General features: G+C 40.2%; 56 protein-coding genes and 1 pseudogene (2 of these 57 only partly in view). 25 read left to right on the top strand and 32 right to left on the bottom strand.

The window, feature by feature from the left end:
• On the top strand, nucleotides 1–547 hold the 3' portion of the coding sequence (locus ACE1CA_RS01520; protein WP_413277644.1) for a DNA-methyltransferase. It extends 431 nt beyond the left edge of the window; 547 of the gene's 978 nt are visible here — the last part of the coding sequence; its start codon lies off the left edge, out of view; its stop codon occupies nucleotides 545–547.
• Nucleotides 548–572: 25 nt separating this feature from the next.
• On the opposite strand, the gene ACE1CA_RS01515 is transcribed toward ACE1CA_RS01520, so the two are convergent.
• Both ACE1CA_RS01515 and ACE1CA_RS01510 read right to left on the bottom strand, forming a co-directional pair.
• Nucleotides 573–1,166, bottom strand: a complete 594-nt coding sequence (locus tag ACE1CA_RS01515; protein WP_413277645.1) for a PDDEXK family nuclease — start codon at nucleotides 1,164–1,166, stop codon at nucleotides 573–575.
• A 90-nt stretch (nucleotides 1,167–1,256) separates the two neighbouring features.
• Nucleotides 1,257–3,296, bottom strand: coding sequence for a DUF262 domain-containing protein (locus tag ACE1CA_RS01510; RefSeq protein ID WP_413277646.1), 2,040 nt, complete (start codon nucleotides 3,294–3,296; stop codon nucleotides 1,257–1,259).
• Between the two features lie 79 nt (nucleotides 3,297–3,375).
• Between ACE1CA_RS01510 and ACE1CA_RS01505 the strand changes: the two genes are divergently transcribed.
• Both ACE1CA_RS01505 and ACE1CA_RS01500 read left to right on the top strand, forming a co-directional pair.
• Entirely contained in the window at nucleotides 3,376–3,768 is a 393-nt protein-coding gene (locus ACE1CA_RS01505) for a helix-turn-helix domain-containing protein (RefSeq protein WP_486517615.1), read from the top strand.
• Nucleotides 3,681–4,322, top strand: coding sequence for an IS630 family transposase (locus tag ACE1CA_RS01500; RefSeq protein ID WP_413278992.1), 642 nt, complete (start codon nucleotides 3,681–3,683; stop codon nucleotides 4,320–4,322). Before ACE1CA_RS01505 ends, ACE1CA_RS01500 begins: the two co-directional genes overlap by 88 nt.
• 114 nt (nucleotides 4,323–4,436) lie before the next feature.
• Here the strand turns inward: ACE1CA_RS01500 and ACE1CA_RS01495 are convergent, their stop codons facing one another.
• The 8 genes from ACE1CA_RS01495 to ACE1CA_RS01460 all read right to left on the bottom strand — a co-directional run bounded on the left by ACE1CA_RS01495 (nucleotide 4,437) and on the right by ACE1CA_RS01460 (nucleotide 13,415).
• Complete coding sequence (locus tag ACE1CA_RS01495) at nucleotides 4,437–7,247, bottom strand: molybdopterin-dependent oxidoreductase (RefSeq protein WP_413277839.1); 2,811 nt, start codon at nucleotides 7,245–7,247, stop codon at nucleotides 4,437–4,439.
• An 80-nt stretch (nucleotides 7,248–7,327) separates the two neighbouring features.
• Complete coding sequence (locus ACE1CA_RS01490; protein ID WP_413277840.1) at nucleotides 7,328–8,134, bottom strand: FAD binding domain-containing protein; 807 nt, start codon at nucleotides 8,132–8,134, stop codon at nucleotides 7,328–7,330.
• 26 nt (nucleotides 8,135–8,160) lie between these two features.
• A complete protein-coding gene (gene uraH, locus ACE1CA_RS01485; protein ID WP_413277841.1) occupies nucleotides 8,161–8,520 on the bottom strand; it encodes a hydroxyisourate hydrolase in 360 nt (119 codons plus the stop codon).
• Between the two features lie 53 nt (nucleotides 8,521–8,573).
• Nucleotides 8,574–9,734 (bottom strand): FAD-dependent urate hydroxylase HpxO, encoded by a 1,161-nt coding sequence (gene hpxO, locus ACE1CA_RS01480; protein WP_413277842.1) that lies wholly within the window; start codon nucleotides 9,732–9,734, stop codon nucleotides 8,574–8,576.
• Between the two features lie 137 nt (nucleotides 9,735–9,871).
• Nucleotides 9,872–11,164, bottom strand: coding sequence for a Zn-dependent hydrolase (locus tag ACE1CA_RS01475; protein ID WP_413277843.1), 1,293 nt, complete (start codon nucleotides 11,162–11,164; stop codon nucleotides 9,872–9,874).
• A gap of 37 nt (nucleotides 11,165–11,201) precedes the next feature.
• Nucleotides 11,202–11,612 (bottom strand): allophanate hydrolase-related protein, encoded by a 411-nt coding sequence (locus tag ACE1CA_RS01470; protein ID WP_413277844.1) that lies wholly within the window; start codon nucleotides 11,610–11,612, stop codon nucleotides 11,202–11,204.
• A gap of 260 nt (nucleotides 11,613–11,872) precedes the next feature.
• Nucleotides 11,873–12,865, bottom strand: coding sequence for a nucleoside hydrolase (locus ACE1CA_RS01465; RefSeq protein ID WP_413277845.1), 993 nt, complete (start codon nucleotides 12,863–12,865; stop codon nucleotides 11,873–11,875).
• 10 nt (nucleotides 12,866–12,875) lie between these two features.
• Nucleotides 12,876–13,415: a nucleoside 2-deoxyribosyltransferase gene (locus ACE1CA_RS01460; protein WP_413277846.1), complete on the bottom strand. Its 540-nt coding sequence runs from the start codon at nucleotides 13,413–13,415 to the stop codon at nucleotides 12,876–12,878.
• A 13-nt stretch (nucleotides 13,416–13,428) separates the two neighbouring features.
• Here ACE1CA_RS01460 and rbsK point away from each other — a divergent pair, with 13 nt between their 5' ends.
• Nucleotides 13,429–14,340, top strand: coding sequence for a ribokinase (rbsK, locus tag ACE1CA_RS01455; protein WP_486517614.1), 912 nt, complete (start codon nucleotides 13,429–13,431; stop codon nucleotides 14,338–14,340).
• A gap of 60 nt (nucleotides 14,341–14,400) precedes the next feature.
• On the opposite strand, the gene pyk is transcribed toward rbsK, so the two are convergent.
• The gene (gene pyk / locus ACE1CA_RS01450) at nucleotides 14,401–15,822 is read right to left on the bottom strand and encodes a pyruvate kinase (RefSeq protein ID WP_413277848.1); all 1,422 of its coding nucleotides are present in this window, start codon (nucleotides 15,820–15,822) and stop codon (nucleotides 14,401–14,403) included.
• Nucleotides 15,823–16,218: 396 nt separating this feature from the next.
• Between pyk and ACE1CA_RS01445 the strand changes: the two genes are divergently transcribed.
• Nucleotides 16,219–16,935: a phosphatase PAP2 family protein gene (locus ACE1CA_RS01445; RefSeq protein WP_413277849.1), complete on the top strand. Its 717-nt coding sequence runs from the start codon at nucleotides 16,219–16,221 to the stop codon at nucleotides 16,933–16,935.
• A 207-nt stretch (nucleotides 16,936–17,142) separates the two neighbouring features.
• Here ACE1CA_RS01445 and ACE1CA_RS01440 read toward each other — a convergent pair whose 3' ends face one another.
• Nucleotides 17,143–17,391 (bottom strand): DUF6761 family protein, encoded by a 249-nt coding sequence (locus tag ACE1CA_RS01440; RefSeq protein ID WP_413277850.1) that lies wholly within the window; start codon nucleotides 17,389–17,391, stop codon nucleotides 17,143–17,145.
• 797 nt (nucleotides 17,392–18,188) lie between these two features.
• Between ACE1CA_RS01440 and ACE1CA_RS01435 the strand changes: the two genes are divergently transcribed.
• Nucleotides 18,189–19,004 (top strand): response regulator transcription factor, encoded by an 816-nt coding sequence (locus tag ACE1CA_RS01435; protein WP_413277851.1) that lies wholly within the window; start codon nucleotides 18,189–18,191, stop codon nucleotides 19,002–19,004.
• Nucleotides 19,005–19,207: 203 nt separating this feature from the next.
• Here the strand turns inward: ACE1CA_RS01435 and ACE1CA_RS01430 are convergent, their stop codons facing one another.
• The 6 genes from ACE1CA_RS01430 to ACE1CA_RS01405 form a co-directional block, all read right to left on the bottom strand.
• Complete coding sequence (locus tag ACE1CA_RS01430; RefSeq protein WP_413277852.1) at nucleotides 19,208–19,966, bottom strand: ABC transporter ATP-binding protein; 759 nt, start codon at nucleotides 19,964–19,966, stop codon at nucleotides 19,208–19,210.
• Nucleotides 19,967–20,014: 48 nt separating this feature from the next.
• Nucleotides 20,015–20,395 (bottom strand): hypothetical protein, encoded by a 381-nt coding sequence (locus ACE1CA_RS01425; protein ID WP_413277853.1) that lies wholly within the window; start codon nucleotides 20,393–20,395, stop codon nucleotides 20,015–20,017.
• 259 nt (nucleotides 20,396–20,654) lie between these two features.
• Nucleotides 20,655–21,227, bottom strand: coding sequence for a hypothetical protein (locus ACE1CA_RS01420; protein WP_413277854.1), 573 nt, complete (start codon nucleotides 21,225–21,227; stop codon nucleotides 20,655–20,657).
• Nucleotides 21,228–21,406: 179 nt separating this feature from the next.
• Nucleotides 21,407–21,676: a hypothetical protein gene (locus ACE1CA_RS01415; protein ID WP_413277855.1), complete on the bottom strand. Its 270-nt coding sequence runs from the start codon at nucleotides 21,674–21,676 to the stop codon at nucleotides 21,407–21,409.
• Nucleotides 21,677–21,818: 142 nt separating this feature from the next.
• Entirely contained in the window at nucleotides 21,819–22,256 is a 438-nt protein-coding gene (locus ACE1CA_RS01410) for a DUF4079 domain-containing protein (protein WP_413277856.1), read from the bottom strand.
• Nucleotides 22,257–22,434: 178 nt separating this feature from the next.
• Nucleotides 22,435–22,779, bottom strand: a complete 345-nt coding sequence (locus ACE1CA_RS01405) for a DUF1830 domain-containing protein (protein ID WP_413277857.1) — start codon at nucleotides 22,777–22,779, stop codon at nucleotides 22,435–22,437.
• 432 nt (nucleotides 22,780–23,211) lie between these two features.
• Between ACE1CA_RS01405 and ACE1CA_RS01400 the strand changes: the two genes are divergently transcribed.
• From ACE1CA_RS01400 to ACE1CA_RS01350, 11 genes are all read left to right on the top strand, one after another.
• Nucleotides 23,212–24,780, top strand: a complete 1,569-nt coding sequence (locus ACE1CA_RS01400) for a photosystem II high light acclimation radical SAM protein (RefSeq protein ID WP_413277858.1) — start codon at nucleotides 23,212–23,214, stop codon at nucleotides 24,778–24,780.
• Nucleotides 24,781–24,996: 216 nt separating this feature from the next.
• Nucleotides 24,997–26,367, top strand: coding sequence for a DICT sensory domain-containing protein (locus tag ACE1CA_RS01395; RefSeq protein ID WP_413277859.1), 1,371 nt, complete (start codon nucleotides 24,997–24,999; stop codon nucleotides 26,365–26,367).
• A gap of 8 nt (nucleotides 26,368–26,375) precedes the next feature.
• A complete protein-coding gene (locus tag ACE1CA_RS01390) occupies nucleotides 26,376–27,080 on the top strand; it encodes a pentapeptide repeat-containing protein (RefSeq protein ID WP_413277860.1) in 705 nt (234 codons plus the stop codon).
• Nucleotides 27,081–27,137: 57 nt separating this feature from the next.
• Nucleotides 27,138–27,551, top strand: coding sequence for a hypothetical protein (locus ACE1CA_RS01385; protein WP_413277861.1), 414 nt, complete (start codon nucleotides 27,138–27,140; stop codon nucleotides 27,549–27,551).
• Nucleotides 27,552–27,656: 105 nt separating this feature from the next.
• Nucleotides 27,657–28,073, top strand: coding sequence for a DUF4351 domain-containing protein (locus ACE1CA_RS01380; RefSeq protein WP_486517613.1), 417 nt, complete (start codon nucleotides 27,657–27,659; stop codon nucleotides 28,071–28,073).
• 58 nt (nucleotides 28,074–28,131) lie between these two features.
• Nucleotides 28,132–29,043, top strand: coding sequence for a DUF4351 domain-containing protein (locus tag ACE1CA_RS01375; protein ID WP_486517612.1), 912 nt, complete (start codon nucleotides 28,132–28,134; stop codon nucleotides 29,041–29,043).
• A gap of 47 nt (nucleotides 29,044–29,090) precedes the next feature.
• On the top strand, nucleotides 29,091–29,543 hold the full coding sequence (locus tag ACE1CA_RS01370) for a hypothetical protein (RefSeq protein WP_413279047.1): 453 nt from the start codon (nucleotides 29,091–29,093) through the stop codon (nucleotides 29,541–29,543).
• 1 nt (nucleotide 29,544) lies between these two features.
• Nucleotides 29,545–29,919 carry a HEPN domain-containing protein gene (locus ACE1CA_RS01365; protein ID WP_413279046.1) on the top strand — a complete coding sequence of 125 codons (375 nt, stop codon included), beginning with the start codon at nucleotides 29,545–29,547 and terminating at the stop codon, nucleotides 29,917–29,919.
• 259 nt (nucleotides 29,920–30,178) lie between these two features.
• Nucleotides 30,179–32,563: a hypothetical protein gene (locus tag ACE1CA_RS01360; RefSeq protein ID WP_413279045.1), complete on the top strand. Its 2,385-nt coding sequence runs from the start codon at nucleotides 30,179–30,181 to the stop codon at nucleotides 32,561–32,563.
• A 36-nt stretch (nucleotides 32,564–32,599) separates the two neighbouring features.
• Nucleotides 32,600–32,728 (top strand): hypothetical protein, encoded by a 129-nt coding sequence (locus tag ACE1CA_RS01355; RefSeq protein ID WP_486517611.1) that lies wholly within the window; start codon nucleotides 32,600–32,602, stop codon nucleotides 32,726–32,728.
• Nucleotides 32,725–32,973, top strand: a complete 249-nt coding sequence (locus ACE1CA_RS01350; protein ID WP_413279044.1) for a type II toxin-antitoxin system Phd/YefM family antitoxin — start codon at nucleotides 32,725–32,727, stop codon at nucleotides 32,971–32,973. The genes ACE1CA_RS01355 and ACE1CA_RS01350 overlap by 4 nt, the downstream gene beginning before the upstream one ends.
• A 185-nt stretch (nucleotides 32,974–33,158) precedes the next feature.
• On the opposite strand, the pseudogene ACE1CA_RS01345 reads toward ACE1CA_RS01350, so the two are convergent.
• The 4 genes and pseudogenes from ACE1CA_RS01345 to ACE1CA_RS01330 form a co-directional block, all read right to left on the bottom strand.
• Nucleotides 33,159–33,353: pseudogene (locus ACE1CA_RS01345) on the bottom strand (PIN domain-containing protein); the annotation flags it as partial.
• A complete protein-coding gene (locus ACE1CA_RS01340) occupies nucleotides 33,350–33,595 on the bottom strand; it encodes a UPF0175 family protein (RefSeq protein ID WP_413279042.1) in 246 nt (81 codons plus the stop codon). The gene ACE1CA_RS01340 and the pseudogene ACE1CA_RS01345, both read right to left, overlap by 4 nt.
• Nucleotides 33,596–33,856: 261 nt before the next feature.
• Nucleotides 33,857–34,108: a UPF0175 family protein gene (locus tag ACE1CA_RS01335; protein WP_413279041.1), complete on the bottom strand. Its 252-nt coding sequence runs from the start codon at nucleotides 34,106–34,108 to the stop codon at nucleotides 33,857–33,859.
• A 57-nt stretch (nucleotides 34,109–34,165) separates the two neighbouring features.
• A complete protein-coding gene (locus ACE1CA_RS01330; RefSeq protein WP_413279040.1) occupies nucleotides 34,166–34,708 on the bottom strand; it encodes a Uma2 family endonuclease in 543 nt (180 codons plus the stop codon).
• 103 nt (nucleotides 34,709–34,811) lie between these two features.
• Between ACE1CA_RS01330 and ACE1CA_RS01325 the strand changes: the two genes are divergently transcribed.
• Entirely contained in the window at nucleotides 34,812–35,057 is a 246-nt protein-coding gene (locus ACE1CA_RS01325) for a hypothetical protein (RefSeq protein ID WP_413279039.1), read from the top strand.
• Between the two features lie 8 nt (nucleotides 35,058–35,065).
• Here the strand turns inward: ACE1CA_RS01325 and ACE1CA_RS01320 are convergent, their stop codons facing one another.
• From ACE1CA_RS01320 to ACE1CA_RS01300, 5 genes are all read right to left on the bottom strand, one after another.
• Nucleotides 35,066–35,953: an nSTAND1 domain-containing NTPase gene (locus tag ACE1CA_RS01320; protein ID WP_413279038.1), complete on the bottom strand. Its 888-nt coding sequence runs from the start codon at nucleotides 35,951–35,953 to the stop codon at nucleotides 35,066–35,068.
• A 55-nt stretch (nucleotides 35,954–36,008) separates the two neighbouring features.
• Complete coding sequence (locus tag ACE1CA_RS01315) at nucleotides 36,009–37,232, bottom strand: aminotransferase class V-fold PLP-dependent enzyme (protein ID WP_413279037.1); 1,224 nt, start codon at nucleotides 37,230–37,232, stop codon at nucleotides 36,009–36,011.
• Nucleotides 37,233–37,686: 454 nt separating this feature from the next.
• Nucleotides 37,687–38,235 carry an NYN domain-containing protein gene (locus ACE1CA_RS01310; protein WP_413279035.1) on the bottom strand — a complete coding sequence of 183 codons (549 nt, stop codon included), beginning with the start codon at nucleotides 38,233–38,235 and terminating at the stop codon, nucleotides 37,687–37,689.
• Between the two features lie 301 nt (nucleotides 38,236–38,536).
• Complete coding sequence (locus ACE1CA_RS01305; protein WP_486517610.1) at nucleotides 38,537–39,211, bottom strand: ABC transporter ATP-binding protein; 675 nt, start codon at nucleotides 39,209–39,211, stop codon at nucleotides 38,537–38,539.
• A 22-nt stretch (nucleotides 39,212–39,233) separates the two neighbouring features.
• Nucleotides 39,234–39,503, bottom strand: coding sequence for a UPF0367 protein family (locus ACE1CA_RS01300; protein WP_486517609.1), 270 nt, complete (start codon nucleotides 39,501–39,503; stop codon nucleotides 39,234–39,236).
• A 224-nt stretch (nucleotides 39,504–39,727) separates the two neighbouring features.
• On the opposite strand from ACE1CA_RS01300, the gene psbD reads away from it, so the two are divergent.
• The 6 genes from psbD (at nucleotide 39,728) to ACE1CA_RS01270 (ending at nucleotide 47,476) form a co-directional block, all read left to right on the top strand.
• On the top strand, nucleotides 39,728–40,786 hold the full coding sequence (psbD, locus tag ACE1CA_RS01295; RefSeq protein ID WP_486517608.1) for a photosystem II D2 protein (photosystem q(a) protein): 1,059 nt from the start codon (nucleotides 39,728–39,730) through the stop codon (nucleotides 40,784–40,786).
• Between the two features lie 1,145 nt (nucleotides 40,787–41,931).
• Nucleotides 41,932–43,983 carry an iron uptake porin gene (locus ACE1CA_RS01290; RefSeq protein ID WP_413278852.1) on the top strand — a complete coding sequence of 684 codons (2,052 nt, stop codon included), beginning with the start codon at nucleotides 41,932–41,934 and terminating at the stop codon, nucleotides 43,981–43,983.
• Between the two features lie 233 nt (nucleotides 43,984–44,216).
• The gene (locus tag ACE1CA_RS01285) at nucleotides 44,217–44,657 is read left to right on the top strand and encodes an RrF2 family transcriptional regulator (protein WP_413278851.1); all 441 of its coding nucleotides are present in this window, start codon (nucleotides 44,217–44,219) and stop codon (nucleotides 44,655–44,657) included.
• Nucleotides 44,658–44,701: 44 nt separating this feature from the next.
• Nucleotides 44,702–45,667: a cysteine synthase A gene (gene cysK / locus ACE1CA_RS01280; protein WP_413278850.1), complete on the top strand. Its 966-nt coding sequence runs from the start codon at nucleotides 44,702–44,704 to the stop codon at nucleotides 45,665–45,667.
• A gap of 80 nt (nucleotides 45,668–45,747) precedes the next feature.
• Complete coding sequence (locus ACE1CA_RS01275; protein ID WP_413278849.1) at nucleotides 45,748–46,449, top strand: J domain-containing protein; 702 nt, start codon at nucleotides 45,748–45,750, stop codon at nucleotides 46,447–46,449.
• A 157-nt stretch (nucleotides 46,450–46,606) separates the two neighbouring features.
• A complete protein-coding gene (locus ACE1CA_RS01270; RefSeq protein ID WP_413278848.1) occupies nucleotides 46,607–47,476 on the top strand; it encodes a 6-carboxytetrahydropterin synthase in 870 nt (289 codons plus the stop codon).
• A gap of 90 nt (nucleotides 47,477–47,566) precedes the next feature.
• Here the strand turns inward: ACE1CA_RS01270 and ACE1CA_RS01265 are convergent, their stop codons facing one another.
• From ACE1CA_RS01265 to ACE1CA_RS01255, 3 genes are all read right to left on the bottom strand, one after another.
• A complete protein-coding gene (locus ACE1CA_RS01265; RefSeq protein WP_413278847.1) occupies nucleotides 47,567–49,657 on the bottom strand; it encodes a hypothetical protein in 2,091 nt (696 codons plus the stop codon).
• A 529-nt stretch (nucleotides 49,658–50,186) separates the two neighbouring features.
• Nucleotides 50,187–51,119 (bottom strand): class I SAM-dependent methyltransferase, encoded by a 933-nt coding sequence (locus ACE1CA_RS01260; protein WP_413278846.1) that lies wholly within the window; start codon nucleotides 51,117–51,119, stop codon nucleotides 50,187–50,189.
• Nucleotides 51,120–51,348: 229 nt separating this feature from the next.
• A complete protein-coding gene (locus ACE1CA_RS01255; RefSeq protein ID WP_486517607.1) occupies nucleotides 51,349–53,070 on the bottom strand; it encodes a DUF3352 domain-containing protein in 1,722 nt (573 codons plus the stop codon).
• Between the two features lie 362 nt (nucleotides 53,071–53,432).
• Between ACE1CA_RS01255 and ACE1CA_RS01250 the strand changes: the two genes are divergently transcribed.
• The gene (locus ACE1CA_RS01250) at nucleotides 53,433–56,042 is read left to right on the top strand and encodes a M1 family aminopeptidase (RefSeq protein ID WP_413278844.1); all 2,610 of its coding nucleotides are present in this window, start codon (nucleotides 53,433–53,435) and stop codon (nucleotides 56,040–56,042) included.
• A 163-nt stretch (nucleotides 56,043–56,205) separates the two neighbouring features.
• Here ACE1CA_RS01250 and ACE1CA_RS01245 read toward each other — a convergent pair whose 3' ends face one another.
• Both ACE1CA_RS01245 and ACE1CA_RS01240 read right to left on the bottom strand, forming a co-directional pair.
• A complete protein-coding gene (locus tag ACE1CA_RS01245; protein WP_486517947.1) occupies nucleotides 56,206–57,462 on the bottom strand; it encodes an APC family permease in 1,257 nt (418 codons plus the stop codon).
• Nucleotides 57,463–57,536: 74 nt separating this feature from the next.
• A protein-coding gene (locus ACE1CA_RS01240; RefSeq protein ID WP_413278842.1) for a Na/Pi cotransporter family protein crosses the window boundary here: on the bottom strand, nucleotides 57,537–57,671 show its final stretch. It continues 1,137 nt past the right edge of the window; 135 of the gene's 1,272 nt are visible here — the last part of the coding sequence; its start codon lies off the right edge, out of view — the gene reads right to left on this strand; the stop codon is at nucleotides 57,537–57,539.

Genomic DNA, 57,671 nt, shown 5'->3' with positions numbered 1-57,671 from the left:
TTACACAAAGGGAGAACCAGCAGTTTTTAATAAAGTTTATACACCGATTCAAGTTTGTCGGCATTGTGGTGGAGAAATCCGAGATTATGGTGGGCATCGCAAAAGACTTAATGAAAAAGGAATTAATTTAATGGATGTCTGGGATATGCCAGAGGATGTTTGGGAAGATGCTTCGGAAGCTAATTCTAATGAAGTTTTATGGGCATTAACTGAAGAAATGTGGACTGATATTCCACCTGTTCGGCATCGTCGGCATAAAAAACGAGTTCCTAATGAACTGGCTCCGATTATGCTAGAAAGAATTATTGCGATGGCATCTAATCCAGGTCAAATTGTGGTTGATCCTTTTGGGGGTTCTGGTACTACTTTTTATGCGGCAGAAAAACTACACCGTTATTGGATTGGTTCAGAAATTGGAGATACGGAACCAGCAATAGAAAGGTTGACAGATTTAGCTAATGGAATTATTGAGGAATGGGAATCAGCCAGGGGAAATAAGAAATTAAAGCAGCGTAAAACGGCTGGATCACAACTTCTGATTCCTTAGTTTAGATAGTTTTGTATAGGAAAATTTATATCAATGCACGACCATCTGTTCCTTTGGGAATTGTTGGTACGTGGCTATCTACTAAATCGTGTTCAATAACGAAAATTGCTAGAAAACCTTCTTCGAGTCTAACTGCTCGCCAAACATCAAAATATGGCTCTAACTCTTCATAGTTGCCTATGCGATCGGTTAGGTAAGGATAAATTTTTCTACTTGGGAGTACCAAAGCAGCACCGAGAAAAACTCCTCGTAATAATCCTAGAACCATTTTATTAATCGATCGATGACTTGAAGAGATGTTTCCTGTTTCCCATTCTAGGGCAAAAAGATGATTATCAAGAGTTTTTGTGGCATCTACTTTTCCTGGCGATCGAGTTGCGTAGTTAATGGAAGTTTCCAAACTCCATCCAAACCGATCGTGTAAAGCAATCATGCAAGCTTTTTTAATTAGCTTGACACCATTACCGTGTCTTGTTGGATTAATGGTAAAGTTTGATGTGCCGGGAGGATGAACAATTAAGGAAATAGCCTCACGAATTTCATCACGAATAATAGACCAATCACTTGATTCTGCAAAATTTCCAATGCTAATAAGAGAGATTTCTTGGACAATTTTCATATTGACTATTCATTGAGGATGATGGCGATCGCTCTACCTGTGCAAATAATCTTGTTTGTTGTTGGGGGGAGGGCGATCGTAATTCTTAGCTCATGGTTTTTTAGCCTTCCCTTTATTAGTATTAGATTCCTGAGTTTCAACTCGCCATTCCTCAGCTGATAACTCTGCCGTTTCTATTGCTTTCAAACAAAATGTGCGGATATTTTGTGCTGACAAGTTAACTTCAATAAAAGCTCCATTATGGAGTTTTCGTGTACTACGAAAGTCTTTCTCGTCCCTGCCTACAAAGCGAGGGAATTGTTGCATAATATTTTTAAAATAATCTGGCTCTAAATCAGCTATTGTATTTAAAGTAACTTCTAGAACATCTCGCCAACTTTTCACTGGAAATTCCTGCCCAAAAATATAAAGACTCTTCGGAATTTTTCCTGTTGGCATAGTTGTATTTAAACTACTTGATTGTGAAGATTGTACTTCATCACCAAAATAGCTCCAAATTTGTAAAGCAATATTAGTAAGATTCTCTGCTCGTTCCTCTATATCTTTTTTCCACCAAGATTTTTTAGACTGAAAATACTTATTTAATTCTAAATGACTGTTTTCAAAGCGTTTTTTCTTATCTGGAAAGCTATCATTAGAAAGTTCTGGATTGTAAGCTGTGAGTGTTAAATTTCCCACAGTATGAAGAAGAAGCTCATGTTCTACAGCCCAATTTTCTCCCAAGTATTCTTGTAAGTGTTCTTGCCACCAGTCATTCGGGGTTTGTGGCATAATGTGTTCAATAGAAAGGTCATCAAAAATAACCTGTTCCTTGTGCTTAAAAGATTCTTCAATAGATTCAAGGATAAGCTTGCCCTTTTTAGAGCGATTGCTACCGTACAATTTTACATCAATCAATCTAGCTCTAAACTCTGCATCTTTTGGATAATCTCGGTTTTGGAGAGTCAATTTCAATCTTTCGACAAAACTAGCAGAAGCAAGGTCAGTACTTTTACTAACTTGTGAATAAAGCAAGGCAAAAATTCTGTTTAATCCTCTTGTTTGAACATTACAAACAAAACGACGAAGGATAAAATTTTCAAGTATTTGAAGAACCGAAACAAATTCTTGTTCTGTAAGACGATTTTTCATCCAATCATCATAGCAATTTAAGAGAAATGGGTAGACAGTTGCAACCTCTAAAATATTTAAACGTTGAAGGTATTTACGGACAATTTTATTAGGTTCTCGTTCAGGTTTCAAAAATTTTGAATAATATTCTGAGAAAGTAGACAGATCTTCTAAATAAGAAGTTGCATTATTCGCACTAATTCGATCTTTGATATGAAAATAAATCTCATTCTGCTTAATTTCAACACCAGTTTTTGTCAGATAGTGACGAATAAATTCGGTTAAATTTTCATCTAATAAATCCTGCATTGGCTGCCAATATTTAGCATATACAGATTCTTGATGCTCTGGATGGATTCGCATGAAAAAATAGTTACGAATCAAATCTGCTTGAGTTAGATTTCTTCCCTTGGCATTAAGGCTCTCAAACACCAAATAAGGATCATCATCGACACTAAGAACAACACTCACAAGAGAAAGATTACTACAAATAACTTTCTTAATTCTTTGCAAATCTAAGGTTGATCGGTTTTGTCGAATTTTCTTCTCAAAGAATCGATAGCATTCTAAAATGCCGCTCTCATTAACTTGAGATTCTGAATTTATTATTTTTTGGAATGCCACACGATCAGCTTGTGTAGGCTGTATTTTATAATAATCCAATCCTTTTTTATAGCGGTTAACCAAAATAGTATCATCAATTTCTGCTGCTAATTCTTCCTGGGACTGTTTTGCAGTATCTCTCAAAACAGAAAGCAATATAAAAACAGTAGTTAATCGCTGTTGTCCATCAATCAATAAATATTTACTGACACCTTCAGGCACCGATTGAGTAGGTATAGTGACAATAGAACCCATAAAGTGAGGACGAGGACTCTCTGCTTTACAGAGTTCGATAAGATCATCCCACAATATTTGCCACTGAGCTTTTTCCCAGCTATAAGGTCTTTGGAAGAGGGGTACAAGGTACTGCTTTGTTCCCTCTATAATTTCTTGCAGCTTTATTACTGAGGCTTGCATTTGTTTCTACTTCTTTACGGTCTTACAGCATATTGCAGGTAAATGAGGTACAGTAAATGAGAGCGAATAAATGGAGAAAATGAAAGCTTACTCAATGGATTTGCGAGAAAAAATAGTCAAGGCTTATGAACAAGGTAACACCTCAATCAGAAAAGTTGCCTTGAGATTTGGCGTAGCCAAAAGCTTTGTCCAAAAACTACTGTTGATGAAGAAAACTCAAGGTCATGTAGAGCCAAGACAACAAGGTGGAGCAATGAAGGGGGAGTTGGACGGAGCGGAAACACAACTAGCACTTATGGTTGAAGAATACCCAGACGCAACATTATGGGAATACTGCGAATATTGGGGTACAACTTACGATCATTGGGTAAGTACCAGTACCATGTGCCGTGCATTGCAAAAACAGGAACTAACGCGAAAAAAAAGACGCTCCGCAGTAGCCAAGCCAAAACAGAAAGGGTTCAAAAATTGAGAATGGAGTACTGGCAGCAAGTCAAGCAAATAGACCCGGAAAACTTAGTTTTTATTGATGAAATGGGTGTTTTATTAGGGTTAACACCAACTCATGCCCGCAGCCAGAAAGGAACTAGAGTCTATGGTTTTCAACCATTTTATCGCGGGGCCAAGGTGACAGTCATTGGGGCGGTCAGCATTTCTCAAGTTTTGGCGGTGATGACCTTGAATGGTTCGATGAATGGAGAGGCATTTAAAGTGTTTATCGAACAGTGTTTACTACCGCAACTTTGGACAGGTGCTGTAGTCGTGATGGATAATCTTCCTGCCCATAAAGTTAAAGAAATTGAACCTCTAATTGAATCTGTGGGTGCTAGAGTTCTCTACCAATCTCCTTATTCTCCTGACTTTAATCCCATCGAACATTGGTGGTCACAATTGAAAACTTTTTTGCGCGACTTTTCTCCCCACACTGCCAAAATGGTTGATATTCTGATTGCTACTGCTCTCGATTTGTTTAATCCAGAGCATTTAAAAAACTGGTTTACCAACTGTTGTTACTGTACCTCATAAACCTGCAATACGCTGTAATTAGAGTAGCAGTGACATAACATACTTAATAGATCGTACTACGTATCTAAATTTATTGCCAATTAATTATAAGTACTGGTACTCTGATCTACGAATTTATACTCCATCACGTAACGCCTGTGTTGCTTGCCATAATCTTTCGGGTGTTATTGGTAATTGTTTGAGTCTAATTCCGGTAGCATGAGCAACAGCATTGACGATCGCAGGAGCAACACAATTAATCACAACTTCCCCTACTCCTTTCGCTCCAAAAGGCCCATAAGGATCGGATTTTTCAATCAAAAATACTTCTATTGGTGGCACATCTTTGGCAAGGGGTAAGCGATAAGTACGAAGGTTGGGATTGATGATTTTTCCTTGTTCATCGAAGTGCAATTCTTCGGTTAAAGCATACCCTAATCCCATCACTATTCCGCCAATTATTTGACCTTCACAAATGCGCGGATTAATCGCTTTGCCAATATCAATTGCTTGCACGCAACGCAATATTTTAATTTTTCCCGTTTCCGTATCTACTTCTACTTCTACTCCTAGAACGGCGAAAGTTAGGGTAGAACGTTCTGCTGCATATTCTGATTCTGCTACTAATGGTCGATCGCTAATTTTAGCTAAACTTTCTAAGTCAATCTCTTGATTAATTGAGGAATTTTTTGATTTAATTAAAATGCCGTTTAATTCCAATTCTTCGGGAACAGTTTGCCAAATTTCGCTAACCTTATTTAATAACAATTCCCGTAACTTTTGGGCGGCTAAAATTACCGCTTGACCTGTAATATAGGTAGTAGCAGAAGCATAAGAACCTGCATCAAAAGGTGTTTCTTTGGTGTCGCTAGCAATAATATCAATTTGGTCAAAAGTTGTATTTAAAACTTCAGCGGCGATTTGTCTTAAAGTCGTTTCTGCGCCTGTACCAACATCTACCGCACCAGTTCTTAATTCATATCGACCATTTTCTTTCAATGCCATTTTAACTTTTGCTGTATGGATTTTGGCTAATCCACTTCCTTGCATGGCGACAGCAAAACCTACTCCTTGGCGCAAATGTCCGTTAATTTTTGGTGGTGTTCCTGGTTGATATTCTAATACTTCAGAGATTTTTGTTAATGCTTCATCTAATCCACAACTACCGACTATTTTGAAATGTCTTTCAACTCCTAATAGCAGGGAATCTTCGGTGTTAATTAAATTTTGTCGCCGGAATTCTAAGGGATCTAATTTCAACTTTTCGGCTATTTCATCTAATAAACATTCCATTGCAAAAAAGCCTTGGGTTGCTCCGTATCCGCGAAATGCTCCGGCTGGCATTGTGTTAGTATAAACTGAGCGACCGTGAAATTTTTGGTTCGGACAACGATACAATCCTAATGGCATTGTTCCGGTGAGGAAAACTACTTGTGTGCCATGATTTCCGTAAGCGCCTGTGTTGGCGATCGCATTCATTTCCACAGCAGTTAAACTACCATCTTTCTTCACCCCAATTTTTAGGTGAACCTTCATCGCATGGCGACTATTTGTAGCAGTAAATTCCTCATTGCGGGTAAACAACCATTGCACAGGACGACCTGTTTTTAATGTTGCTAAAACACAGAGATCTTCAGTTAAAATTTCTTGTTTATTCCCAAAACCTCCGCCAATATTTGCTTTATAAACTCTGACTTTCTCTTTAGGTAAATTGAAGAGTTGTGCGAGGAGTCGTTGACAGTGAAAAGGAACTTGAGTGCTAGACCTAACTACTAATGTGCCATCTTCTTCTAACCAAGTCGTGCTAATATGAGGTTCTAAATGTGTATGTTGAACTGCTGGTAATTCGTAGGTATTTTCTAATACTAAATCTGCCTCTGCAAATCCCTTAACTAAATCACCTTTTTCAATCAGAACTTCTCCAGAAATGTTATGTTTTGCGTCGTGGATTTGATAAGAATCCGGTTCATCATGAATTACAGGAATTGGAGATTTACTTAACTCCCCAGTCCCCAGTCCCCAGTCCCCAGTCCCCATCTCTTTCACCTTTTCACCCATTGCTAAAACTGGGTCAATTACATGAGGTAAAATTTCATAATCTACTGTTATTAATTGACAAGCTGTTTGGGCAATTTCGGGTGTTTCTGCAACTACTGCGGCAATGCGATCGCCAATAAATCGCACTTTATTATCTAACAAATAATGGTCATGAGGATCGGGTACAGGTTCGGCGTGTCCGGCGGTTGTGTAAGGAATTCTGCTAACATTTTGATATGTGAAGATTGCGTGAACTCCGGGTAATTCTTTTGCTTTAGTGGTGTCAATTTTGCGGATTCTGGCGTGGGGGTGTGGCGATCGCAAAACCTTTAAATGCAATGTTCCTTCTGGTGTCCAATCTGGGGTATAAATTGGTTTTCCGGTAACAATTTCATAACCATCTTGTTTGGGAATACTTTGTCCTATTTGGGGACTGGGGACTGGGGACTGGGGACTGGGGACTGGGAGATTATTTAGATTTTTGCCTTTTTTGATGCTTTCAACTATTGCTTGATATCCGGTACAACGGCAGAGATTTCCATCCATTGCGGCGCGAAGTTCTTGTTCTGTGGAAAAGTCCAATTTTTCGGCGGACATAATCATTCCGGGGGTACAAAATCCGCATTGAAATCCTTGTTCGTCGATGAATGCTTGCTGCATTTGGCAAATGTCTTCTTTTGCTAATCCTTCGATGGTTGTTATTTGGGTGTTGTTAATACGATGGGCGGGAAAAATGCAGCTATGAACTGGTGTTTCGTTTACCCAAACTGTACAACTTCCACAGTCTCCTGTTTCGCAAACTTTATGAACTCCCATCCATCCTTTTTGGCGAAGTAAGGTTAATAAGCTAGTGCCGGGAGGACAATTAATGTTATAGTTTTGATTGTTAATTTGGAATTTTAGGGGCATTTTTTGAACCACGAAGACACGAAGGACACGAAGAAAGAGAAGAAGAAAGAGAGAGTTTTATAGAGGTGTTATAATAAAGTTTAAAATTTTAGCGATCGCTTCATTAAAATTTGGGTAATATGTTGGCGATATGTGTTGGATGCGGTTGTATCGTTGAGATAATTGGTTAATGGAATTGTTTCGTTAAGTTTTTGGGTAATTTCAGTTTGTGAGGGTATTTGTGCAAATTCAATTAATTTCGGTGATGGTATACAACCGCTAATTGCAAATTTGACTATTTGGGTATTTGGATTGTAAGCGGTGACTACTATTGATATAGCAAGTCCGGCGGAAGCAAGACAAATTCGTTGGTAGTTAACTTGTAATTCTAAGTTTTCTTTGGGGATGTATATTTTCCGCAAAACTTCTCCTGGTTTGAGGATTGTTTGTTTTATTCCAGTTTGAAATTCTAAGGCGGAAATCCAATAAGGTTCGCCTGATAAAGGGAGAATTTGATATTTCGCATCTAAGAGTATCATTACTGGCGCAAAGGTTCCTGCTGGTATTCCTAAACAAAGATTTCCTCCTACTGTGGCGACGTTTTGAATTTTGAAGGATGCTAGTTGATTAACGGCGCTTTTTAATGCTTTTACTGCTGTCCAATTTTCGGGGAAATTGTAGTTTAATAATTGACTCATTATACAAGTTGCGCCAATTGTTAAACCTTCGGAGTTAATTTCTATTTCTGACCATCCGAAGTTTTGCAGGTCAACTAAGGTGGTGATTTCGGGTTGAGGTTCGCTGAATAACCAAGTACCACCAGCTAACCAAGTCCATCCGGGTTGCCAGTTAGTAATTTCTGCTAAATTTTGGGGGGTAAGATATGTTTCTATGTTGGGTAAATCCATCGTGCAATTTTAGATTTTTGTTTAGATTAACTACCGCGATATGTGCTGTATGACCAAGGTGAAGTTAGGAGAGGAACATGATAATGTGCTTGGGGATTTGCGATGCCGAAACGAATGGGAATTTGATCTAAAAATAGCGGGTTTGGTAAGTCTTTTAAGTGTTGCTTGAAGTATTCGCCTACGTGAAAGACTAGTTCGTAAATTCCTTGCTGAAGTTCGCCTTCAATTAAAGGTGAATCTGTACGTCCGTCTTGGTTGGTATGAATGGTTTTTAAGAGGGTTTTTTCGTTGGTTTCAGGTGTTATTGACCAAAGTTCGATCGCCAAATCTTGCGCCGGACAACCTTGTGCAGTATCTAAAACATGAGTAGTTAATTTACCTGCCATATTATCTGTGTTTATCTGTGTTCATCTGTGGATATCTGTGGTAAAAAACTAGATTAACGCAACGGCCCTCCTAAAATAGTTTTGCTGATAGCATTAGTAACATCTAAAGGGCTTTCTTGCCGTAATTGCTGATACCATTGTTCCGTAATTTCCGGTTCTTTTCCGTGAATTTGATCGGCACGTTTTCGCGCTTTCAAAACAATAGCATTTGCCCGTTCCTTACGTTCTCTCTCGTATCTTTTTAGTGCATCTTCCACGCTGATATTTGTTGTTAAAAGATAGCGAGTTAACACTTCCGCATCTTCCATCGCTTGACAACCACCCTGTCCTAAGTCGGGTGTGGTACTATGGGCAGCATCTCCAAGTAAGGCAACTCTACCACGCACAAAAGTATCTATTGGGCCGATATCATGGATTTCTAAACGATTAGTTTCAAAAGGATTAATCTGTTTAATTAAGTTTTGCACAGGTTGAGGCCAACCTTGAAAAAAATTAGCTAATTCCTGTTGTCTTGCTTCGGGTGGGGTAGATGTTCCCTTGGGTAATGGTACATCGAAAAAGAAGTAAAAGCGATCGCCCCCCACTGGCATCATTGAAGCACGTTTGTGTTCGCCAACGTAAATTATCCAAGTGTTTTTCGGTGCTAAATCTTCACTCGCTTTTACTAATCCATTCCAGTTAACATATCCAGCATAACGAGGTTCTATTTCTGTTCCTAAAATGTAAGCACGCAAGGTAGAACGCACGCCATCAGCAGCAATTAATAAGTCTCCTGTTGCTGAATTTCCGTCTTCAAAAATTGCTGTTACGCTATCACCAACATCTTCAAATCCTACACATTTACTGCCTAATTTTACCGTACCTGTAAATGCTTCTAACAACATTTGTTGTAAGTCTGTTCGGGCAACTGGATAAGGGCGTTGTCCGACTTCTGCTATTAATGGTTGTAGGCTAATATCGTTGAGTAATTCATCTTTACAACTTCGATATTGCATCCGATTCATTTGTCCGCCAATGGCAGCCATTTTATCGCCAAGTCCTAATTTGTTGAGAACTTTTACGCCATTTGACCAGAGGGAAATTCCTGCACCTGCGGGGCGTAGTTCTTTTACTCTGTCGTATATTTCGACTTGGTAGCCAGCTTTTGTTAGGGCTATTCCTGTTGTTAATCCACCGATACCAGCGCCAATAATTACAATTTTCAAATCATACATATTTTTTTGAACCACGAAGACACGAAGAACACGAAGGAAGAGAAGAGATTTATTATGTTAGTTGAGATTTTACATTTTATTTGTTGAATTTAGATCTTGCACCTGTCGTTTTAGTCCACTTCAGTGGACTTGAACTATTAGCCTGCGAATTGATTCGCAGGCGGGTGTTGGGAATGATGCAAAATTTGAGTTGAATAAATTCGATCTAATTGTAGAAAAGTTTGTAGTAATACGTTTGTTCCTTGGGTACATTGTTCGGGTGTGGTGTGTTCTTTGGGGGAGTGACTAATTCCTTCGATGCTAGGAACAAATATCATTCCCATGTCAGTGAAACGTCCGATCTCTTGGGCATCGTGTCCGGCACGACTGGGTAAACTATAATGGGATAATCCTAGTTGATCGCAGGTATTTGCGATCGCCTTTACAATCTCATTAGCTGCTAAGGTTGGATCGACCCACAAATATGGTTTTAAAGTAATTTTAGTTTGCGTATTAGCAGCAATTTCTGTTAATTGATGTTCTAATTTCGCAAGCAATTTTTTCACATTCTCGGCAGATAAATCCCGCACATCTATGCTCATTTCTACTTGTCCAGGTACAATGTTTGTAGCGTTAGGAAATACGTTAAATTTACCGACTGTTGCTACTTGTTTTCCCGGCATTTTTTTACCTAAATCGTTCACTGCTAGGACGATTTGGGAACCTGCAACTAAGGCATCTTGCCGCATTTCCATTGGCGTAGTTCCGGCATGATTAGCTTTTCCAATAACAGTAATTATAGCCCGATATGCACCAACAACACCTTCAACTACTCCAATTTGTTTGTTTAAATTATCTAAAATTCCTCCTTGTTCTACGTGCAATTCTATGTAGGCGGCTATTTGAGATCGATCGCGTTTTGCACTACCAATTTGCGCCCAATTTCCTCCTATTTTCGCTAAACTTTCTGCAATAGATGTACCATCAGAAAGTCGGTAAAGTTCAGCATCATTTTTAACTGTTCCCGCCATTGCTTTACTACCAATCATTGTACTTTCTTCGTCAGTAAAAACAATGACTTCAAATGGATGTTCCAATCTGATATTGTTCTCATTAAATGTTCTCACTATTTCGATTCCCGCTAACACTCCTAAATTGCCATCGTAATGACCTCCATTAGGTACAGTATCAATGTGAGAACCTGTTGCTAAAGCTGCAATTTTTGGCTGTTTTCCCTCATAACAACCAATAATATTTCCTGCTGCATCAATGCGAACATTCATCCCCGCTTCCCTCATCCAATTCTGCACTAAATTTCGTGCGGCAATATCCTCTTGACTAAAGGCAATTCGCGTCACTCCACCATCAGCAACTTGACCAATTTCTGCAAGTTTTTCTATACTTTCTTTAAGTCGATCGCTATTAACAGATAACTTGGAAGCTATCATCATTATTGTTGCCTCCTTAAAGCAAAAAATGACATTTTTACTAAATTAATTTGTTACTATCTTGTTTATATTCTGCCCAACCGCCATAATGAGAAATATCAGGCCAATTGTATTTCTCTGCTAATTCTTGCGGATAAAGCATAGCCGTTAAAGTTTCGCCATCTTCTAAAATTACATCTCCCGGATACATATCTGGCGGTTCATTAGCTAAGAGATATTCATATTCCTTTTGTGTCATTTCATAAACCTCACCAGGAATACTAATTCCTCCTGCTTTTACTCGGTAAATTGCAGGATGCCAACCATTTTTTGCTGCGTGTAAGCGATATAAAGCTTGAGTTTTTGCAGATTTAATAAATTTAGCATTTTGTAAATTTTTATGATCTGGTTGCCCTCTTAAAGCAGACCCACAAATAAAAATTCTTTTCCCGTCGCTGTTAGTTTGAATCATTTTTTTAGGTGAAAGCTACAATTTACAAAAACTTGTTCTCAATCCCCAATTATTCCAAGTTTACTTGCTATATACAAATTTAGTTGAATATTTTTTGTAATTTATGATACTTTTTCAAGTAAACCGCTACAGATAAAAAGAAAATACAGGAATAAATAAAGGATTAAAAACTTCCTCTTTTTCTTTCCTTCGCGTTCTTTGCGTCCTACCCTACGGGAAGACTACGCCTAGCGGTTCATTAAAAAAACCTCTGTTACAACTCAAATATCACAAATAAGAACCTTTAAATCTTCCATCATCACTGCTAAAAGATTAACACTATCAACTTCCATTGCTACCCAAGTATTAGCACCAAATTTCGTCTTATTTCGACTATCAAACAGAGTTTTTCCTTTAGTCCATTCGCCCTTAGTTTCAATCATCACCTCAGCGCGACGAAACAACAGAGTTTCAGGATAAAACAAATAAGCTAAAGTCGCAGCATCATGCACCAAAAAACCTTGTTTCCCTTGCGTTTCTCGAAAAGCCAGCGCAGTTTTAGTCATAAATTTACAGAGGGAAATTATAAATTTTGAAATCTCACTTTCTGGGTTAATTTGGCTTATTTGTTCAGCCATTTCATTCGTAAAAACTAGCTTTTGTGTTACATCAATTGGGATAACTACAATATCATCTCGACTAGAAAACACTGTCGCCGCAGCTTCTACATCATAAGCAATATTAAATTCTGCTTCTGGTTTAATATTTCCAGGAACTTTAAATGCGCCTCCCATAATGATAATTTCCTTGGCTTTTTTCAGGATACCAGGGCATTTTCTCTCAGCCGATGCTAAGTTGGTTAGGGGTGCGATCGCAATCACAACAATCTCTCCCGGATTAGCCTTTAATTTCTCAATTAAAATATCATCAGAATAAACCGCATCTTCATAATTAACATCAATTTCCGGCAAAGTATGAGAAAGATTTCCCATTCCATCACCACCATGAATTCCCCTTGCATCTTCTAAATCATTTTCCGATCCACCAATCACACCTTTGCCAACCTCTATTAATGGAAAACCTGCTAATTTCAAAATTTTACTAGCACCAACAAAAGTGTATCTTGCATGAACATTTCCATCAACCGTAGTCACAGCAACTAGTTCTACAAAACCCTGTTTTACTAAACTCAATAACCACAGCAAAGCAAAAGAATCATCCCCACCGGGATCGGTATCGAGAATAATTTTAGGTTTAGCTTTTGGGGTATTCATAATTAATGTATTATTTCAACTTTTCCGCAGCAACTTTAATTACTTCTTCAAAAACCTTTAACTCAGTATAATAATTTTCTGGTTCTATTTGCTGACTTCTCAACTCTCCGCCACTGACGATAATTGCAGCTTCTAGCATTAAATTATCTACCATGTCGAAATGCTCGATCGCCATTCCCCGATCGTCCAAATCAGCAGAAATTTGTGGAATCCTGTCAGCAAACAAACGACCATCATTAGTATAACCAAAAACAGGCTTTCCTTGAGCCGTCATATAACCCATTTCAAAAGCCGTACCCACATCCATACTTGACCCCCGAAACGGAGTCATATTAGCCACAATTAAATCGCAACTATTCATCAGTTGAATGTTACTTTTATAGATCGCAATTCCCGCCTCTTTAGCCGACAAATCGGTTAAATCTAGATTATTATCGAAAGGAAACATCCCGATAAAACCATACTTCTGACAAATCTCTTGTTTCGCATTAGCAACTTTCATCGGGTCAGGTAAAAATACATCAGGCCCAGCAAGGTAAATTCGCATCATCAAACTCCTGAATATGAGTATAATTGTCTTTGGCAGCATCAACATGGATCTCGTCACCAGGACTCCTCGCTTACCAGTTCCCGGCGAAACTCTCCTGGGTTACGACTTTTTTACCGCGCCGGGAGGTAAAGGCGCAAATCAAGCAGTTGGTGCGGCACTTTTAAGCAAAACTAGTTATATGATTGGGCGTGTTGGTAATGATAGTTTCGGACAAGAATTACTGGCATCTTTAAAAGTTGCAGGTGTGCAAACTGACTCAATTTTAATTGATGATACTACAAGTTCTGGTGTAGCAGTAATTGCTGTTGACGATCGCAGCGAAAACACCATCATAGTAGTTCCCGGTGCCAATGGAAAAGTTAACCATACAGATGTCGAAAGACTAGAAAAACTATTACCCAATGCCAGCGTTTTATTATTACAATTAGAAGTCCCCATTCCAGCAATTATCGCCGCCGCAGAAGCCGCAAAAAAAGCCAAAGTAAAAGTAATTCTCGACCCCGCACCAGCACCGGAAAAATTATCTGATGAACTCTACTCTTTAACTGATATAATTACGCCTAATGAAACCGAAGCGAGTCGATTAGTAGGATTTGAGATTACTAATCAAGAAACAATGACAAAAGCCGTCGAATTTTTTATCAGTAAAGGCGTAGAAACAGTAGTATTAAAACTAGGAAATAAAGGAGTTTTTTGCGCCAATGCTTCCGACAGTTTTATGCTACCAGCTTTTCAAGTAAATGCGATCGATACTGTAGCCGCTGGCGATGCTTTTAATGCAGCAATGGCAGCTGCTTTTGATAGTGGTTTATCTTTACGAGAAGCGATTAAATGGGGTGCAGCAGCAGGCGCTTTAACCACAACTAAAAAAGGCGCACAACCTTCTCTACCAAACAAAGAAACCTTTGATACTTTCTTAAGCTAAGTACGTTGTTGCGCTTTAGCGCTAGACTGCTGCGCTAAAGCGCAACAACGTACCTTTTCTCTACATACTAATAGTATGAATTTTTAAGAAATTAGTCCCTCCTGCACGCTGCATGGGAATCCCACCCATAACTAAAATTCGATCGCCAATTGCCGCCAATTTCCGTTGTACCAAAAAAGTTTCCGCCTGCCACAAAGCATTTTCAAAAGTCTCCACTTGGTAATCCACCAACAAAGGAGTCACCCCCCAAATTAAATTCAACCTATGGTAAACCTTAATATTAGGAGTAAGCGCAATTACAGGGGCTTTTGGACGTTCTCCCGAAGCAATTAATGCCGTGTAACCTGTACTTGTGAAAGCCACAATACAACGTAATGGTAATGTTTTGTCAATCGAATTAAGCGCCTCACTTAAAGCATGAGTTTCATCACTTTTAACTGCCGGATTATTCTCAAATTCTAAATCTTTTTCCACTTCATAAGCTATCCGCACCATCATCTCCACCGCTTCCACAGGATAGCTTCCCACCGCAGATTCACCAGATAGCATAACCGCATCTGTTCCATCCATAATCGCATTAGCAACATCACTTGCTTCTGCACGAGTTGGACGAGGATTATTAATCATGCTATCTAACATTTGGGTAGCAGTAATTACCGGAATACCTTTGCGATTGCACATCCGAATAATTCGCTTTTGTAAAAGCGGCACTTTTTCGGGACTCAGTTCTACACCTAAATCACCTCTTGCTACCATTAAACCGTCGCATTCATTGACAATTTCTTCAATATTGGCAATAGCTTGCGGTTTTTCAATTTTGGCAATTACAGGAATGTCTGCACCTTTAGCAGCTAATATTTCTTTCAAGTTGCGAACATCTTCTGCTTTACGAACAAAGCTTAAAGAAATCCAATCTACTCCTTGGGAAATACCAAACTCTAGGTCTTGATGATCTTTCTCTGTTAGAGAAGGTAAACGTAAATTTAAGTTAGGAAAATTTACCCCTTTGCGATTTTTCAGAATCCCGCCTTTAATTACTTCGCATACTACTGCATTTCCTGAAATCTCTATAATTTTCAGTTCCAAAAGTCCGTCATCTAAAAGTACTTGTTCTCCTGGATTGGCATCTGCTGCTAAATCAGGATAATCAATAGGTATGGTATCAAATTGATCTTCATACTCTGAAATGGGTACAAGTGTAACTTTCTCACCCTCAATTAAACCCATTGCCCCATTAGACAACAAACCTACTCGAATTTTTGGCCCTTGTAAGTCTTGCAGAATTGTAATTGGCGTGTCTAATTTTTCCGAAATACTTCTTAACAGAGAAACTGTACGTCCGTGATCTTCATAGCTACCATGAGAAAAATTTAATCTGGCAACATTCATCCCTGCTTTCACCAATTTTTCAATTACTTCTGGTGTGTTGCTAGCAGGGCCAAGGGTGGCGACGATTTTAGTGCGGTGAGGTATTTTAGGCATATTTTGAGATTACTTTTGCTCTACAAGAATTTCGGTCTTTTACAGACAAATTGGTGTTAATGCCTGTTGTTTTAATACTTATGATTTATCCTTATGGAGTTTATCTATAGAACTTTAAGGCAATTTTAAGATGAGGTAAGATTTTGCTGATTTTTACTATTCTGTCAGGTAGTTTTTGTAATTATAATCACTTTATAGGTTATGAAAGTAGTTTTCGCTAGAGCATTTTAGCTAAGAATTAAATTTAAAATTTTGTAAATTCTTTCTCATTTAACGACATCTGATTCTACATGGAGTTCAGAGGTAGATCTGGACTGCTGAATTTGACGATCGCATAGTATATTAAAGAAGCGTTCTAGTAACTCTTGGTAATATGCTGAAAAATTTTTTGAGTTTATGAAACAACTTTTCATCGCTCATTGGCGAGGGTTGCTACTATTGTTTTTAGGAGTCTATTTACCTTTACAGACTTTTGCTTTATTAGCGATCGAAGTTAGAGTAAATACTACTGGTTTTCCTTGGGATCAGCCTATTTTGTTAGCAATTCATGAAACATCAAGGAGACAATTAGACATTTTAGCTGTTAATTTAACGAAATTCGGTTCGATTAAAATTGTTTTTCCGATCGTAGTGCTTATTTCACTTATATTATTATTTCAGAAAAGATGGCGATCGTTCGCATTTTTAGTCACCACTGCTACAGGTGCTACTATCATTAATCGCACCGCTAAAGAGATTATGCACCGAGTTCGTCCCCATCTTTGGGATTCACCCGCCCCCGAATTAGATTACGCTTTTCCCAGCGGTCACGCCATGACTAGTATGACTTTAGTTGCTACTTTGGTAATTTTAACTTGGGGAACTATTTGGTGCTTACCAATACTCATTCTTGGCAGTTTATTTGTTTTCACTATTGGCTGGACTCGCTTGTATTTAGGCGTACATTTCCCCAGCGATATTTTAGCAGGTTGGACAGTTGCTATTGCTTGGGCAATTGGAGTCAGTTTGCTAATTAAACCACAATTACCAAAAGTAATTAATACCTCACAGCCAGAAATCCCCGCAGAAACTTCTCTACTACCAGAAGAACAACAAGCAATTAATCTTGATTAATAATCAATAAAACTTAAATCTTAACTTTAACTACCCATTTTCAGCAAGTTTAGCACATTAACTAATCATCAGAATTAATAACAGCTTTGCTAAATTTCTATTAAATATTTGAATCATTCTCCTAATAACACCATCAGCTACCGACGCTTGGTTTGGGAAGTAGCGTCGCTAGCCCCCTGTTACCATTGACCACCTATCTGAAAAAAGCTAATAATAATCAGATTCGGGTTCAGGTTCTGGTAATTCAAAATTTGATGGGTCGTAAATGTAACGAGTAGCTTCTTCTTCTAAACGATGAATGTGATAAGGTTCTAAAGCATTGCTTTGCCGTAAAGCTGCTAAATAGCCGTCCAAATAAAGCCGTAAACTATCGAATCTATATCCCCGATTCCACATTTCAACTAGGGAATCAGTAAGTTTCTGGTAATGGCGAATAGTTTGAGTGTCTTGTAGCATAATAGTCTATTGAAATCTACTGTTTTCCTAAATAAATTGACGAAAACGGACAAAGATTGGTTTCATTCTGGTTATTGATTAGGATAACTGGGTTTTTCCTTTCCACTACACTATCTATAAGCAGATTATTTACCGATAGTTGTCGGGATTAAACAGTATCCTAAGAGATGTCGATCGTTTTTCCCAAAGCTTCTGCAAAATTTTGGATGTCAGGCTCATCTTATCCTCTTCGCTTCCTCTTGAACTTCTCTGGCTTGATAGCAAACCAGTAATTTGTCTTTGAGTAGCAACTAATGTATAATGATCCTCTGGCATTTCATTTAGTAGAAGTTACTGGTTGTTGAAAATTTGTGGTTGATACACAATTTTACTAGATTGGCATAAACCAGAAATATTGAATTTTTTCAGGTACAAGTAGATAGTGATTAGAGATAGATCGCTATCATATTTTTATTTTAACTTCATTTCTCTGCCTAGTTGTACTTAAGATTATGTCTTAAGGAGGTAGTATAACCCAAAAACAAGGTGTAGAGACGCAAGTCAGGAATTGTGAAAAACAATTGAAGATATGTTAAACATAAGGCATAAATTTTAGTAAAGATTTCCTAGTTGAGGAGGGCGATCAAATTCTTATAGCCTGTTGAGAATTATTCTTGTTCGCGATGTAAAAACTAATTGATTTTCTCCAATAGTAAAAGCGACTAGTATTACTTGGGATAGCAGTAACATTCGTTACAAAAATCGGCAAAGTTTTCTGCTAATTTGAAGTTCGCTAAGGCCAAGGAAGGCAAGCATCTGTGGCATCAGTTAGTGTTCAAATTGTTGAAAGTAATCCCCATCTGCGATCGCTACTTGGCTGGCACTTACAGCAGGTAGGATATCGCGTCTATCAAGCTGCCAGCCTCTACCAAGCGCGAGAAGTTTTTCTTCTGCGTCAACCGACGTTAGTAATTCTCGATGCCGAACTTCCCGACGGCGATGGCTTAGAATTTTGTCGCTGGTTATTACGCCAGCACCAACCTTACATTCTCATGCTATCTGCACGGAATACAGAAGCCGATATAGTTGCGGGATTAAAAGCAGGCGCAGATGATTATTTAACTAAACCCTTTGGAATGCAAGAGTTTCTCGCCAGAATCGAAGCTTTGATTCGGCGCAATCGAATGAACATCCCGCCAGCTTACCTAGATTATGGCGATTTAAAAATCGACTTGGTGCAGCGACGGGTACGTTTCCAAGAAGAGTTAATCGATTTAACACCTCAAGAATTTAGTCTGTTATACGTTTTGGCACAAGCTGGAGGACTACCATTAAGTCGTTCTGAATTATTAAACAGAGCTTGGCCCGATGCAATAGATAACCCCCGAACTATTGATACTCACGTCCTTTCTCTGCGGAAAAAACTGGAAACCGACCCTCGCCAACCGAGTATCATTCAAACTATCCGCAATGTTGGCTATCGGTTTAACCCGGAGTTTCTTAACGGGTATAATTCAGGGTTAGACAACTCCGATAATCATGGAGTAGAGGAACAGCGACGCGGAACTGGAACAACCGAAAGGGGATTTTCTCAGTCTACCTCTGCTAATCAACCCTTACCAATTAGCAAATGATTAGGGATTGGGGATTGGGAGAGTTCTGAGTTTTAAGTTTTAAGTTTTGAGTTTTGAGTTTTGAGTTTTAACTCTCCAAGAAGTGTCCCCTTGTCCCTTCGTTAGTTTTGAGTTTTAAGTTTTAAGTTTTGAATTAATAACTTAAAACTCAAAACTCGCCCTTGTCCCCTTGTCCCCCAGTCCCTAGTCCCCAGTCCCCAACCTTACCATTCCTCTGCTTCTCGCCGTTCCAAGTCAATAAAAGTTTGACGCAGTTGTTTCCAGTCCAATCTCTCGGAAGCGATGAAGTCTACCAATTTTCCTTGCTGTAAATGTAAAACTTTGGTGGAAAACTGTTGTGCCAATTCTAATTGGTGATTGACCATGAGAATGGTTGTACCAAATTCTTGGGGAATTTGGGTAAGGATTTGAATGAGGTGGGATGCACGACCGGAATCTAGTGCTGAAGTTGGCTCATCTAGGAGTAGAATTTTAGGTTGGATGACTAGGGCGCGTGCGATCGCAACCAGTTGCCTTTGTCCCGCAGAAAGTTGGATTTCCGTGCGATTTTGCCAATCTTCGGGAATATGTAACCTCTCCAGCCAATAAAATAGCCGTTCCTTAACCTGCGTCGCTGAAAAACCCCGCAACAGCAAAGGATAACTTATCGCCTCCTGTACCGTCATTCCCAAAAGTTTCCCCTCTTGCAAAACCAAAGTCACTTGCTGACGCAGTTGAGTAGGCGGTATTTGCCGAATATCCTGATTTTCGAGCAAAATCTTGCCACTACTCGCCTCATTTAAGCGGTTTAACAACCGTAATAGCGAAGTTTTTCCCGCACCAGATGGCCCAACTATAGCAACTCTTTCCCCAGCCAACACCTCAAAAGAGATATCCTGAAGCAAAAAACCCATCCCTACCGTCGCCGCCAAACTGACTTGGGAAACTTTTAATTGCGGAATTTTATCTGGGGATGCGATCATAAATAATTTAGCTAAGTTTTCTTAATTTAACAAAATTGGGAGTTCAGACTATCCCACTTCTTCAGCTACCTGATTAACTACCGAATAACTTTGAATCACCTTTTCCCGATTTTCATCTAAACTTTGATCCCGTTGCTTAAACTCATCCAACAACTTATAAAAGCAATCGAAACCATCCTTTTCATCACGAGTAAATAGCAAAATAATTTTTGCCCAAGAGTTGTTAGTCCGCACATTAAAACGTTGTTGTACCCAATCATGGAAATGTTCAGCAAAATCCTTTTCAGACTCACAAAGTTCAATTCCTAACTCGCGTCTAGCAGTTTTATATCCCACCAAAAACATAAACAAATCGCTCACCGAAGCACGACCGATATACATTCCTGGTCTGGTTCTAATCTTTTCTAAGATTTCAAAGATTCCGCTCATAAATTTATGATTGTTTCAAAACTATTTTTATAAACTGTCTATATGCTCTATGATAAATTCTTCACTAGGGCAGTGAAAATAAAAATAGTATCTGTTGTCATGTCGGCACAAATTGCCGTATTTATGTAAACACGGTAATCTGTAAAAACCTCTGATAAAATCAGTCATCCCATCTGTGTTTATTTGTGGACATCTGTGGTAAAAAAATCTAATTCTGACTTTAGCAAGAAGGCTAGTAGTAGAATCTTTTGCTGTTATCTTAACCACCTAGAGAAACAGCCGTCGAGATTGTCCAAACATCAGCTAAAAATAGGATCAGGGTACATACTAACAAAATGAAATACATCCAAGGTTGAGCCAAAGGTCGGACATCTTGGGTATCAATACCCGTCTTCGCCTCCACCAGTTTAACCATTTTGGCAAATCCTACCACGCGCATGGGCAGTAAAAACCCTTGACCGGAATTGTTCAGGAAATAATAAACTATTCCCCCTTGTCCGGTGGTACGCATTTTTAATTCTTTAACTTCTGTCCAAGGTAAAGACCAACCTTTGCGGATAAACTGGGGAAACCATTTTGGGTAAGTGACTTGAATGCCATGATTATCCAAAATCACTCTTTCACTTAAAGCACCATAAACTGCAATTGCTCCGATCGCAATCCCCACCCAAAGTAACACAGGTGGTACAGGCGCATCTGTCACATGAGCCAAAAACGGCAGGGGAATAGTTAGTGCAATGTACAAACTTAACAGGGTGACACGAATGAGGGGAGAAATGGGAAAGATGGAAACTTCTTCAGTTGTATTAGTTTGCGATGTTAGTTGATTCACCGGATTTGTTGAGACAGGAAAATTGCAGACTTTCCTTAATAATTTAACCGTAGATGCACAATTTTAGTAATTTTAGTAATTTTTCCTACAATTAAAGCTTTGAGGTTGATTCCAAACTTTCCTAAACCAAGGTTAATTTTACCTTATCAGTTCAGGTGTGCTTTTAAGCTGATTACCTTTTAAGCAACCACTTTATCCCAGTTGTCAATCACGCATACTTGCACCCTAGCGTGACTGAGTAAACGTTGGATGAGATGAATTGGCATTGTACTGATTTTATAGTCTTGCTGTGGCACTCGGCGAAGTTGGCACATTTGCTCAAAATAGCGATTTGCATCACTCCGCTTCAGGAATACTAACGCGTAATTACCTTGTCGTGATTTCTCGATGACAGGTGAACCTTTTGTTCCAATTACAAAAAAACCTGATTTTACGGTAGAGTAAGACATTTTTGCACGCCTGAAAGTTATCTCCATACTTTTATAGAGTACTTTTTACTCAAATTATATAAAAACGTAAATCTATCGCCAGATAGATATAATAAAATGTTTTTTTAGATACAATTACGCAGTCTTATGGAGAGATAAACGGCTAAGGCAAATACTTTTGGACAACGTTCCAGCCTGTCAGGGTAACTAACAGGAATCCTACCAGTAGCACAATGTTAGTTCCAACATGAAGATATCTTATCCAAGGTCTGCGAGGGCTGATTTGAGTAGCGCTACCAGCTGAGAGTAAAACTAAGGCTACGACTGTTAAGCCAACTGGTAAGTGAGGGGAATGACCTAAACTACCAAAGTGACCCAAGGTGCCAACAATGCCGATCGCTAATAATAGTAATACCAAAGCAACCATTACACCACCAATCAAGTAATGAAATGGTCGCAGCCACTTAGGACGCTGTTGCTTGAGTAAACGAGTATATGATATCCAAATTCCGGTCATCCCTAACAGCAAATAAGCTGTTAAAGACAATCCCATTGACCAAGCAGCGATTTTCCACAACCAAATAAAATCGGGTAAATTCAAGGTAAAACACCACAATTCAATACAATGGCAAGGTTCTGCTCTACAGTATTTTTTACATAATGTCGAGCTTGCTTAGCATTCCTAGTATTAATTATGGCGTTTACCCTGATTAACTAAAGTCTTATCGCAAAGAAATTTTTATCTAGAGTTAGGTAAAGCACAAGCTATTAAAACACTATTACCTTTTGAGTTGTACTAATTCCTTTTCCGCAGTTGAAGTACTATCTTCTTCCTTTTCTGAATCTTCATCTCCTGATTCATTAAGTTCCATATCGATGCGGAGAGTTATACAAGGTATTTTATCTGACAAAATTGCACTAGCCATCATACCTGTATGAACTTCAAGAACACCTTGTGGCATAGATTCAAAGACTAATCTTTGTCCGGGAAAAACTACTCGTTCAAAATGCCAATTTGGGAGGTTACTAATTCGTACAACCTGTATTTTACTGGTTGCATTCACATAGCAGCAAACGATACCATTTTTATAGTTGGATGGTAGGGGATCAAGAATTTGAGCCATAGGTACTAGGGAGATCTGCGAAAAACGGGTTACATTATTAAGGTTAACACTAGCGATCCCAGGAATTTGTAAATCCGACTACCAACCTCATAAATTTCTTAAATTTTTATTTTAAATATTTGGTAAATCTCTCTGTTGGTATAGGGATGGAAATATTATTTTGGTGTTTGTGTTGAGCGTCACTATTTGGTTTGTTTATTAATATAATAAGTTTTAATTATAACTTTGGCAAGGGGAAAGGGTAGGAAAACCTGTGGTTGGGGGAGTTGGGGAAGCAAAAATCTCATACCATTTGCTGAATTATGAGTGCGAGCAGTGCTATCGTAAAGTTATGTAAAAATTATAAATATTTACATAAAAGCGATCGGATCGTCTGATTAAAGTTCCAGCTTAGGAAAGCCAGAGAAGTCCTTAACTAGAGAGAGTCGCAGGATGGAAACTCGCATACTCTATGTTCGTCTCCCTTGTAATCCCATATTTCCGATTGGGGTTGTATACTTAGCGGATCATGTGCAGAAGTTGTTTCCGGCAGTGGAACAGCGGATATTTGATTTAGGAACGGTACCACCTTTGGATTTTGGTTCGGCGTTGGATGCTTGCGTAGATGAGTTTCAACCGAACTTGCTGGTATTTTCTTGGCGCGACATTCAAATTTATGCGCCAGTGGGAGGTAGAGGGGGAAACCCTTTACAACACGCTTTTGAGTTTTACTATGCCAAAAATCCTCTGATTAAATTGCGGGGGGCGTTGGGTGGTTTGCGGGTAACAACGGCTTACTATAGTGAATTGTGGCGGAATTTGGGTTTAATTAAGCGGGGATTGAGACGGGCGCAGAGGTATAATGCAGATGCGCGATCGATCGTTGGGGGCGGTGCAGTCAGCGTCTTTTACGAACAGTTAGGGAAAAGCTTACCTCAAGGAACGATCGTTTCTGTGGGAGAAGGGGAAGGACTGTTAGAAAAACTGTTGCGCCAACAAGATATTAGTAATGAAAAATGTTATGTAGTCGGAGAAAGTGCACCACGCGAAAAGTTAATTCACGAAGCACCAACTAACATTGAAAAAACCGCGTGTAATTACGATTACATCGCCAAAATTTGGTCGGAATTTCCATATTATCTCCAAGATCGAGACTTTTACATTGGCGTACAAACCAAGCGAGGTTGTCCTCACAATTGCTGCTATTGCGTTTACACAGTAATTGAAGGCAAGCAAGTCCGCATTAACCCAGCGGATGAAGTTGTAGCGGAAATGCGCCAATTGTACGATCGAGGAATTCGCAATTTCTGGTTTACTGACGCTCAGTTTATCCCCGCCCGGAAATTTATCGACGATGCCATTGAATTATTACAAAAAATCGTCGATTCTGGCATGAAAGATATTCATTGGGCAGCATACATCAGAGCCGACAATTTGACACCCAAATTATGTGACTTGATGGTAAAAACCGGGATGAACTACTTTGAAATTGGCATTACCAGTGGTTCCCAAGAACTAGTAAGAAAAATGCGAATGGGCTATAATCTTCGCACAGTCTTACAAAACTGCCGAGATTTAAAAGCCGCTGGATTTAACGACCTAGTTTCGGTAAACTACTCATTTAATGTCATTGACGAAACTCCAGAAACCATTCGCCAAACCATAGCTTACCATCGGGAACTAGAGCGAATTTTTGGAGAAAATAAAGTTGAACCAGCCATATTTTTCATTGGGTTACAACCCCACACTCATTTAGAAGAATATGCCTTCAAAAATGATATCCTCAAACCAGGATACGATCCCATGAGCTTAATGCCTTGGACAGCCAAAAAACTCCTGTGGAACCCCGAACCCCTCGGTTCTTTCTTTGGCGAAGTTTGCTTGCAAGCATGGCGACAAAACCCCGATGATTTTGGGCGCGAAGTCATGCGAATTTTAGAACAAAAACTCGGTTGCGCCGACTTAGAACAATCACTCAAAGCGCCAATTGAAAGCACCGAAAAACAACTACTCAAAGTCTAATAAAATCGAGTAAGGTAGGCATTAAGCTGTTCCGCATTTAAATTGGATTGTTTGGAAACAGAAGAAAATTCGTCTAATTCTCTCCCCTGCCCCCCTGCTCCCCTGCAATCTTTATAAGTGATTTAAATGCGTGACAGCTTATCTCCCCTATCTGCAATAAGTCTCTTTAATTTCCTTCGCGCTCTTTGCGTCCTTTGCGGTTTAATAAAAAAAACCATGCTACAAGGCTCAATTCTGCAAAAACTAGCCGATGCCCACAAATCCAGCCCCAGACCGCTGCGGTTTGGAGTCTACTACAAAAACACGCTGGTTGCACTCTGTCACGCTCTGGAAGACAGCATTTTAACCTCTAACACCTCCCCCCTCATGATTACCGCCTTTCAAAGGGGAAAGTGGTATCTGCAAGAAGCAGACAGATATGGTGATATTGCCAAAAAATCGCGGCAAATTGTGATTATGGCATCGCCCGACTCTGGTTTTGCAGAACATCCGACCAGCCAAATGTCAAATGTAGAGTTGGTGAGTTTGGAAACGATCGATCCCGTCGCCCAAGAATGGCATTTAATCATTTTATCGCCTAGCTACACAGCGATGGTACTTTGTCAAGAACTAACGCCACAAGATTATGGGGCACAAGGAGTACCAGAGGAAGATCGAGAACGGAAATTTTATGGGTTTTGGACATTTGAACCGGGGTTAGTGTTAGAAACGGTGGAATTAGCGATCGAACACCTAGCCAAATACAACCCAGAATTAGAGCAAAAATTAACCGCCCAAGTTAAAGAAATCACCGCCCAAGCTGCTAACGCCCAACAAGATAACTTAGGAGAAATTGTTTCTCGCGTCGTTGATTACTTGCAACATAGTCAACAAGATTTAATCGCCGAACAATTACAAGCTGCTCATCATGAAGAACTAGATATAAACTTAGTTTCCAACGAATTGCAAGCCTTTGTGAGAATGGCGCAATTAATGGAATTAGCTAATACTGGAAATCCAATGGCAACAGCAGAAATCGCTGCTTTAGCCGAAGTCATGGGGCAACTTTTAGACCTCCCAGCGTGGCAAATCAAACGGTTAAGATTAGCAGGATTATTGCATGGTTTAGTACCTTTGGGAGTAACAACAGTTACAGGTTTAGATGAAGCGCCTTGTTGTCCTTTAGAACCGAATGTCCAAGCTTTACGGAAGATGCCGAGGTTGCAGGCGATCGCACACATTCTAACCCATCAAACCGAATGGTGGAACGGCAAAGGTTATCCCGGTGGTTTTGCCTACTATGCTATACCCTTAGAATCGAGAATATTGGGATTAATCACTAACTTTGAACAACGAGTAAATCAACTCATAAAAGAAACAGAAAACCTGAGTAAATCAGAAGCTTTAACAAAAGCTTTAGGAGAATTTCAAGCCCAAGCTAACGAACGTTGGGACCCTAAACTAGTAGAAACTTTAGGCTTATTAGTCATGGGTTTACAACAGGGATTAGACTTGCAAGTTATTCCCCCAAAAGTAACAACTGGAATGTGGTTACTCGATCCAGAAATTGCCGAAGAATTACAAACTATTTTACAAACTAACAGTTAATTAAGCTCATGGATATTGCAGCCATTCGCGCCGGAAAAGTTAAACAATTGCCAGGAGCAAACTTAGAAGAAGAAGACCTTTCTGGCAGCAATTTAAGAGGAGTGAATCTCGCTGGTGCTAACTTAGTTGGTGCTAATTTAAGTGGTGCAAAATTAGAAAGCGCCAAATTAGAAGGCGCAAACTTATTAAGCGCTCAATTAGTAGCAGCAGATGTAAGAGCAACTCTGTTAGGTGCTAACTTAATGCAAGCAGATCTAACTGGTGCTGACTTGCGAGGAAGTAACCTCAGAGGCGCAAATTTAATGGGCGCAAAATTAACTCAAGCGTCTTTTGCAGGTGCTTTTTTAAGCGGTGCAAATTTGATGAGTGTAAATTTACAAGGAGTAGATTTACGCGCCGCCGACTTGCGAGGTGCTAATCTCAGTGGTGCGAATTTACATGGCGCAAATTTGAGCCAAGCAGACTTACAAGGGGCAAATTTAAGTAATGCCAATTTGGAAGAAGCAGACTTAAGAGGCGCGAATTTAACCGGGGCAAATTTAACCGGAGCAAATTTACTTTGTGCTGAGTTAGAAGATGCTAATTTGTACGCAGTTAGTTTAGTAGGAGTTTGCTTAGTTGGTACTTCTTTAGAAGCAGTAACACCGCCACCGCAGGAAGTAAAAATACCTTTGAAAATAGCAGAAATTGAGCGTAGTAAGATAGAAGAATAGAGTTTGAGATCCCCAACTTCTTGAAGAAGTTGGGGATCTGAAGATCGAGGAACTGCAATGACGCGATTCGTATACGATCAATTTGCTAAACAATACTTAGAAGAACTTCTCACACCGTTAGGCTCAGTAAAAATCAGTCGAGATGTGACTGCGGAAGTTCGAGAAATTGATGTTTTATTTGTACCTCACTCTCAGAATGAGAGCCTAATTAAAACATTAGGACTTTTGGGAAAAATAGCGGCAACTACTGCTATAATTGAACCGTATCGAAACCCGGTTAATAGTGATAATATTTGCAGTTGTATCGGCAAACTTTTCGATTTTAATGCCGAGTCAAACCGAGTTTCTAACCGAGAAGAGAAACAGCTTGTCTCAGGCGATCGCCCCCGGCTTTGGATTTTATCACCAACCCTTTCTAAACCCATTTTGGACAGTTTTGGTGCTAACTTAGAATTGGAAAACTTTGGTTAGGGGGTTTATTTTCTCCCGCCAGCGTTCCGAACTGCGATCGTCGTTATCCACCAACTCCCTAACACCCCGGAAACTCTCTGGCTGCGACTGTTGGGAAAAGGTAATGTGCAAAAAAGTGCGATCGCCCAATTCAACTCTCTACCCAACGCAACCCCATTTAAAGATAGCGTACTCGAACTATTATCGAATTTATTCGCTATTTTAGAAGCTCGTCAAGACTTAGATTCAGAAGATCGGGAGTTAATTATGCAATTATCACCATTGTATCTAGAACGAATTCAAGAGGCAAACCAACAAGGAATTGAGCAAGGAATTGAGCGAGGAATTGAGCAAGGAATCGAGCGAGAAGCTGTTTCTTTGGTGATGCGATTGTTGAATCGTCGATTTGGATCGATCGCACCCAACATAGAAGAACAAATCCGCCGTTTATCCGTGAATCAGCTAGAAGATTTGGGAGAAGCAATCCTCGATTTCCAAAGTGAAACAGATTTAACTAGCTGGCTTGAGAAAGTTAATACTTAAACATACAACTCTTCTATTTCTTTAATAGCTTCTATGATAGAGGGGGTGTTAATCTGCAATGACCAGATTCGTCTACGATCAATTTGCTAAACAATACTTAGAAGAACTTCTCACACCGTTAGGCTCAGTAAAAATCAGTCGAGATGTGACTGCGGAAGTTCGAGAAATTGATGTTTTATTTGTACCTCACTCTCAGAATGAGAGCCTAATTAAAACATTAGGACTTTTGGGAAAAATAGCGGGAACTACTGCTATAATTGAACCGTATCGGAACCCAGTTAGTAGCGATAATATTTGCAGTTGTATCGGCAAACTTTTCGATTTTAATGCCGAGTCAAACCGAGTTTCTAACCGAGAAGAGAAACAGCTTGTCTCAGGCGATCGCCCCCGGCTTTGGATTTTAACGCCCACCCTTTCTCAACCCATTTTAGACAGTTTTGGTGCTATTTTAGAATGGGAAAGTTTTGGTGAGGGCGTTTATTTTCTCCCGCCAGCGTTGCGAACTGCGATCGTCGTTATTCACCAACTTCCTAAGACCCCGGAAACTCTCTGGCTGCGATTGTTGGGAAAAGGAAATGTGCAAAAAAGTGCGATCGCCCAATTCAACTCTCTACCAAACGCAACCCCATTTAAAGACAACGTACTCGAACTTTTATCGAATTTGTTCGCAATTTTAGAAGCTCGTCAAGATTTAGATTCAGAAGATCGGGAGTTAATTATGCAATTATCGCCATTGTATCTAGAAAGAATTCAAGATGCGAACCAGCAAGGAATTGAGCAAGGAATTCAGAGAGAAGCTGTTTCCTTTGTGATGCGATTGTTGAGTCGTCGATTTGGCTCGATCGCACCCAATATTGAAGAACAAATACGCCGTTTATCCGTGAATCAGCTGGAAGATTTGGGAGAAGCAATCCTCGATTTTCAGAGTGAAATAGATTTAACTAGTTGGCTTGAGCAAGTTAACAATTAAAACCATTTTCTTCAATTTGAAGATAGCAAAAGTTGAGCATAGTAAAGATGAGCGAATCAAATACGCTGAATATTCAACTACCAAAAGAAGATAGCGATCGCCTAACCCAAGAAGCAAAACGCCGTCAGATCGATCGCACTACCCTAGCTCAGATTTTACTACAAAAAAGTCTGGCTAACCTCGATTTTGAATCCTTAGAAAACTTATATAACTTCCTCCAAAAACCCGAAGTTTTAGACTTTCTGGAAAAACACCCTTTCCTAATTCCCTTGTTGCTAGAAGTACACACCCAGATTCGCCAACATTTTCCCGATGCACCACTGTTTTTAGAATACGTTCCCGATCCAGAAATTGATCACCCCCATTTAGTTGTTTATATTGCTACCAACTTAGAAACAGAAGCAGCATTGGATAGGATGGATTTATTAGATGATTGGTGGGTAGAAGTGCCAAATAGAGGTAAAGGAAAGATGTTTTTTAACTTAGATAGTTTAGAATAAAATGACTTTTAATTGGTCGGAATATCTGAATTTAGCACGGGAACTTGCTGGTAACACTACTGAAGTTTCTAGTGAGGAGGCTAAACTTCGTTCAGCTATTAGTAGAGCATACTACGCTGCTTTTATGCAAGCACGGAATTTTTTAAGAGATGGCAATCGGTTAACAATACCCCGCGAAAAAACTCACAAATATGTTATCGAACAATTTCAGAATAGTGCTGATGAAAAGCGGCGAAAGTTGGGCGAAAAATTGCAGCGTTTACGGGATTTTCGCAACCAAGCTGATTACAATGATACTTTTCCAAAACTGTCATCAAAAACTGAGCAAGCTTTAGGTTTAGCTAGGCGAATCATTTCTGCAATCAATAGTTTATAATAATTTTAATACTTACTCTACAAGTGTAAATTTACCTTTCAGAAACTAAGGAAAAAACACGAAAAATTTTAATCCCCTTCAGATTACATTATTAAAAATAGCTAACTTAATCTACCCTAAGCTACCTTAGCTTGCAAAGTTAAAAAATTTCCGAAAGATCCGTGTTTATTCGTATTCACAGTTGGCGATCGAGAGATGTACTATTACCAATAAAGGTAATTCAGTATCATCAAGGTTCAGATTTCTGAAGATATCAATCATGGATAAACCAGATACTTTTTCGTTAAACCGTCGCCATTTCCTTAGTTATATTGCGTTAGGAACTATCAGTTTGCTCACAAAAGACTTACTTGATCCGGGTAGTGCGATCGCCGCTACCCAGGAATCATCCAACAGTAACTCTATATTAGAAAAGTATCATATTTTTGTTCCTTATGTAACAGCCAGAAACGGAGGAAAGCAAACAGTCAATCTCCGCTCAGGAGATATTTGCCAAATAGAAATTCCCTCCCGAACTTTAGAGAATCAAGAAATTACTATTAAAGGAATTGGTGAAAATGAAAACGATATTCTTGTAGTTCTTCATACTTTATACGATCGACAATTCAGAATAGCTGACCAAGTTTATCAAGAAATAGACAAAAATACCCAATTTATCGAAGAAGCAAGCAAAGCTAAATGTAAATCTGTTTACGAACAAGTTGAGAATGGAGAGTACCTTGACGATCAGAGTACCTTGGCTCTTCTAGATTATATTATTTCTACCTCAAATCTAGACCAGCAAATTAAAGAACGTTACCACATTGCTAGCACTAACTCCCGTCTTCTCGGAATTGAGCAAACCATTGAATCAGCATTATCTAAATCTAATTTAAAAGAGCCAGAGAAGAAACAAATTAGAGGAACTTACGCATACGTCCGCGCTGGCGAACCAGTTCCTAACTTTAAAGCACTGACAGACATTGATTCTATTGTTACCAACTCAGCACTGCCATTAGAAATTAAACAAACTTACTTTTTAGCTAGTACTCAATCAAGAGCCTTAACAGTTGACTTCATTATCGTAAAATTAATTGACGAAAGCAAAAATATCAGTGATGAAAAAAGGAAAATTTACCAATCAATTTATCAAAGGGTGCGCGAGGGCAAAAAAGTAGATGATGAAGTAAATTTGAAGTCCTTAGACGCATTTATAAACGATGCTGAAATTCCCCAAAATGCTAAATTCATTTACTCAATAGCAAAAGATCAGGAATTAGATACTAAACATCAAAATTTAGATCCTCAAGAAATTTCACCTCAAGTAGCCAAGGATCTTTTACAAGATGCTAAATCACAGTTGAATGCCGCTAGCAATGGAGCCAGAATTGTTCCACTAGCTAATAAAATATTGAGTACATTTGGAGTAGAAACAGCAACAGGTGTCAGCATTAGTAGTTTGTCTGGAGCAGCTGCTACAAATGCGACTTTAGCCTTTTTGGGTGGTGGTTCTGTCGCCGCAGGTGGTTTGGGAATGCTGGGTGGGTTAGCAGTAGCAACAGGAGGAGCCGCACTGATTGGAGCCGCCGGACTGCTGTCTATTGCATTAGTCTCGGAAATGGATGATAAAGATCGAAAAAATCTGGGAATTGCAATTGGTACAGGAACAATCGCTGGTGCTGTCAGCGTTTTAGCTGCTTGGACTGCTGCTACTGCTTTAGGAGTAGCGGGTACATTATCTGGTGCTGCTGCTATTACTGCCATCATTTCTGCTCTTGGTGGACTGAGTGTAATCACTGGCGGTGCCACTCTCATAGCATCAGTTACAGCATGGGCAATTTGGTCATTTCTCAAAGGGAAAAAGCAACGAGATCAATCTGTACTTCACCAGTTAGAAACTCGGACATATACTTTAACTGAAGATCCACTCCCAGGAACTTTGGGAGCATTTCTCAAAAATAAAATGGAGCTATACAATTTTGAGGAGGGTTTTTCTGCTCCTAATATTCCCTTAGATAAACTGTCCAAGGCTCTATCTAAATGGGTATTAATTAACCCTGACGAAAAGGTAATGGCTTTGATCGATACTAGTACTTGGAATGATGCAAAAGGAATTATTTTTACAGACAACAGAGTGATTTGGAAAAGAACATGGTCAGGAACTTATTCAAAAACTTATGCAGATTTAGCAAGATTTCTCAATATGGAAACCGAGTTAATCTCACTGCTGTCTGATGAACATCACAGACAAGAATTATCTAAGTTGGAAAAACTAGTATATATCTTATCGGATGATTATGCCAACGATTTTTATAAGATGCAAGAGTTAGTAAATCTTGTTTCTAATAACAAGATTTTGTCAGACTTCGTATCTAATCACGATAGAAATAAAATTTCTGATTTGAAAATCCTAGTGGATACTTTATCAGACTCACAAAAATATCATCATTGGTCTAATTTAAAAAATGCGGTAGATGTCTTAAATAGGGAAAACGATTTAAGAATAATTTTACCTTCACAATTAGCGTCACAACTATCTGATGTGCAATATAGGGAGGATTTGCTTGAGTTGGAAAAGTTAGTAAATATGTTATCTTCAGAATATGATAAGGCTGGCTTCGAGAAATTGGTCAAAAATATAGCTACGTTTAACAAAAGAAAATAGCGGAGCTACTCAGAATTTGTGCAGCTATTGTGAGAGATGACCTGCGAGTATTTTTACGATGTAAGCTACACTGATGAGAGAGTTGGAACCGTAGAAGTTCTCTGTATTAGAGAAAAATCTGAGGCGATGGAATGGTTAGGAGAATATGGTAGGAGAGAAGAATGAAACAAGTACCGATCGAAGAAATCAAAAATAACCTATCTGGCTACCTGGAAATAGCGGAAAAAGAAAGAATTGTGATTACTCGCGATGGAAAACCTGTGGGAATTTTGATTGGTTTAGAAGATACTGAAGATTGGTGGGAAGAATTATTGTTGCAAGATCCGCGTTTTCAAGCAGAAGTTGCACAAGCGCGTCAGAGTTTGAGAGAAGGTAAAGGTATTAGTATTGAGGAAATGAGAGCAAAATAAAAGGTTTAAGCATTTTTTGAATTGCGCTAACGTCTTCGTTTCATTTAACAAAAGAAGATAGCGATCGCACTCTCCCAACCTCATTTTACGGTAATGGACGCTGACGGATTTGCGATCGAGCAACGGTTTAACTGTAGAAATTAATCCTTGACTTTTAGCTTCTAGTAATACTCCTAAAACTCCAAAGTTGAATTTGTTGCTTCTCGCTTTTCAATCCACTCAAATGTTATTACTTCGATCGTCCCAGCAACCGGAATATTAGTTAACTCTTGATAAACAGCATTAGGAATAACTATCTGACCATAAATTTGTTGCAATAAACTTAACTGACCAATAGCAGCTAAATTATTAATCGGAGAAGTATTGCTCACAACAATCACAATCTGCCCATCTCCCGCAAAGTTTTGAGATCGGCTTCTAAATCTTCTACATCATAATGCAAAGGAATTTGACGACTCGCTAGTAAATGTTGAAATAAAAATTGATTCATTCCTGCCAGTTTGCTTGCTTGTCCTAGTGTTAATTTCTCTTTTTGAAAGAGCAATATAGCAATTTCTTGTTTTAACTCCTCTTCCGACATCCGAGTAGCTTGTAAAATTTCATCTGGAATAATCACACTCATAGTTGTTTAAACTGATAATCAACTATAGCCTAATCCTAGCATGGCTCACTATTATATTTCTCATATTATAACTGGCGATTCCGCAACGCGAATCGCACTCTCCCAACTCCCTTTCACAGTAATCGACGCTGACGTATTTGCGATCGCTCCACAACAATAAATCTCCCTGGCAAAGACAAACCTTCTACATTTAATAAACATCGAACAGTAGTTTCAAGTTTCACCTACTACAGCAATTAAGCTGCTATTTAGAAATAATGTTTAAGAACCTATTTGAATGGTACTAACATCTTCAGCTAAGTCTGATTCATTGTAATGACGATCGATATTTTTTTGTCCCAAAATTTGCTGAAATTCCCAGACAGATAAATTAGCCAAACGACGTGCTTGCCCAAAAGTAAAAATATTTTGGGCGTATAGCTGTAAAGCAATTTCTTGTAGAATTGCTTGTTCACCTTTACCTAGAGAAGCAGGAGATATTTCTAAAATAATTGGTTCAATAAATTTACTCATGCTTTACCTCTTTCATCTGCATTAAAAAAATCAAAGTCTCCGATTTTTACTACAAATCTAACTCAAAAGCCTTTCAATTGATACAGAAACATCAGGAAATGCTATTGGCACGATCGCACCATCAACAAAAATCTCCTCTAACAAATACTTACCATTTTGCGGATCACGAAACACAACCAATCTTTTCGCTGATAAATCTAGCACCCAATATTCTGGAATACCTGCAACAGCATAAATATTAGCTTTCAATTCTAAATCTTTTTTTAGGCTAGTTTTCGCAACTTCAATAAGCCAAAAAATATCTTTTGGTTCAGGATGGCGATCGTTATATTTTGACTCAGGTAATCTTACAATAGCAATATCTGGTTCTGGTTCCGAATCAGATAATGTAATCAGACCATTAAACCGAACTTCCGCCCTTCCTACCAGCAACTCTTCTAAATATCTTGCACCTCTTTTTGCCGTATTATAATGAAGCGGAGTTTCTGGACTCATTTCAATAATTTCACCTGCTAGTAATTCTACAGATCGATCGCGCAAAATCCCCGCCTCAATCATTCGATGATAATCATTTACAGACCATTTAGCTAAAGTCTTCATTGCCAAACTACTGCCTTCTAACCCACCTGACTAAATCTTATCTTTCCCAATCCCCAATTCTTGCAAAGATGTTACAATGCAGGCCAGTAATCCGAGATCGCACATGAACTTTCAGGACGTTTTGAACCAAGCATTGCAGCTTTCCACCTTAGACAAAGTGCGTTTAATTCAGCAAATGGCATTGAACATTGAACGCGAAGTCGGAGATAATAACTCTAACACACCGCAACCACCCGCTTGGAACCAGTCACAACCACCTGCTTGGACAGCACCCTCTGAAGGACAAAGGCTTTCTAATCAAGAGGTTGACCAAGCACGTTGGGAAGACTGGGCTAATTTCCCAGATTAAGCAACAATTTAGTTACCAAAAATCCAAAATTTCCCCTTAAATCCAGTTCTCGGTATTCCGCGAGATTTTTGGATAAACTTTTCTTTAGCCCATCCGAAACCTAGATTTTGCTGATGTGCTTCCCACAGTAAACTAGCAGCTAATTGCAATAACAAAGGATGACATCCACCCCACTTTCTAGCAAGGCGTTGTTCTTCCAAAGTTAAAGCAGCTTCACCACCCAAAGTTACAGGTAAACTCACTAATTCTCTAGCTTCTTCTTCAGTTAAGTTTCCCAACTTAATTACATCAGCTAATTGGAAAAAATTAGAAGTTAACTTGTAGCGATGTTGGTAATAGTCTAATTTTCTGTGGGAAGCGATCGCTAACATCAAAGTTTTACTATTCAACAAAAAAGACAAATTATCAAAAAATCCATCATTAAATTCCTGCGGATGATGAAACAAAGCTTCAAATTCATCTAAACAAAGTACAGGTAAAACTCCCTGTCTCTTCCACTCTCCCAACACCACCGAAAAAGTGTGGCGTTCAAAGTTTTTCACATGGAAAGGTTTAGTTAAAACTTTTTGCGATCGCACCTTCGGCAAATTATACAACTCTCTAGCGATCGTCAAATAAAACCCCTCTTCCCGATGAAACAGCGGACTGGACAAATTAAAATAAGCCACCACATAACGTTGTGGATTTTCTACCCTTTGTTCGTAAGTCTGAAAAAAATGATACAACAGTGAAGACCTACCAGTTCGACCTTTTCCCACCACATTTACACTAACAGGCGGCGAACTAGTCATCCTCATCGTAATTGCATCCAATTCCGCTTTACGTCCGACAAAAAACCGAGGATCGGAAATCATCGATCCAGCAAAAAATGGATTAAAAGGCGATCCAGATGTCATATTATCTCTAGTATGGAAGACCGCAACAGTACAAAAATAGAAAGTTATTAACTAACTAAATAGCATCATACTCCTTAAACAATTCTGGCAGCACTTCTGCTAAATATTCATAATCTTCAATTTTGTTATAAATCTGTGCTGAAACTCTTAACAACTGTTTAGGATACGCAGGCCAATAAATTACAGGTACTTCAATTTTAAACCTTTCCCACAATATATCTTGAATTACTGGGATCGATCGCACCTTCTCAAACCCACTACCATCATCCGGTAAACTCACCACCGCCATCGTCCCAATCATTCCCTCTGGACAAGAAGGCGCAACACCCAAAACTTCACACAGTAACTCTCTAGCTTGTAACACGAGCGATCGATTTCTCGCCCTTAATTCCGACCATCCACCAGGTAACAAAGAACCCATAAACTTAATCGCTTCCGGTACACACAAATAAGCACTTGGGTCATCCGTTCCCATCCAATCAAACTCTAACTGAAAACGTGACTTATCAGCACGAAAAGAATTAGCACCATGACTAATAATCATCGGACGAATCAACGATTGTCGATCGCGCCTCACATACAAAAAAGCCGCACCTTTAGGCGCACATAACCACTTATGACAATTACCCGTGTAATAAGTTGCCCCAATTTCCCGCAAATTTAAACTTACCATTCCCGGTGCATGAGCACCATCCACCAAAGTATCAATTCCCCTATCGCTTAACTCTTTAACCAACTCCCGAATCGGAAAAATTAAACCCGTTTGACTCGTAATATGATCTAAAAGCGCCAACCTTGTTTGCGGCGAAACACATTCCACCACCGCCTCAACTACCTGTTCGGGCGCATTTATGGGAAAAGGAACTTCTGCAACTACTACCTTCGCCCCCGTCATTTCAGCGACAAAATTCAACACATTCCGACAAGCATTATATTCTTGGCTAGTCGTCAGTAACTCATCTCCCGGACGAAAGGACAAAGAACGCAAAACTGCATTGATTCCAGTCGTCGCATTGGGAACAAACACTAAATCTGAAGCATCTGCACCCACAAACTCAGCTAACTGACTTTTGGCTGCATCTAGCAATGCTTCCAACTCTCGATAAAATTTTAACGGTTGCCTTTCTAACAGTTGCCGAAATCGCTGTTGCGCCTCTAACACAGGTATGGGACAAGCGCCAAAAGAACCATGATTTAAAAAAATTATGTTTGGCTCAATTAGCCAAAACTTAGCAAAGTGAGAAGTTGAAAGTTTAAAGCCAGAAACTCGATCTTTCATACTTCATCCTTTGAAAAACTCCCCGGGTAGGATTCGAACCTACGACCAATCGGTTACACTTAATCCCTACGTTTCCGTTGGGGGTGGACTATCTCATCATCCGCTTGGGATGTCGGGCGCTGTCGGACTTATTGGTTAGGCTCCTCATCCGTAGTCTCTGCTCCTTTCTGGCTACCTGTGAATATCACTGCCTTTCGCCAGACTTGGATCAGGGTTGCCGCCACCCGAAGTGCTGCGGTTTCCTTGAATTCACCCGATTTTCCACTACCCGTCACCGGATAGCGCTGCTAGAAAATGCAAGTTAGTTTATCTGACTCACATCTGCTTCTGACAGCCGACCGCTCTACCACTGAGCTACCGAGGAATGTTTGCTCATTCGAGCCACGATTAATAATACTAGCCGCCATCGATAGGGTTTGTCAAGCACTTTGGCAAAATTTCTGAAAATTTTTAGTCACTTTAGCCCGTACCGCATTTGGGCAAGACGCTTTTGCGCTTCTGGATCTAGGGAACTGAACAAAAAGCGGCTAGGTAATTGATTTTTAGATTTCTGTTTCCGGCGCACTCGATGAATACTAAACTCTATTTCTTGGACTAGCTTGTGTGCGGACATCCATTCTGCGCCGTATCCGATAATAGTTAATTGTTGTGCTCTGTCCGAGGTTGCTACAATTATTCTCCGTTGAAATTTTTGCAACTCATGACGTAGGGTTGCACAAGCTTTTTCTATATATGTGTCTGCTGTTTGCCCGAAATCTGTGAAATGAACAGATAAGCTACTAGTAATTTCTTCTGCATTCCCTGGTGAAGCGCGATAATGGGCATCAAATACGATCTGAGTATGGTAGCCTTGATATGCTGTGTAATTAATGAGGAGTTGAATCAACTCTTCACGGGCGGCCTCTAGTCCTTTGCGATCGCTCAAAGTAAGCAGCTTTTGCCAAGATCCTATGATATTGTAGCCGTCCACTAGCAAAAATGCTGACGGCGAAGGTGGTTTCATTGTTCAATGCCAAACTTTTCTAAACTTAACATATCTGATAATAATTCATAATTTATTAGTAATCAAAGTTTGCATTTGGGTTAGGGGACTGGGGACTGGGGACTGGGGACTGGGGACTGGGGACTGGGGACTGGGAAGAATTAGGAGGCGGTGAGTTTTGTAAACTCAGATCTCGCAGCAGGGGAGGCAGAGCCTCTTAGTGCATCTAGAGTAAAGACATTTAGGTGTTTCCTTGTCTTCCTTCAATCCCCAGTCCCCAGTCCCCAGTCCCCAGTCCCTAGTCCCCAGTCCCCAGTCGCAACTAAGAACTAATCCCCTCCACCTGCATCAGGCGTTGTTTTAAACGATCGGGATCGCCGCGATCGACAAGTTGACCTTTTTCTAGTAAAAAAGCTCCATCGCAGTAATTTAACTCATCTAGACGGTGAGTTACCCAAAGCGCCGTGATGCCTTGGGAGTGAACTAAGCGTTGTACTTGTTTAACTAGGTCTAACTGACTGTCTGGATCTAAAAGGGCGGTCGGTTCATCTAATAGTAGGACTTCGCAACGACGAGCGATCGCACCTGCGATCGCCACCCGCTGTTTCTGCCCACCACTCAAAGCGTAGATCGGTCTTCTTTGTAGAGCATACAAATTTACCGCAGCTAAAGCTTCCTCCACTCGCTGACGCACCTGCCTTTGGGGAAGATGTTCTGCCACTAATCCAAATGCCACATCTGCCCCAACAGTAGGCATGACTAACTGATGATCTGGATTTTGGAAAACGAAGCCAACAGGCTGGGAAATTTTAATTTCACCCGCTAAGGGAGTTAATAATCCAGCCAGCAATCTCAGCAAAGTTGACTTACCACTGCCATTTGTACCCAAAAGCATCCAAAATTGTCCTTTAGGTACATCCAAAGAGCAGCTTTTGAACACGGATTCACCTTTAGGCCAGCTAAAGCAGAGATCTCGCACTGTAATGGCATCAGCCATGTAATCACCTAAAACTAAATTCTTATTCTCCTGCCATCATTAAGAAGCCTGGGGGTCTGCCAGCAGCAGCGGCACTTGACTTCTGAGATAATTGCACAGCTAAGATTTCACTGGTGAGAATGGCTATTTTTTTTTCTGTTTGCTTCTCGCAGGTTAATTCCAAGATTGGTGGATTATTAGAACGCATAGCCTCCAGAATTTGATTGTACAGAGCGATCGCGTCCGATTCTTCCTTCCTTTGCACTGAATAAGGGAAGGGAGTGTTCTTTAAAGTCATGTCAATAGTGAACATTAGGCGTTTCGAGATTTTAGTTAATTGCGCTACACACTTCTAGTTTATGAGAATTCAGTAAAGGGGATGAAAAATTCAAAACTTGCCCCTATAATGAGAAATCAGTAAAGAAACGTAAATTCTTATTACGTTATTCACAATTCTGTGTCTTAGCCAAACTGGAAACAGTGCAGCAAGGCTAAAATCCAAAACCTGTACTCATAAACTATTTGGAGATTTGGGCAATGACCATAGCAGTGGGACGCGCCCCAGCAGAAAGAGGATGGTTTGATGTCCTCGATGACTGGCTAAAACGCGATCGGTTCGTCTTCATCGGTTGGTCTGGACTACTGCTGTTCCCCTGTGCATACCTAGCACTAGGCGGATGGCTCACCGGAACCACCTTCGTGACCTCGTGGTACACACACGGATTAGCCTCATCCTACTTGGAAGGCTGCAACTTCTTAACCGTAGCCGTATCCAGCCCAGCAGACAGCATGGGACACTCCCTGCTGTTCCTCTGGGGTCCTGAAGCCCAATGGAACTTCACCCGTTGGTGTCAAATGGGTGGATTATGGCCATTCGTGGCTCTACATGGAGCCTTCGCATTAATCGGGTTCATGTTGCGGCAATTTGAAATCGCGCGGTTGGTAGGGATTCGGCCTTATAATGCGATCGCCTTCTCCGCACCGATTTCCGTATTCGTCAGCGTGTTCCTGATGTACCCCTTGGGACAATCCAGCTGGTTCTTCGCACCCAGTTTCGGAGTCGCAGCCATCTTCCGCTTCATCCTGTTTTTACAAGGATTCCACAACTGGACACTCAACCCCTTCCACATGATGGGAGTAGCCGGAGTACTAGGTGGAGCCTTACTCTGCGCCATTCACGGAGCCACAGTAGAAAACACCTTGTTTGAAGACGGAGATAGCTCCAACACCTTCCGGGCCTTCAACCCCACCCAAGCCGAAGAAACCTACAGTATGGTGACAGCGAACCGCTTCTGGTCGCAAATCTTCGGGATTGCGTTTTCCAACAAACGCTGGTTACACTTCTTCATGTTATTTGTCCCAGTCACAGGCTTGTGGATGAGTTCTGTGGGAATTGTTGGGTTAGCACTGAACTTACGAGCTTACGACTTCGTATCCCAAGAGTTACGTGCCGCAGAAGACCCAGAATTTGAAACCTTCTACACCAAGAACATTCTGCTCAACGAAGGTCTGCGTGCTTGGTTAGCGCCAGCCGACCAACCTCACGAGCACTTTGTCTTCCCTGAAGAAGTTCTGCCTCGTGGTAACGCTCTCTAAGCTTTAACAAAATTTTTTCATAACTAATAAGACTCCTAAATCATTAGGAGTCTTTTTTGCACTTCTATACCTCTGTCCAATACTTTCCCAAAATTCCCTTGCTTTTTTCTAAGAGCGTGTTATCTTAATTAAAGAGCGTAATGCTTAACACTTTTTGAGAAAAAGACCGCTTAGGCAACAAGGAGGTGATGCCCATGACAGATAGTAGTAAAAGCATGGGTCATCAGGTTGCAGATATCCGGCTGTGTGCCGAGACCGTTCTCTAGCAGAAGCTTTGTACTTTAGTACTGTAAAGTATCTGCAAGTGCTGGGCTTAATCTCCAGAGAAATCCCGGCAGTCTGGTTGCAATCTGAAGACCCGCTAGACCGCTCTCACAAATTTACAGTGGCTCAATCTATACCCAGTCACTGGATGTGAGAGCGGATAGTTATTTTAAGAATATTTGATGATGCGGTTATTTACTATTTAGTTAATTTGTTAATAGACGATAAAAAATATCTTAAAATTACTCGCATTTATGCCATAAAATAAAAAAGTAAATGGGCGATAAATAACTCTACTGTAGATTTAGATTGTGTTATAATATAGATTGGTTATAGACCAGCCAAGGGAATGCGAAAATAGGTAAAACACCTAGCTATGCACCTTGGAAAGCCTAACCGTCAATAAAAGCATAGAAGTAAGCTAAAAACGGAAGGGATGTGAAGAAATAAAAAATAGGGTAGGGCAGACCCAAATTTACGCTTGGGGAGTAGTCGTTGAGTGGATCATACGAGAGTATGTACTCGAATTAGACACGAATGCTTAAGTCAAAAGTTAGAATTGTCTAGCATAGACAGTATTCAGCCCAAGAATCCCCCGTTACAGTGAAATTGTGACGGGGGAGTGCCAAATATTTGGAAATGCTGGTGTAAGCTGTGATTAGGTGGAGTCGGAATGGCTCGGAAAGCTGTCTAAAAGTTTTCAGTTCCATTTCCTGGAGTGCAAGTAGCACTCGAAGCCTATCAAATATCTACGAAAGAGAGTTAACCTTAGTTTAAGAAAAGCAGTACCCCGCAATGCCTTTCTAAAAGCTAAACTAAGAAGTTAAGCGGGGATAAATGAATCCAGCGATTCTCTATAAGTGGTGTGAGGACGAGAGGAAATGTCTAAAATATTGTGGAAATCACTGCTGTTCAGTCCGGCAATCCTGGGAGCTACCCTGGTGTTTGGTTCTTCAGCGATCGCCACAGAAACTAATTCAGCAGCTGAAGTAGCTTCAAGTCAAATAGCGATCGAACAAGCCCCGGAAAAATTACTGAACCTGGCAGCTAATCCCGAACAGCAGCCAGAAGTAGCAGCCAAAAATCAAGCTTACGGCAATGGGCTAAAAGCTTTAGATAAGACACAAAACCAAGCTCAAGTGTCTGTAACGGTGAAAGAAAATACAGTTGCTCAAGCCGCACCTGTTAATTCGCCAAGTTCAATTGATGAAATCATTCGTTACAGCCGAGAAGGAAGAAGAGCTTCTGGTCAGGTGACTTCAGTTTCTCAGCTGCGGGACGTAGACCCAACAAGCTGGGCTTTCCAAGCATTACAATCTTTGGTTGAGCGATACGGTTGTATTGAAGGTTATCCAGACCGCACTTACCGAGGAAATCGGGCGTTGACTCGTTATGAGTTTGCGGCTGGGTTAAACAGTTGCTTGGATCGGATTCAGGAATTAATTGCCGCATTGCCTCAAGGTGTAAGTAAAGAAGATTTAGCTGCACTACAACGTCTACAAGAAGAGTTTGCGGCTGAACTGGCTACCCTAAGAGGCAGAGTTGATGCCCTAGAAGCTCGCGTTAAGAAGGTAGAAGCTCAACAATTTTCTACTACTACCAAACTAAGAGGAGAAGCGATTTTTGCGATCGCTGATGTTTTTGGTGGTAAGAGCGGTCAAGTAACCTATCGTGAAAGAGGTATTGAGCGTCCTCCCTTCCTAAGAAATCGTTGGGATGTAGAAGACAGAAACAACACTGTTTTCCAAAATAGGGTGCGTTTAGAATTCCAAACCAGCTTCACAGGTAAAGACATTCTACATACCCGGATTACAGCTGGTAACGCCGTGCGGTGGACTAGTTTACCCAGCACTCCCTTATTTAACGGTGGTACTAACAGCGGATTTACAGGTGGTCCAGGCTCAACCAGAGAAGGTAATCTACAGTATTTCTTTGGTAGCACAGGCAGTAATAGCGTAGCCTTAGACTGGTTGGCTTATGAAACTTCCTTTTTAGGTGGCTCTAAGCTATATTTAGCTGCCACAGGTGGGATTCACTCCGACTACGTTGATGTGAAAAACCCCTACTTCTATGATGGAGATGGCGGTAACGGTTCTATTTCTGTCTTCTCGCAAGAAAACCCGATTTATCGGATTGGTGGGGGCGCAGGTGGAGCCATTAGTTTTGGTTTGGGTGGACTGGGTAGCTTCTTGAAAGGCACCTCCATTACTGGTGGCTACCTTGCAGGTGGTTCTGGTATTCTCCCAGCAGGTGTTACAGGTAACGCTCCCACAAGTGCCAACAGTCCTTTCGATAAAAATGGTTTGTTTAACGGTCAATATGCTGCGCTCGGACAGTTAGACCTAAACTTCTGTGATACCTTCAATCTAGCGTTAACCTACGTTAATGCTTACCATCCTACCGGAACTGATATCTTTGATTCTGGTGGTAGTTCTGGTCTTAGTCGGTCAGGGTCAGTAGGTACAGGTATTGCTAATCTGCCATCGTCTCTACTATTTGGCAGTACCTCCAGAAATAGAGCTAGAGGTGCTACTCCAGTTGTTACTAACTCTTACGGTGTTTCTGGTAACTTACGTTTGAGCAAGTACTTCTCAATTAGTGCTTTTGGTATGTACACTGATGCTACCTTGGTTCGTCGTGGTAGTGCTGACATTTGGAGTTATGGACTTGGGATTGCTTTTCCCAACTTGTTTAAACCCGGTAACTTGTTAGGTTTATTCGCAGGTATCGAACCTTACTTGACTGGGTTAGATGCTGGCCCTCGTTCTACCTTTAGTCGTGATTTGCCTTGGCACATTGAAGGTTTCTACAAGTTCCAGCTGACGGATAATATTTCTGTGACTCCTGGTGTGATTTGGTTGATGGCACCAGAACAAAACAACAGAAATGATGACATTTTCATTGGTACTCTTAGAACCACCTTCTCTTTCTAGGTGAGTCTAACTGAAGAAAATAAACAGCCCTCGTTTTTAACGGGGGTTTTTTATTGATGGCAACAAAATTTGACAATTGCTGAGATGCTTAAAAGTCGAAAGCATTCAGGACGCAAGGCGTTATAAAATGGTATTAAACCCTAGTGTAGAACCGGGGTATTTTAATCACCTTTTTCTGCTCTTTGTATTTTTTTTAGGAATTTTGTAGCTATTCAGTAAATTTGGGATAATTCGTGGAACTATCGTGTAAAAGTGAATATGCGCTGTTGGCTCTCCTAGAGCTGGCAACTCATTATCAAAGTGGTGAACCTCTGCAAATTCGGCAAATTGCGGCGCAGCAAAATATTCCCGATCGCTATTTGGAACAGTTACTAGCAACTTTGAGGCGTTGTGGTTTAGTGCGTAGTCAACGAGGCGCTAAGGGCGGCTATTTGCTGGGCAGAGAACCCTGGAAAATTAATTTATTTGAAGTTATTTGTTGTTTGGAAGGGGCTGATTCTCAACTTTCAGATAAAGATTCTGGGAGTAAAACGACGTTAGAAAGTAATTTGCTCAGAGAAGTTTGGCAAGAGGGTTGTCAGGCAGCAAATGCGGTTTTGCAAAAGTATACGTTACAAGATTTGTGTGAAAAGCGAGATGCTAAACGTCAGCTAGATATCATGTATTACATCTGATTTGTTATTAATGACAAATGAGTTAATGATATAAGGAGAGAATTATGCGAATAGCTGATGATATTACTGAGTTAGTTGGTCGTACTCCTTTGGTACGGTTAAATCGGATTCCGCAATCAGAAGGTTGTTTGGCAAAGATTGTGGTGAAGTTGGAGGGAATGAATCCTGCTGCTTCTGTGAAAGACCGAATTGGCGTAAGTATGATCGATGCTGCTGCTAGGGAAGGGCTAATTACTCCTGGGAAGACGGTGTTGGTGGAACCGACTTCGGGAAATACGGGTATTGCGTTGGCAATGGTGACGGCAGCTAAGGGTTATCGGTTGATTTTGACTATGCCGGAAACCATGAGTAATGAAAGGCGGGCGATGTTGCGGGCTTATGGCGCAGAGTTGGAGTTGACTCCGGGGATTGAGGGGATGACTGGGGCGATTCGACGGGCGCAGGAGATTGTGGAGAATACGCCGGATGCTTATATGTTGCAACAGTTCCGTAATCCGGCTAATTCGCAAATTCACCGGGAAACGACAGCCCAGGAGATTTGGCAGGATACCGATGGGCAGGTGGATATTTTGGTGGCTGGTGTGGGAACTGGGGGTACGATTACTGGTGTAGCTGAGGTAATTAAGCAGCGGAAGCCGGGGTTTTTGGCGATCGCAGTTGAACCCGCTAACAGTCCGGTGTTGTCCGGGGGAAATCCTGGCCCACATAAAATCCAGGGAATTGGGGCGGGTTTTATTCCGCAAGTATTGCGCGTAGATTTGATTGATGAGGTGATTCAGGTGAGGGATGAAGATGCGATCGCTTATGGTCGGAGATTAGCTAAAGAAGAAGGCTTACTTTCGGGAATTTCTAGTGGTGCGGCACTGTATGCAGCGATTAAAGTTGGTCAAAGAAAAGAAAATGAAGGCCGTCTAATCGTGATGATTCAACCCAGTTTTGGAGAACGTTACCTAAGTACACCTTTGTTTCAAGAACCAGAATTGAAGCTATCAACTTTTGGCTTAACTTAAACTAGTGAAAGAAGGCAGAAGGAAGTCAACTTCTCAGATTTATCTGAGGGAAAAATCGCAAATCGAAACTCGAAAATCGAATGGCGGAGTTAAATCACTATCAAACTCTGCAAGTTAGCCCAAGAGCAACACAAGCAGAGATTAAACAATCTTATCGGCGGTTGGCAAAACTTTTTCATCCCGATAGTCAGCAAGAAACAGCCAATCATGAGCAAATTGTGCGGTTAAATGCTGCTTATGAAATTTTAAGCGATCCGCAACGACGGGAGTTTTACGATCGACAATTAAAAAATGGTTCATTTACTACGGTAGGAAACTGGCAACAACGAACCAAAGCCGCGCAAAAACAATACCAAAAACAGCGACAAACTACTCAAAATGTCGATCGACAAATTCAATTATGGTTGAGCCTAGTTTATCAACCAGTTAACCGCTTAATTTATCGCATTATCAATCCCATCAATAAACAAATAGACGAACTTGCTGCCGACCCGTTTGATGATGAATTAATGGAAAGTTTTCAGGATTATTTAAAAGATTGCCGAGAGTTACTTTCTCAAGCCCAACACATTTTTACCTCAATGCCCAATCCTTCTCCTTTAGCTGGTGTTGCTGCCAGACTTTACTACTGTTTAAATCAAGTAGGAGATGGAATTAGCGAATTAGAAACTTTTAGCTTAAATTACGACGACCAATATTTACACACAGGCCATGAAATGTTTAGAATAGCCGCCCAGCTAAGACAGGAAGCGCAAACAGCTTTTAGGAATTATAAGTTATGAGTTTTGAGTTTTAAGTTATTAATTCAAAACTTAAAACTCAAAACTCATAACTTGCCCTTGTCCCCTTGTCCCCTTGTCTCTCCTGCCCCTCAATGCGATATCCTAGAACCAGAGTCGTTTTACGAATCTTTACAATTCCCTCTTTGCTCCTCCCAGCATGAAGTGTATTATCAACCGTCGGGCTAAATTTTCAGCCAGTCATCTGTATTGGTTGCCAGAGTTGAGTGAAGCTGAAAATATGGAAAAATTTGGAGCTTGCTCTCGTGCGCCTGGACATGGACATAACTACGTTCTGTATGTTTACATGGCAGGTGAATTGGATGAATACGGTATGGTGTTAAACCTGTCTGATGTAAAACACATCATTAAACGGGAAATTACCAGTCAATTAGATTTTTCCTATCTCAATGATGCTTGGTTGGAGTTTCAGGAGACTCTGCCAACTACAGAAAATATGGCAAGGGTAATTTGGCAGCGTTTAGCGCCTCATTTACCAATTGTGCGAATTCAATTATTTGAACATCCAGAACTTTGGGCTGATTATTTAGGAAACGAAATGGAAGCATACCTCAGCATTGCCACTCATTTTAGCGCTGCCCATCGGCTCGCTCGTCCCGACCTTAGTTATGAGAAAAATTGCGAAATTTATGGTAAGTGCGCTCGTCCTAACGGTCACGGTCATAATTACCATTTAGAAGTGACTGTGAAAGGAGAAATTGACCCTCGCACGGGGATGAGTGTAGATTTAGGAGAATTGCAAAAGGCGATCGATGATTATGTAATAGAACCATTCGATCACACTTTTTTGAATAAAGATATTCCCTACTTTGCAGAAGTTGTGCCAACAGCAGAAAATATTGCGATTCATATCCGCGATTTATTACAGGAACCCATTCGGAAACTAGGTGCGGAATTGTTTAAAGTTAAGTTAGTGGAAAGTCCGAATAATTCCTGTGAAGTCTATGGTACTTCATTGGAAAATTTAGTTAATGGCAAATTGAACGAGCAAGTTTTAGTGAGAATTTAAGCTTTTTGACAAGAAGAAATCGCACCCCGATAATTAACGAGGTGCGATTTTTAATTAGACCAAGGATTAATAATTAATCACCAGTGATTTTTAGGTGAATACAAAAGAGGCACTGGTGAGAGCGCTAGTTTGGACATTAGCAACGATCGCTAACTCGGTTCCTAAGAAAGCGATCGCAGCATCAGAACCTTTCTGAGTAATCGAGATAGAACTAAAGGCCGCTCCAATACCTGCAACGCCAATCACATCCGTACCTGCTTGGAAGTCAGTAATCCTGCTGGAACGACTCGGAACGCTATTATTAGCAATCCAAAATTGATCGGCATCTGCACCACCAGTTAAGGTGACACCACCATCGCCAATGTATAAAACATCCTTGCCTTTGTCGCCAAAGATGACATCGCCGACTCCACCGATAATGGTGTCGCTGCCTTGACCACCACGAAGGGTACTACCAGTCGAACTATTAGACCCATTGATAAAGTCGTTGCCTTCATTGCCATTCACATTGTTGGCTTTACCAGGTCTAAAGAAATCATTGCCTGCGCCACCAAGGAGAACATCACTAGTGCCACCAATTAAGGTATCGTTACCAGCACCACCACTTAAGGTATTGTTTGAGGTACCTGCGCCAGAGAGACTGTCATTACCACCGTAACCATCGATAAATTCACTGCCTTTTGCTGTCAATGTATCTGGCCCTTTCGATATTGCCAGGATTAATTGACCACCTTCGACGTAATTGGCATCTCTGATGGTGTGAGCTTGAACGTCGAACATATATAACCGTCTACCGGAGCCAACTTCGACGATGCCGGAGGTTTCCCATTCGCCCGGTGCGCTGGTATCGTCAAACTGTAGACCAGCAGCACTTTCGTCGAGTTCTGCGACAAAAGTAGCTTTATCGGTGGCGATATTGTATTCCCAAATACCAGCTTCTCTGCCTCTGGCTCTCATTACGTCACCACCAAAGGCGGTTTCGTCTTCCATGATCATTACACGGTTTGAGCGATCGACAACGATGTTGTCATAGCTCACACCAGTATCAAGGCCACCATTGAGCACTAACTCAAAGTTATTGATTTGTCCTGCCGGATCGCTGGCATTGAGACTAAAGCGGTACATTTTACCGTAGGGGTTTTCTGCTTCCGCAGCAGTGCTGGCTGTCCCACCACCAGCTTTGTCAGCGGTGCCTGTGGTAACAAAGTAGAAAGTGCCGGGGTTGTTGGGATCTTCGGAAATATCTTCTAAACGACGGAAGTTAGTGGAACGACCAGAACTGTCTACCCAGCTGCTAAGAACTGCGCCAGTGGTGTCAAGGGCAATGTCTCTGGGAACTGGTGTCCAAGTGGCGTTAACTCTTGTTCCTTCTGTGAGAGTTTCACCATCGAATCCTTGAACTCTTAATACATATAATTGACCATCGCGGAAGCCGTTGGGGTCTTGTGCAGTTTGTTGACCGACAAACATATAAAGTTCGCCGTTGGCAAAGTCTTCTGTGCTGATAAGTACGGTTTTATCCGAATTGATGGCGCGATATTGAGAGGCGGCAACTACGTTTTCTTTAGCGTAACGACCTAAGCCGTCGATCGCTAATGCTGTACCATCAGGAGTTAATGCCCAACCTCTACTTGTGGAAGCTCCGGTAGTTGCATTAAGTGTAGTTTCTTCAGGAATGAAATAAACTGGAGTTGATTGACCAGCGGCATTAACAAAGCCACTTTGTGCTAAGTATGCAGAACAAAAACGAGTGAAAGCAAAACTTCTCCCGTTTGCCGCATTAGTATAAGCACCTGTGGTGGTGTTTAAAACATACTCACCAGTAGTATCTACTCCTCTTTCAATCAGGTTTTTCCCACCAACGATATTCCAGTTTTTGTCAAATACGAGTAAGGATACTCTTGCTCCTTGGATTCTTCCTCCGGGAGTTATAGAAGTGATAGGAGCACCGGAACTAGTAGTGTCGGCAATTTCGTGATTGATAAAAACGTAATAGTTTGTTGGAGTGTCGAAAATTCCCATTCCGTCAGGGATTCCCACAAATGTAAATCTTTGTCCGGGAACTACCTGAAAGTTACCTACGGTACCCTGAATTAAAGGAATTTGGTCTCCCGATGTTAACAGCGGAGTAAAATCGTAGCCCGGATTTCCCGGCACATTTCTTACGTAAGAATCTACCATGATTTAAGACTTCCTTCCTTTTTAATATGAAGTTAATTGCAGCGCTAAAAATTTACCTATTGCTTAGAAGCTTCAGTAATAATTATTGCGACTCTCCAAGAACTTAATATCTCTCTATTTAGTTAAACTTTGACTATAGGAGTAATATGAAATGATTAATTTAAGGCTATGTTTTGATTAACAAAGAGATATAAAAATAATTAACTAAATATAACTAGATATTAACAATTATTTACAATTTTTTCTACTTATTTTCCTTATTTATAAAGAATAGCGATTGTTTGTTGGGTTACTACTCAACTCTTGGTAAGTTGATTTAGAAATAAATTCGTTAATTTTAGGAAATTTTAAATTATATTAAATTTCTTGATGCCATAACAAATAATTAACAAATTTTATGTTAGACGTTTTTACTCTTTAGAAATATTATTTTTAATTTATAGGATTAAAATACAGAGAAATTGTAGGGGATCTGGTTTACGAATAAGCGAGCTAATTTGCTGCCCCTACAATCAGTCTTTATTAATTTTTAATTAACTTTGGCGATAATTGTGCGATGGCGAGGACTATTTGGAGTAATAGTTGGTGCAGAAAAACCTGCTTCTACTAAAGCTTGGGAAATATCCAATGTGAAATATTCATCCAAGTAAGGTTCAGTACTTTTCAGCAAAGTGAAAATGTAAGGAGGCATTTTCTTGTAAGCTGAAGATTGAGGATTCATGTCCATAATGGCAATGTGACCATTTGAACGTAACAAACGTTTAGCTTCGCGAAAAATTTCTTTTGTTGCTGATTGTGGCAATTCATGACACATTAAAAAGATGGAAACTAAATCAAAGGAAGTATCGGGTAAACCTGTTGATTCCGCAGCAGCATGAACCCAATTAATTGAAAGATTTCTTTGTTGAGAACGGTACTCGGCTACTGCTAGAAAATAAGGTGATAAATCAACGCCTGTAATTTTTGCTTGGGGATAAACTTGTTGCAGCGCAAAAGTACTCATTCCGACGCTACAACCCAGGTCTAAAATATCTTGAGGTGAGGTAGAAATTTGCTGTTTTAAGATGTTATGATAACTCTGCCGAAGTTTGGCATCTCCGTCAATTGCGGGAACTTTAGACCAGATTGTAGAATGGACTGCATGAGCAGCAGATTCGACTTCTAATGCGGGTTCCCAACCCAGATTTCCTTCTTTATAGGCGTGGAACGATCGCACATAATAGTTTGGATAAGTTAAATTCTGATTTTGTACTTTTTGTAAGTAACTTTCCCAGTTTTCCTGCCTTAATTCCCGAACTAATTGTCGCCAAGGTACGCCAATTTTTTCGGCTCTTTTAATCATCATCTCACGAGCTTGATGCTTGGCGACAGCTGCCAAAGGTTTAATAGCGAGTACTCCATTAACTAAGTGAGAAGCTAACCCTGGAGTAGTATTTACTGTTGCAGTCGTCTGATTAGTCATTAGTCATTAATCTTTTGTTATTTCTAGAATTTCGCCTATTTAATCCTACCAAGTTTGGGACATGATGCAGATAAGCTGTCACGCATTTAAATCACTTATGAAGATTGCAGGGGAGCAGGGGAGAGAATTAGACCAATTTTCTTCTGTTTCCAAACAATCCAATTTAAATGCGGAACAGCTTATAAACCAATCTTGCGATCGCAAATGACTAATGACTAATGACTAATAATTATTGACCTTTGGCTACTGATTGTGATTCTTTTGGTTTTAAGGCTAACACAATTTCCATTTCGCTGGTTGACGAGTTAACTTTGTTAGCTGTAACTCCAATACCGCGAATGGAATTCAACATAGCACAGGTATCTGAGGAAAGAGGTAGTTGAAGATTCAGGAGAAAATTATTATTAAATACAGACATTACTGTGTCCATATCGACATAGAAAGAACCTGTATTTGGCTTCGGTAATGAATTGGTAACTGTTTGGAAAGATTGGTTTTTGTCTAAAGTTTTAGAACTGCTTGCCATTGCTTCAACAATGGGACGACCGACGGCGACAAACATTGATTCTTTGTCTAACCAACCATGTCCTAATAATACTCCTTGATTGTTTGACCATTCGGTAACAGGTTTGCCTTCAATGTGTCGGCGATCGATATTTATCGAGTTAGTTCTTGCCAATCTATCTAATTTTTTTAATACGGTTTCAGTGGCTTGGCGATCGCTAGTTTTCACAACTAAAGCTGCACTAAAACCCATAGGTGCTAACACGCCTTCAGTCACCGGAAATGCACCAACAGCAAATTCTCGATCCATCCAAGGTAAAACGTCTTTATCTAAATCCAACTTGACGTTTTCTTTGAGATAATTGCGAATTACGTTAACCTGATTGTTAAATTGGGGATTCTTCTTCGCTTGTGCTATTGCGTCTTTCCAACCTTGGCTAATTCCATATCCACTCACTAGCGCTACTGTATTCAAGGGGAATTTAGATACCATTTTCCCTGGTGTTGGTTGAAACTCTGCTTGTTTAATGGAGTTTTGCTGGTTTTCTCCGATCGCTTTTATCCTAATTCCTAAATTATCTATTCCCACCCCCATTACCACAGATTTCATATTTTTTAACTCCTGTATTGATGCTGGAGTTAACTGACTGATACCTGCGTGTTTATCCAACACCTCACTAATCACTTTTTTAGATTCAGGTACATAAATTTCTGCAATTTCGTTGGGTAAATCTATACCCTTCTCCAACATCAAATCCACACCTACTTTATCCGCAAATGAAGGCTCGCCTTTAGAAGTATCAATTGCTGCTTCTAGCGATCGTTTCTGTGGAGAAATCACCAAATGCTCGTTCAATAGCGCTATGTAAGTGTTGTGATTTTTACTGGTACATTCCCAAATCTTCACGCCTTTATAGTTACTCTCGCTTTTTTCCCCACCAGACGATTTTTTTAATTTAGTAGCAAAACTGATAGCGCTAATTTTATCTTTAATACCTATAACAATTAAATAATTTGGGTCGTTAGTATTGGCAACTTCTTGCGTATTGTTGCTTGGTAAAATTGCCACCATTAAACTACCTAGCCAAGGCTGAATATCTGTTGCATAATCTATCTTTGTATTCTCAGCAAACAGCTGTTTTTGTAGGTTAGTTACGCTGTCACTGATAATCTTGTGCGCTTCTGAAGTGCCAAATTGTTGCAAATTTGACCAAGGTTTGCTATCTGTAGACACTACACCTGCTACTAGTGCTTCATCTGGAACTAATTTGGCGCTGGCTAATGGACTGAGATCGCTAAACACACCTCGTAAGTATAAGTAACCAGTTGTGGCACCACCAGCAATGAGAATAGCTGCACCAATACCTAAAGCCTTGAATTTAGGGAACTTAGATGACTTAGGAACCTCACGTAATTCGGGGGTTTTAGAGATTTTTTGGCTTAACATTATCCTCACCTCACATTAAACAATACTTTTTTCGGGGAATTCTAGGAGCTACCAGAGTACTGATGAGTACTTTTTCGTAGGCAAGAAAAAGGAATATTTTATTGTCTAGGTAGAATTCCATAACAGACAATGAGTAAATTCTAGAGTAGTTTTGGAATTTGGCAATAGGAAAATATATGATATTTCTTATAAATAGTTATATTTTTAGTAATCTTTATAAATAATTAAGCTTTCTAAATAACTTTGTGTTTTCCGACACTCTCTTTTGCACCTTTCGCTAATCCGATTACGTTAAGTCCCAAAGGCGTTAACCTGGAAAGTATATTTAATTCGCTTCCATTTTTACCCAGGCTTAAGCCGAGATGAAGTTGCAATCATATTTCGATTCTGAAACGAATAGTCACAAATCTTTTGAATTGCCGGGAGCCCGACCGCATTATAATCCCGATCGCCCCGGACAAGTAGAACATATCTTTTTAGATTTGGCGCTGGATATTCCCAAGCATACTTGTAAAGGGAGTTGCAGTATTAGGTTAGCACCAGTGCGATCGGGAATTGAAAATTTGACCTTAGACGCAGTTAACTTAAACATTCACTCAGTCGAGGTTGATAATGTAGCGCAGAATTTTGAGTACGATGGCGAACAGTTGCATATTCGACTCGCCACCCCGACGCAGGTAGGAAAACCAATTACTATTGTGATTGCTTACGCTGCGGAAAATCCCCAACGAGGGATTTATTTCATCACTCCTAACGAACATTATCCCAACAAACCGACGCAAGTTTGGACGCAGGGAGAAGATGAAGATTCGCGGTTTTGGTTTCCCTGTTTTGATTATCCCGGACAACTGGCAACTTCCGAAATTCGGGTGCAAGTTCCCCAACCTTTAATTGCGATTTCCAACGGGGAATTAATTAATACCGAAGATGCGGGAGATGGGAAAATTTACCATTGGTTGCAAAGGGAAGTTCATCCTACTTATTTAATGACTTTAGCGGTGGGAGATTTTGCCGAAATTCAAGATGAATGGAATGGCAAACCTGTCACTTATTATGTAGAAAAAATTCGGGAAGAAGATGCTCGTCGAACGATGGGCAAAACGCCGAAGATGATCGAATTTTTCAGTGAAAAATTTGGTTATCCTTATCCATTTCCCAAGTACGCCCAAGTGTGCGTCGATGATTTTATTTTTGGGGGAATGGAGAATACTTCTACTACTCTTTTAACTGACAGATGTTTGTTAGATGAAAGAGCATCTTTAGATAACCGCTTGAGTGAAAGTTTAGTCGCCCATGAACTCGCCCACCAATGGTTCGGTGATTTGGTGGTAATTAAACATTGGTCTCATGCTTGGATTAAAGAAGGAATGGCATCTTATTCCGAGGTACTTTGGACAGAAAAAGAGTACGGAAAAGATGATGCTGCTTACTATATTTTGAATGAGGCGCGGAGTTATTTAGCGGAAGATAGCAGTCGCTATCGTCGCCCAATTGTAACTCATGTTTATCGGGAAGCGATCGAACTTTACGATCGCCACCTTTACGAAAAAGGTGCTTGTGTTTATCACATGATTCGCGGAGAATTGGGAGATGAATTGTTTAATACTGCAATTCATAAGTTTGTCCAAGAAAATGCTCACAAAACAGTAGAAACTATTGATTTGCTGAGGGCGATCGAAAAAGCTACAGGTCGAAATTTACTCTTTTTATTCGATCAGTATGTTTATCGAGGCGGACATCCCGATTACAAAGTAGCTTATTCCTGGGATGCTGATAGCAAACTGGCGAAAGTTACCGTAACCCAAACTCAAGCAAAATCCGGTAACAACGGAAATAAAAATGATTTGTTCGATCTGAAAATTCCCATTGCCTTTGGTTATGTAAAAGATGAGAAATTCTCGGAATTTAAAACCTTTACAGTGCGAGTGCATGAACAGGATCAAAGCTTTTACTTCCCCTTAGCTGAGAAACCGGATTTTATCAGTTTTGACTTGGGAAATTACTGCTTAAAAACCGTCGCTTTGGAATATGCTATTCCCGAATTAAAAGCACAATTAAAATATGACCCCGATCCAGTTTCGCGGATTTTTGCGGCGGAAGCATTGGCGAAAAAAGGTGGTTTAGAAGCTGTCAAAGCTTTATCAGAAGCCTTAGAAAATGATGCTTTTTGGGGTGTGAGATCGGAAGTTGCGAAACAACTTTCAGAAATCAAACTCGATCAAGCAGGAGTTGCTTTAACTAAGGGATTAAGCGATCGAAATCCCTTAGTACGTCGGGCTGTAGTCAATGCTTTAGCTAACATTAAAACCACCGAAAGTTATACAGCATTAAAAGAATTGTTGCAAGCTGGTGACGAAAGTTATTATGTAGAATCAGCAACAGCAAATTCTCTTGGTAGCATGATGAATTCAGCGACTTTAAAAGATAAAGAAGATGAAGCGATCGCGCTACTTTCTACTATCTTAAGAGAGAGGGCTGGTTGGAATGAAGTAGTTCGGGTTGGTGCGATCGCAGGATTAAGTCAATTAAAGACTTCTCCTGTGGCTTTAAACCTGATTTTAGAATACACTCACCCCGGAATTCCTCAAGCTTTAAGGTTAGCTGCAATTCGCGCTTTAGGCACAATTTCCACCGGACAAACTGCTAATAATGTAGAGTGGATTGTGGAACAATTAGCTGATATTTCCAAGGAAAGTTTCTTCCTAACTCAAGTAGCAGTTGTCACCGCTTTAGGACAAATGGAAATAGCGAAAGCAATACCTGTATTGCAATCTTTAGCTAATCAAACACCTGATGGAAGAGTGCGTCGTATTGCAGAAGAAGCAGTACAAAAGGTACAGAAAAATGTGGGTAGCGATCGATCTGTGAAACAGTTACGGGAGGAACTTGATTTACTGAAAAAAGAGAATCAAGAATTGAAAAGTCGCGTGGAAAATTTGGAAGCTAAATCTAAGGTGAATTCGCCATCATAAATAGGTTCGATCCCCCTAAATCCCCCTTATTAAGGGGGACTTTGAATTCACTTGTTTGTTGAATTCCCTCCTTAATAAGAGGGACTTTAAATTTCCCCCTTATTAAGGGTAGTTAGGGGGGATCAAAACCAGAATATTTGTAGAACTTGGGTTAACAGTATCTTCAGTTTCTATTTTTCACTGTTTGGGCAATTTTATGCCAAATTAAGCCAGCAATAATTAATCCTAATCCAGTTAACCAAATTTGTTGTTCTACCCAAAAGGCGAGAAATAAACAAGCTAATAAACCTAACCAAGCGATCGCTTTTGGGTAAAGTCTTCCTTCAGATGGAATTGCTAATGCTGCTAAATTGGTGATAGCATAATAAATTAATACGCTAAAAGCACTGAAAGACCAAGTAGTTTTGACATTCCCAATTAACACTAGAAAAGCGATCGCAATTCCTACAATTATCACCGCCCAAAATGGAGTCGTACCTGTCTCATTTAATCTGCCAAAAACTCTCGGTAAATCTCCACGTCTTCCCATTGCTAAAACTACGCGAGATAAACCTAAAATTAAATTGAGAAGTACTCCTAACATCGCCGTAATTGCACCAATGGCAATAATTTGAGAACTTCCCGGAATGGCGAAACTTCGCGCCGCTACTTCTAAAGGTGCTGCTTTGCTAGTTGCTGCTTGACTAAGTGTGTCTGCGCCTACAGTTCCCACACTGACTATTGCTACTACAATGTAAAGCAACATTGTGACAATCATTGTCAAAATAATTGCTTTAGGAATAGTTTTTCTCGGTTCTCTAACTTCTTCCCCCAAAGTAGCAATTCTTCCATAACCCGTGTAAGCAACAAACATTAAAGCACTAGCATGAAGTATAGCTGTAATGGGATTAATTGATTCTTGATTTGGAGTGGCGAAAAATGGTGTAAGATTAGTTAATCCTTGGGTTGTTAATACTGGTAATCCGGCAATTATAAAAAAACCAAGTGTTAGTAAGGTAATGGAGACGATCGCAATATTCGCAGTATTCGATCGCTTAATTCCCAAAAGAATAATGACCGTAAACAAAGTTACTGCAACTAATGCGATCGCAACTAACAAATTCCGATTAGATACACCAAAAGCATTAAGCAAATATCCCGCAAAACCCAATGCAGCAGTCGCCGCAGAAGCACTTTTGGCGACTAAAAACATCCAACCTGCGGTAAATCCCAACCAAGGATTGAGATATTTATAACCATATTCGTAAGTCCCTCCACTTACGGCATGATTAGCAGCAAGTTGGGCGCTATTTAAACCGTTGCAAATTGCTACTAATGCCCCAATTCCTACTGCTAAAATTACTGCTGATCCTGCTATTCCGGCAGCAATCCCAATGCTAACAAATACGCCTGTGCCGATAATCGACCCCAAGCCCATCATGATAGCACCAAAAACTCCCAACTCTCGTTGTAATTGTGGCGATGGCGAAGGTATCACTTATTTCTCCAAGTCTTTTAACTTTGCTGCGTTTCCACTGTTTCTTTGATCCGTTTCCAGTTAGTACCAGAATTGCCAGAATCGGAATCATCATGGCGATCGTTATCTGATTCTCTACCAGGAATTAGTTTTTGTAAAGCACTCGCAATCCA

It is taken from the genome of Floridaenema evergladense BLCC-F167, assembly GCF_041929205.2.
Classification (GTDB): domain Bacteria; phylum Cyanobacteriota; class Cyanobacteriia; order Cyanobacteriales; family Aerosakkonemataceae; genus Floridanema; species Floridanema evergladense.
The sequence above is the reverse complement of the archived record's forward strand: the minus strand, read 5'-3'. Positions and strand labels throughout refer to the sequence as shown.

Excerpts from the sequence above, each read along its gene's own strand:
- ACE1CA_RS01275 (WP_413278849.1), top strand. The coding sequence starts at position 45,748 with ATGGCGGAGTTAAATCACTATCAAACTCTGCAAGTTAGCCCAAGAGCA.
- cysK (WP_413278850.1), top strand. The coding sequence starts at position 44,702 with ATGCGAATAGCTGATGATATTACTGAGTTAGTTGGTCGTACTCCTTTG.
- ACE1CA_RS01465 (WP_413277845.1), bottom strand. The coding sequence starts at position 12,865 with ATGAATACCCCAAAAGCTAAACCTAAAATTATTCTCGATACCGATCCC.
- ACE1CA_RS01255 (WP_486517607.1), bottom strand. The coding sequence starts at position 53,070 with ATGTTAAGCCAAAAAATCTCTAAAACCCCCGAATTACGTGAGGTTCCT.
- ACE1CA_RS01330 (WP_413279040.1), bottom strand. The coding sequence starts at position 34,708 with ATGAAGACTTTAGCTAAATGGTCTGTAAATGATTATCATCGAATGATT.
- hpxO (WP_413277842.1), bottom strand. The coding sequence starts at position 9,734 with ATGTATGATTTGAAAATTGTAATTATTGGCGCTGGTATCGGTGGATTA.
- uraH (WP_413277841.1), bottom strand. The coding sequence starts at position 8,520 with ATGGCAGGTAAATTAACTACTCATGTTTTAGATACTGCACAAGGTTGT.
- ACE1CA_RS01290 (WP_413278852.1), top strand. The coding sequence starts at position 41,932 with ATGTCTAAAATATTGTGGAAATCACTGCTGTTCAGTCCGGCAATCCTG.
- ACE1CA_RS01270 (WP_413278848.1), top strand. The coding sequence starts at position 46,607 with ATGAAGTGTATTATCAACCGTCGGGCTAAATTTTCAGCCAGTCATCTG.
- ACE1CA_RS01300 (WP_486517609.1), bottom strand. The coding sequence starts at position 39,503 with ATGTTCACTATTGACATGACTTTAAAGAACACTCCCTTCCCTTATTCA.
- ACE1CA_RS01320 (WP_413279038.1), bottom strand. The coding sequence starts at position 35,953 with ATGACATCTGGATCGCCTTTTAATCCATTTTTTGCTGGATCGATGATT.
- ACE1CA_RS01405 (WP_413277857.1), bottom strand. The coding sequence starts at position 22,779 with ATGGCTCAAATTCTTGATCCCCTACCATCCAACTATAAAAATGGTATC.
- ACE1CA_RS01490 (WP_413277840.1), bottom strand. The coding sequence starts at position 8,134 with ATGGATTTACCCAACATAGAAACATATCTTACCCCCCAAAATTTAGCA.
- ACE1CA_RS01475 (WP_413277843.1), bottom strand. The coding sequence starts at position 11,164 with ATGATGATAGCTTCCAAGTTATCTGTTAATAGCGATCGACTTAAAGAA.
- ACE1CA_RS01505 (WP_486517615.1), top strand. The coding sequence starts at position 3,376 with ATGAAAGCTTACTCAATGGATTTGCGAGAAAAAATAGTCAAGGCTTAT.
- ACE1CA_RS01440 (WP_413277850.1), bottom strand. The coding sequence starts at position 17,391 with ATGCTACAAGACACTCAAACTATTCGCCATTACCAGAAACTTACTGAT.
- ACE1CA_RS01390 (WP_413277860.1), top strand. The coding sequence starts at position 26,376 with ATGGATATTGCAGCCATTCGCGCCGGAAAAGTTAAACAATTGCCAGGA.
- ACE1CA_RS01365 (WP_413279046.1), top strand. The coding sequence starts at position 29,545 with ATGACTTTTAATTGGTCGGAATATCTGAATTTAGCACGGGAACTTGCT.
- ACE1CA_RS01445 (WP_413277849.1), top strand. The coding sequence starts at position 16,219 with ATGAAACAACTTTTCATCGCTCATTGGCGAGGGTTGCTACTATTGTTT.
- ACE1CA_RS01360 (WP_413279045.1), top strand. The coding sequence starts at position 30,179 with ATGGATAAACCAGATACTTTTTCGTTAAACCGTCGCCATTTCCTTAGT.
- ACE1CA_RS01325 (WP_413279039.1), top strand. The coding sequence starts at position 34,812 with ATGAACTTTCAGGACGTTTTGAACCAAGCATTGCAGCTTTCCACCTTA.
- ACE1CA_RS01400 (WP_413277858.1), top strand. The coding sequence starts at position 23,212 with ATGGAAACTCGCATACTCTATGTTCGTCTCCCTTGTAATCCCATATTT.
- ACE1CA_RS01340 (WP_413279042.1), bottom strand. The coding sequence starts at position 33,595 with ATGAGTGTGATTATTCCAGATGAAATTTTACAAGCTACTCGGATGTCG.
- ACE1CA_RS01425 (WP_413277853.1), bottom strand. The coding sequence starts at position 20,395 with ATGAGCGGAATCTTTGAAATCTTAGAAAAGATTAGAACCAGACCAGGA.
- ACE1CA_RS01385 (WP_413277861.1), top strand. The coding sequence starts at position 27,138 with ATGACGCGATTCGTATACGATCAATTTGCTAAACAATACTTAGAAGAA.
- ACE1CA_RS01460 (WP_413277846.1), bottom strand. The coding sequence starts at position 13,415 with ATGATGCGAATTTACCTTGCTGGGCCTGATGTATTTTTACCTGACCCG.
- ACE1CA_RS01250 (WP_413278844.1), top strand. The coding sequence starts at position 53,433 with ATGAAGTTGCAATCATATTTCGATTCTGAAACGAATAGTCACAAATCT.
- pyk (WP_413277848.1), bottom strand. The coding sequence starts at position 15,822 with ATGCCTAAAATACCTCACCGCACTAAAATCGTCGCCACCCTTGGCCCT.
- ACE1CA_RS01470 (WP_413277844.1), bottom strand. The coding sequence starts at position 11,612 with ATGATTCAAACTAACAGCGACGGGAAAAGAATTTTTATTTGTGGGTCT.
- ACE1CA_RS01430 (WP_413277852.1), bottom strand. The coding sequence starts at position 19,966 with ATGATCGCATCCCCAGATAAAATTCCGCAATTAAAAGTTTCCCAAGTC.
- ACE1CA_RS01245 (WP_486517947.1), bottom strand. The coding sequence starts at position 57,462 with ATGATGGGCTTGGGGTCGATTATCGGCACAGGCGTATTTGTTAGCATT.
- ACE1CA_RS01355 (WP_486517611.1), top strand. The coding sequence starts at position 32,600 with ATGACCTGCGAGTATTTTTACGATGTAAGCTACACTGATGAGAGAGTT.
- ACE1CA_RS01335 (WP_413279041.1), bottom strand. The coding sequence starts at position 34,108 with ATGAGTAAATTTATTGAACCAATTATTTTAGAAATATCTCCTGCTTCT.
- ACE1CA_RS01315 (WP_413279037.1), bottom strand. The coding sequence starts at position 37,232 with ATGAAAGATCGAGTTTCTGGCTTTAAACTTTCAACTTCTCACTTTGCT.
- ACE1CA_RS01510 (WP_413277646.1), bottom strand. The coding sequence starts at position 3,296 with ATGCAAGCCTCAGTAATAAAGCTGCAAGAAATTATAGAGGGAACAAAG.
- ACE1CA_RS01305 (WP_486517610.1), bottom strand. The coding sequence starts at position 39,211 with ATGGCTGATGCCATTACAGTGCGAGATCTCTGCTTTAGCTGGCCTAAA.
- ACE1CA_RS01495 (WP_413277839.1), bottom strand. The coding sequence starts at position 7,247 with ATGCCCCTAAAATTCCAAATTAACAATCAAAACTATAACATTAATTGT.
- ACE1CA_RS01395 (WP_413277859.1), top strand. The coding sequence starts at position 24,997 with ATGCTACAAGGCTCAATTCTGCAAAAACTAGCCGATGCCCACAAATCC.
- ACE1CA_RS01310 (WP_413279035.1), bottom strand. The coding sequence starts at position 38,235 with ATGAAACCACCTTCGCCGTCAGCATTTTTGCTAGTGGACGGCTACAAT.
- psbD (WP_486517608.1), top strand. The coding sequence starts at position 39,728 with ATGACCATAGCAGTGGGACGCGCCCCAGCAGAAAGAGGATGGTTTGAT.
- ACE1CA_RS01350 (WP_413279044.1), top strand. The coding sequence starts at position 32,725 with ATGAAACAAGTACCGATCGAAGAAATCAAAAATAACCTATCTGGCTAC.
- ACE1CA_RS01260 (WP_413278846.1), bottom strand. The coding sequence starts at position 51,119 with ATGACTAATCAGACGACTGCAACAGTAAATACTACTCCAGGGTTAGCT.
- ACE1CA_RS01515 (WP_413277645.1), bottom strand. The coding sequence starts at position 1,166 with ATGAAAATTGTCCAAGAAATCTCTCTTATTAGCATTGGAAATTTTGCA.
- ACE1CA_RS01415 (WP_413277855.1), bottom strand. The coding sequence starts at position 21,676 with ATGTCTTACTCTACCGTAAAATCAGGTTTTTTTGTAATTGGAACAAAA.
- ACE1CA_RS01265 (WP_413278847.1), bottom strand. The coding sequence starts at position 49,657 with ATGGTAGATTCTTACGTAAGAAATGTGCCGGGAAATCCGGGCTACGAT.
- rbsK (WP_486517614.1), top strand. The coding sequence starts at position 13,429 with ATGAGTATAATTGTCTTTGGCAGCATCAACATGGATCTCGTCACCAGG.
- ACE1CA_RS01375 (WP_486517612.1), top strand. The coding sequence starts at position 28,132 with ATGACCAGATTCGTCTACGATCAATTTGCTAAACAATACTTAGAAGAA.
- ACE1CA_RS01370 (WP_413279047.1), top strand. The coding sequence starts at position 29,091 with ATGAGCGAATCAAATACGCTGAATATTCAACTACCAAAAGAAGATAGC.